Annotated in this window: 50 protein-coding genes, 2 tRNA genes and 3 pseudogenes (1 of these 55 running past the window's edge); 13 read left to right on the top strand and 42 right to left on the bottom strand. The window is 61.2% G+C overall.

The window, feature by feature from the left end; all coding sequences use genetic code 11:
• The 16 genes and pseudogenes from PSOLE_RS02865 to rlmE form a co-directional block, all read right to left on the bottom strand.
• Positions 1-283 (bottom strand): transposase (locus PSOLE_RS02865; protein WP_211281476.1); only part of this gene is annotated, 283 nt, incomplete at its 3' end.
• A 133-nt stretch (positions 284-416) separates the two neighbouring features.
• Entirely contained in the window at positions 417-2,522 is a 2,106-nt protein-coding gene (pnp, locus tag PSOLE_RS02870) for a polyribonucleotide nucleotidyltransferase (protein ID WP_074860171.1), read from the bottom strand.
• A gap of 171 nt (positions 2,523-2,693) precedes the next feature.
• A complete protein-coding gene (rpsO, locus tag PSOLE_RS02875; protein ID WP_074860168.1) occupies positions 2,694-2,963 on the bottom strand; it encodes a 30S ribosomal protein S15 in 270 nt (89 codons plus the stop codon).
• Positions 2,964-3,133: 170 nt separating this feature from the next.
• Positions 3,134-4,054, bottom strand: a complete 921-nt coding sequence (truB, locus tag PSOLE_RS02880) for a tRNA pseudouridine(55) synthase TruB (RefSeq protein WP_074860166.1) — start codon at positions 4,052-4,054, stop codon at positions 3,134-3,136.
• A gap of 3 nt (positions 4,055-4,057) precedes the next feature.
• Positions 4,058-4,450 (bottom strand): 30S ribosome-binding factor RbfA, encoded by a 393-nt coding sequence (rbfA, locus tag PSOLE_RS02885; RefSeq protein ID WP_004424397.1) that lies wholly within the window; start codon positions 4,448-4,450, stop codon positions 4,058-4,060.
• Positions 4,451-4,559: 109 nt separating this feature from the next.
• Entirely contained in the window at positions 4,560-7,046 is a 2,487-nt protein-coding gene (gene infB, locus PSOLE_RS02890) for a translation initiation factor IF-2 (protein ID WP_074860164.1), read from the bottom strand.
• Positions 7,047-7,073: 27 nt separating this feature from the next.
• Positions 7,074-8,555 (bottom strand): transcription termination factor NusA, encoded by a 1,482-nt coding sequence (gene nusA, locus PSOLE_RS02895; RefSeq protein WP_074860162.1) that lies wholly within the window; start codon positions 8,553-8,555, stop codon positions 7,074-7,076.
• A gap of 161 nt (positions 8,556-8,716) precedes the next feature.
• On the bottom strand, positions 8,717-9,175 hold the full coding sequence (gene rimP, locus PSOLE_RS02900; RefSeq protein WP_004424406.1) for a ribosome maturation factor RimP: 459 nt from the start codon (positions 9,173-9,175) through the stop codon (positions 8,717-8,719).
• Between the two features lie 129 nt (positions 9,176-9,304).
• Positions 9,305-9,381 (bottom strand) — tRNA-Met (locus PSOLE_RS02905).
• A gap of 97 nt (positions 9,382-9,478) precedes the next feature.
• A tRNA-Leu gene (locus tag PSOLE_RS02910) sits at positions 9,479-9,564 on the bottom strand.
• Positions 9,565-9,571: 7 nt separating this feature from the next.
• Entirely contained in the window at positions 9,572-9,949 is a 378-nt protein-coding gene (secG, locus tag PSOLE_RS02915; RefSeq protein ID WP_074860159.1) for a preprotein translocase subunit SecG, read from the bottom strand.
• A 3-nt stretch (positions 9,950-9,952) separates the two neighbouring features.
• Positions 9,953-10,708 carry a triose-phosphate isomerase gene (gene tpiA, locus PSOLE_RS02920; RefSeq protein ID WP_074860157.1) on the bottom strand — a complete coding sequence of 252 codons (756 nt, stop codon included), beginning with the start codon at positions 10,706-10,708 and terminating at the stop codon, positions 9,953-9,955.
• A 65-nt stretch (positions 10,709-10,773) separates the two neighbouring features.
• On the bottom strand, positions 10,774-12,111 hold the full coding sequence (gene glmM / locus PSOLE_RS02925; protein WP_074860155.1) for a phosphoglucosamine mutase: 1,338 nt from the start codon (positions 12,109-12,111) through the stop codon (positions 10,774-10,776).
• A gap of 169 nt (positions 12,112-12,280) precedes the next feature.
• Entirely contained in the window at positions 12,281-13,132 is an 852-nt protein-coding gene (gene folP, locus PSOLE_RS02930) for a dihydropteroate synthase (protein WP_074860153.1), read from the bottom strand.
• 8 nt (positions 13,133-13,140) lie between these two features.
• A complete protein-coding gene (ftsH, locus tag PSOLE_RS02935; protein WP_074860151.1) occupies positions 13,141-15,054 on the bottom strand; it encodes an ATP-dependent zinc metalloprotease FtsH in 1,914 nt (637 codons plus the stop codon).
• Positions 15,055-15,227: 173 nt separating this feature from the next.
• Positions 15,228-15,849 (bottom strand): annotated as a pseudogene (gene rlmE / locus PSOLE_RS02940) (23S rRNA (uridine(2552)-2'-O)-methyltransferase RlmE).
• Positions 15,850-15,939: 90 nt separating this feature from the next.
• On the opposite strand from rlmE, the gene yhbY reads away from it, so the two are divergent.
• Positions 15,940-16,251, top strand: coding sequence for a ribosome assembly RNA-binding protein YhbY (gene yhbY / locus PSOLE_RS02945; protein ID WP_004424422.1), 312 nt, complete (start codon positions 15,940-15,942; stop codon positions 16,249-16,251).
• A 26-nt stretch (positions 16,252-16,277) separates the two neighbouring features.
• On the opposite strand, the gene PSOLE_RS02950 is transcribed toward yhbY, so the two are convergent.
• Genes PSOLE_RS02950 through carA form a run of 4 tightly spaced genes read right to left on the bottom strand, consistent with a single transcriptional unit; the run spans position 16,278 to position 21,575 of the window.
• Positions 16,278-16,718 (bottom strand): hypothetical protein, encoded by a 441-nt coding sequence (locus PSOLE_RS02950; protein WP_004424423.1) that lies wholly within the window; start codon positions 16,716-16,718, stop codon positions 16,278-16,280.
• Positions 16,696-17,172: a transcription elongation factor GreA gene (greA, locus tag PSOLE_RS02955; protein WP_074860149.1), complete on the bottom strand. Its 477-nt coding sequence runs from the start codon at positions 17,170-17,172 to the stop codon at positions 16,696-16,698. Before greA ends, PSOLE_RS02950 begins: the two co-directional genes overlap by 23 nt.
• Positions 17,169-20,390, bottom strand: coding sequence for a carbamoyl-phosphate synthase large subunit (gene carB / locus PSOLE_RS02960; RefSeq protein WP_074860147.1), 3,222 nt, complete (start codon positions 20,388-20,390; stop codon positions 17,169-17,171). Before carB ends, greA begins: the two co-directional genes overlap by 4 nt.
• Before the next feature lie 36 nt (positions 20,391-20,426).
• A complete protein-coding gene (carA, locus tag PSOLE_RS02965) occupies positions 20,427-21,575 on the bottom strand; it encodes a glutamine-hydrolyzing carbamoyl-phosphate synthase small subunit (protein ID WP_074860145.1) in 1,149 nt (382 codons plus the stop codon).
• A 277-nt stretch (positions 21,576-21,852) separates the two neighbouring features.
• Between carA and PSOLE_RS02970 the strand changes: the two genes are divergently transcribed.
• Positions 21,853-23,265, top strand: coding sequence for a DNA cytosine methyltransferase (locus PSOLE_RS02970; protein WP_074860144.1), 1,413 nt, complete (start codon positions 21,853-21,855; stop codon positions 23,263-23,265).
• A 4-nt stretch (positions 23,266-23,269) separates the two neighbouring features.
• Here PSOLE_RS02970 and PSOLE_RS02975 read toward each other — a convergent pair whose 3' ends face one another.
• The 5 genes from PSOLE_RS02975 to grpE form a co-directional block, all read right to left on the bottom strand.
• Positions 23,270-24,001 carry a PmeII family type II restriction endonuclease gene (locus PSOLE_RS02975; RefSeq protein ID WP_004424432.1) on the bottom strand — a complete coding sequence of 244 codons (732 nt, stop codon included), beginning with the start codon at positions 23,999-24,001 and terminating at the stop codon, positions 23,270-23,272.
• 57 nt (positions 24,002-24,058) lie between these two features.
• The gene (dapB, locus tag PSOLE_RS02980; protein ID WP_004424433.1) at positions 24,059-24,862 is read right to left on the bottom strand and encodes a 4-hydroxy-tetrahydrodipicolinate reductase; all 804 of its coding nucleotides are present in this window, start codon (positions 24,860-24,862) and stop codon (positions 24,059-24,061) included.
• Positions 24,863-24,924: 62 nt separating this feature from the next.
• Positions 24,925-26,052, bottom strand: coding sequence for a molecular chaperone DnaJ (gene dnaJ, locus PSOLE_RS02985; RefSeq protein ID WP_004424434.1), 1,128 nt, complete (start codon positions 26,050-26,052; stop codon positions 24,925-24,927).
• Positions 26,053-26,187: 135 nt separating this feature from the next.
• On the bottom strand, positions 26,188-28,104 hold the full coding sequence (gene dnaK / locus PSOLE_RS02990) for a molecular chaperone DnaK (RefSeq protein WP_074860142.1): 1,917 nt from the start codon (positions 28,102-28,104) through the stop codon (positions 26,188-26,190).
• A gap of 99 nt (positions 28,105-28,203) precedes the next feature.
• Positions 28,204-28,950 (bottom strand): nucleotide exchange factor GrpE, encoded by a 747-nt coding sequence (gene grpE / locus PSOLE_RS02995; protein WP_306811897.1) that lies wholly within the window; start codon positions 28,948-28,950, stop codon positions 28,204-28,206.
• Here grpE and recN point away from each other — a divergent pair.
• Positions 28,931-30,607, top strand: a complete 1,677-nt coding sequence (gene recN / locus PSOLE_RS03000; protein WP_004424438.1) for a DNA repair protein RecN — start codon at positions 28,931-28,933, stop codon at positions 30,605-30,607. The two genes, grpE and recN, sit on opposite strands and share 20 nt — an antisense overlap.
• A gap of 280 nt (positions 30,608-30,887) precedes the next feature.
• On the opposite strand, the gene fur is transcribed toward recN, so the two are convergent.
• Entirely contained in the window at positions 30,888-31,292 is a 405-nt protein-coding gene (gene fur, locus PSOLE_RS03005; RefSeq protein WP_003240531.1) for a ferric iron uptake transcriptional regulator, read from the bottom strand.
• A 94-nt stretch (positions 31,293-31,386) separates the two neighbouring features.
• Between fur and PSOLE_RS03010 the strand changes: the two genes are divergently transcribed.
• The gene (locus PSOLE_RS03010) at positions 31,387-31,905 is read left to right on the top strand and encodes an outer membrane protein assembly factor BamE (protein ID WP_004424444.1); all 519 of its coding nucleotides are present in this window, start codon (positions 31,387-31,389) and stop codon (positions 31,903-31,905) included.
• A 69-nt stretch (positions 31,906-31,974) separates the two neighbouring features.
• Here the strand turns inward: PSOLE_RS03010 and PSOLE_RS03015 are convergent, their stop codons facing one another.
• Genes PSOLE_RS03015 through PSOLE_RS03025 form a run of 3 tightly spaced genes read right to left on the bottom strand, consistent with a single transcriptional unit; the run spans position 31,975 to position 34,131 of the window.
• On the bottom strand, positions 31,975-32,295 hold the full coding sequence (locus PSOLE_RS03015; RefSeq protein WP_074855249.1) for an RnfH family protein: 321 nt from the start codon (positions 32,293-32,295) through the stop codon (positions 31,975-31,977).
• Positions 32,288-32,722: a type II toxin-antitoxin system RatA family toxin gene (locus PSOLE_RS03020; RefSeq protein ID WP_074855250.1), complete on the bottom strand. Its 435-nt coding sequence runs from the start codon at positions 32,720-32,722 to the stop codon at positions 32,288-32,290. Before PSOLE_RS03020 ends, PSOLE_RS03015 begins: the two co-directional genes overlap by 8 nt.
• A gap of 5 nt (positions 32,723-32,727) precedes the next feature.
• Positions 32,728-34,131 (bottom strand): sodium-dependent transporter, encoded by a 1,404-nt coding sequence (locus PSOLE_RS03025; protein WP_004424450.1) that lies wholly within the window; start codon positions 34,129-34,131, stop codon positions 32,728-32,730.
• Positions 34,132-34,259: 128 nt separating this feature from the next.
• On the opposite strand from PSOLE_RS03025, the gene smpB reads away from it, so the two are divergent.
• Entirely contained in the window at positions 34,260-34,742 is a 483-nt protein-coding gene (gene smpB / locus PSOLE_RS03030) for an SsrA-binding protein SmpB (RefSeq protein ID WP_039965015.1), read from the top strand.
• A 186-nt stretch (positions 34,743-34,928) separates the two neighbouring features.
• Here smpB and PSOLE_RS03035 read toward each other — a convergent pair whose 3' ends face one another.
• Positions 34,929-35,696 (bottom strand): FCD domain-containing protein, encoded by a 768-nt coding sequence (locus PSOLE_RS03035; RefSeq protein ID WP_004424455.1) that lies wholly within the window; start codon positions 35,694-35,696, stop codon positions 34,929-34,931.
• 294 nt (positions 35,697-35,990) lie between these two features.
• Here PSOLE_RS03035 and PSOLE_RS03040 point away from each other — a divergent pair, with 294 nt between their 5' ends.
• The 3 genes from PSOLE_RS03040 (at position 35,991) to dld (ending at position 40,623) form a co-directional block, all read left to right on the top strand.
• Complete coding sequence (locus PSOLE_RS03040) at positions 35,991-37,682, top strand: L-lactate permease (protein ID WP_074855251.1); 1,692 nt, start codon at positions 35,991-35,993, stop codon at positions 37,680-37,682.
• 84 nt (positions 37,683-37,766) lie between these two features.
• A complete protein-coding gene (lldD, locus tag PSOLE_RS03045) occupies positions 37,767-38,906 on the top strand; it encodes an FMN-dependent L-lactate dehydrogenase LldD (RefSeq protein ID WP_004424458.1) in 1,140 nt (379 codons plus the stop codon).
• Positions 38,907-38,910: 4 nt separating this feature from the next.
• Complete coding sequence (gene dld, locus PSOLE_RS03050) at positions 38,911-40,623, top strand: D-lactate dehydrogenase (protein WP_074855252.1); 1,713 nt, start codon at positions 38,911-38,913, stop codon at positions 40,621-40,623.
• Between the two features lie 291 nt (positions 40,624-40,914).
• Here the strand turns inward: dld and clpB are convergent, their stop codons facing one another.
• From clpB to PSOLE_RS03070, 4 genes are all read right to left on the bottom strand, one after another.
• A complete protein-coding gene (gene clpB / locus PSOLE_RS03055; RefSeq protein WP_074855253.1) occupies positions 40,915-43,479 on the bottom strand; it encodes an ATP-dependent chaperone ClpB in 2,565 nt (854 codons plus the stop codon).
• 119 nt (positions 43,480-43,598) lie between these two features.
• Positions 43,599-44,336 (bottom strand): nitroreductase family protein, encoded by a 738-nt coding sequence (locus tag PSOLE_RS03060; protein WP_074855254.1) that lies wholly within the window; start codon positions 44,334-44,336, stop codon positions 43,599-43,601.
• Between the two features lie 134 nt (positions 44,337-44,470).
• A complete protein-coding gene (locus PSOLE_RS03065; RefSeq protein WP_004424465.1) occupies positions 44,471-44,956 on the bottom strand; it encodes a glutathione peroxidase in 486 nt (161 codons plus the stop codon).
• A 180-nt stretch (positions 44,957-45,136) separates the two neighbouring features.
• Positions 45,137-45,622 carry an FKBP-type peptidyl-prolyl cis-trans isomerase gene (locus PSOLE_RS03070; protein ID WP_004424467.1) on the bottom strand — a complete coding sequence of 162 codons (486 nt, stop codon included), beginning with the start codon at positions 45,620-45,622 and terminating at the stop codon, positions 45,137-45,139.
• A gap of 87 nt (positions 45,623-45,709) precedes the next feature.
• Between PSOLE_RS03070 and PSOLE_RS03075 the strand changes: the two genes are divergently transcribed.
• From PSOLE_RS03075 to PSOLE_RS03090, 4 genes are all read left to right on the top strand, one after another.
• Positions 45,710-45,919, top strand: coding sequence for a DUF3565 domain-containing protein (locus PSOLE_RS03075; protein WP_371254512.1), 210 nt, complete (start codon positions 45,710-45,712; stop codon positions 45,917-45,919).
• Complete coding sequence (locus PSOLE_RS03080; RefSeq protein WP_074855256.1) at positions 45,920-47,104, top strand: acetate kinase; 1,185 nt, start codon at positions 45,920-45,922, stop codon at positions 47,102-47,104.
• A 9-nt stretch (positions 47,105-47,113) separates the two neighbouring features.
• Entirely contained in the window at positions 47,114-49,207 is a 2,094-nt protein-coding gene (gene pta, locus PSOLE_RS03085; RefSeq protein WP_074855257.1) for a phosphate acetyltransferase, read from the top strand.
• A gap of 243 nt (positions 49,208-49,450) precedes the next feature.
• A complete protein-coding gene (locus tag PSOLE_RS03090; RefSeq protein WP_074855258.1) occupies positions 49,451-50,347 on the top strand; it encodes an acyltransferase in 897 nt (298 codons plus the stop codon).
• A 15-nt stretch (positions 50,348-50,362) separates the two neighbouring features.
• On the opposite strand, the pseudogene PSOLE_RS03095 reads toward PSOLE_RS03090, so the two are convergent.
• The 6 genes and pseudogenes from PSOLE_RS03095 to PSOLE_RS03120 form a co-directional block, all read right to left on the bottom strand.
• Positions 50,363-50,892, bottom strand: a pseudogene (locus PSOLE_RS03095) (EAL domain-containing protein); the annotation flags it as partial.
• Positions 50,870-51,514: pseudogene (locus PSOLE_RS25010) on the bottom strand (CHASE domain-containing protein). The pseudogenes PSOLE_RS25010 and PSOLE_RS03095, both read right to left, overlap by 23 nt.
• 204 nt (positions 51,515-51,718) lie before the next feature.
• Positions 51,719-52,375: an OmpA family protein gene (locus tag PSOLE_RS03105; RefSeq protein ID WP_055987010.1), complete on the bottom strand. Its 657-nt coding sequence runs from the start codon at positions 52,373-52,375 to the stop codon at positions 51,719-51,721.
• 142 nt (positions 52,376-52,517) lie between these two features.
• The gene (locus PSOLE_RS03110) at positions 52,518-53,186 is read right to left on the bottom strand and encodes an OmpA family protein (RefSeq protein ID WP_074855260.1); all 669 of its coding nucleotides are present in this window, start codon (positions 53,184-53,186) and stop codon (positions 52,518-52,520) included.
• A 64-nt stretch (positions 53,187-53,250) separates the two neighbouring features.
• On the bottom strand, positions 53,251-53,898 hold the full coding sequence (locus PSOLE_RS03115) for an MBL fold metallo-hydrolase (protein WP_004424486.1): 648 nt from the start codon (positions 53,896-53,898) through the stop codon (positions 53,251-53,253).
• Positions 53,898-54,920: an AraC family transcriptional regulator gene (locus PSOLE_RS03120; protein WP_074855261.1), complete on the bottom strand. Its 1,023-nt coding sequence runs from the start codon at positions 54,918-54,920 to the stop codon at positions 53,898-53,900. The genes PSOLE_RS03115 and PSOLE_RS03120 overlap by 1 nt, the downstream gene beginning before the upstream one ends.
• A 213-nt stretch (positions 54,921-55,133) precedes the next feature.
• Here PSOLE_RS03120 and PSOLE_RS03125 point away from each other — a divergent pair, with 213 nt between their 5' ends.
• Complete coding sequence (locus PSOLE_RS03125; RefSeq protein ID WP_055987002.1) at positions 55,134-55,979, top strand: metal-dependent hydrolase; 846 nt, start codon at positions 55,134-55,136, stop codon at positions 55,977-55,979.
• A 284-nt stretch (positions 55,980-56,263) separates the two neighbouring features.
• Here PSOLE_RS03125 and PSOLE_RS03130 read toward each other — a convergent pair whose 3' ends face one another.
• Together PSOLE_RS03130 and PSOLE_RS03135 are read right to left on the bottom strand one after the other, a co-directional pair.
• Entirely contained in the window at positions 56,264-57,205 is a 942-nt protein-coding gene (locus PSOLE_RS03130; protein WP_074855262.1) for an alpha/beta fold hydrolase, read from the bottom strand.
• Between the two features lie 117 nt (positions 57,206-57,322).
• On the bottom strand, positions 57,323-57,671 hold the final stretch of the coding sequence (locus PSOLE_RS03135) for a LuxR C-terminal-related transcriptional regulator (RefSeq protein WP_074855263.1). It continues 2,393 nt past the right edge of the window; only the last 349 of its 2,742 coding nucleotides appear in the window; its start codon lies beyond the right edge, outside the window — the gene reads right to left on this strand; its stop codon occupies positions 57,323-57,325.

Below are 57,671 nucleotides of genomic sequence, written 5' to 3' on the forward strand. Positions count from 1 at the left end.
CACGCGGCAGGTTGGCCGGCAGCGGCTTGCGTTTGCCACGGCGCTTGACCGGCGCAACGACTTCTTCGGCTTCGGCTTCGGCTGGCTCGGCGGCCGGCGCTTCGATCAGCTCTTCGACCTCGTTGAACATGGCCAACTGCGGTGAGTCGGCGTCTTCAGAGCTGCGCTCGGACTTGGGCGAGAACAGCTTGTGGCGCAGCAAGGCGTTCTCTTCCTGCAACTGCAGAATCAGAGCCTTGAGCAGGACGGGATCGTCGGGAAGGTTGTCGGCGCCAAATTTCATGGCGCCGGATTATACCGGCTCAGGTTACGAAGCGCGGCGTCAGTATCTGGTGCGGACGGTTGCGCGCCATGCCTGGCGCACCACAAAAAAGGGCTCCCGCAGGAGCCCTCTCGTTCGAACAGGCGAACCGTGCTTAGACGCCAGAGGCCTCGGCAGCAGCTACGTCCTTGATCGACAGTTTGATACGGCCGCGGTTGTCCACGTCCAGTACCAGTACCTTCACTTCCTGGCCTTCCTGCAGCACGTCGGTGACCTTCTCCACGCGCTGATCACTGAGCATGGAGATGTGCACCAGACCGTCCTTGCCCGGCAGGATGTTGACGAAGGCACCGAAGTCGACGATGCGCTCGACCTTGCCGACGTAGATCTTGCCGATCTCGGCTTCGGCAGTGATGGCCAGCACGCGCTGCTTGGCAGCCTCGGCCGCGTCCTTGGTTTCGCCGAAGATCTTGATCGAGCCGTCGTCTTCGATATCGATCGAAGCCTTGGTCTCTTCGCAGATGGCGCGGATGGTGGCACCACCCTTGCCGATGACGTCGCGGATCTTGTCCTGGTCGATCTTCATCGCAATCATGGTTGGCGCGTTAGCCGACAGCTCGCTGCGCGATTGGGCGATGACCTGGTTCATCTGACCAAGGATGTTCAGACGCGCTTCCAGCGCCTGCTCCAGCGCCTGCTCCATGATCTCTTCGGTGATGCCCTGGATCTTGATGTCCATCTGCAGCGCGGTAACACCCTTGGCGGTACCGGCTACTTTGAAGTCCATGTCGCCCAGGTGATCTTCGTCACCGAGGATGTCGGTCAGCACGGCGAATTTCTCACCCTCGAGCACCAGACCCATGGCGATACCGGCAACCGGTGCCTTCATCGGCACACCGGCGTCCATCAGCGCCAGGGAAGCGCCGCACACCGAAGCCATGGAGGAAGAACCGTTGGACTCGGTGATTTCCGATACCACGCGGATGGTGTACGGGAACTCGTCAGCGCTCGGCAGCATAGCGGCAACGCCACGACGGGCGAGACGGCCGTGGCCGATTTCGCGGCGGCCAGTGGCGCCCATGCGACCACACTCACCGACCGAGTACGGCGGGAAGTTGTAGTGCAGCATGAAGGGGTCTTTCTTCTCGCCTTCGAGGGTGTCCAGCAGCTGTGCGTCGCGGGCGGTACCGAGGGTAGCCACCACCAGCGCCTGGGTTTCGCCACGGGTGAACAGCGCCGAACCGTGGGTCTTGTCCAGTACACCGACTTCGATGTTCAGGCCACGCACGGTGCGGGTGTCACGACCATCGATACGCGGTTTGCCGTTGACGATGTTCTCGCGCACGGTGCGGTATTCGATCTCGCCAAAGGCTTCCTTGACTTCACCGGCAGTAGGCTGACCTTCTTCACCGGAGAACTTGGCCACGACCTGATCACGCAGCTCGCCCAGACGCGCGTAGCGGTCCTGCTTGACGGTGATGGTGTAGGCCTGGGAAATCGCCTCGCCGAACTCGCTACGGATGGCATTCAGCAGCGCGGTGTTTTCCGGCTTCGGCTGCCAGTCCCAGGTCGGCTTGCCGGCTTCAGCGGCCAGCTCGGCAACAGCCTGGATGACCACCTGAAATTCTTCATGGGCAAACAGTACGGCGCCCAGCATCTGGTCTTCGGTCAGCTCTTTGGCTTCCGATTCGACCATCAGCACGGCGTCCTTGGTGCCGGCCACGACCATGTCCAGGCTGGAAGCCTTGAGCTGCTCGTAGTTCGGGTTCAGCAGGTAGCCGGTTTCCGGGTGGAAGGCAACGCGCGCAGCACCGATCGGGCCGTTGAACGGGATACCGGAGATGGCCAGGGCAGCCGAGGTACCGATCATCGCAGCGATGTCCGGGTCGGTCTTCTTGCTGGTGGAAACCACGGTGCAGATGACCTGCACTTCGTTCTGGAAGCCTTCCGGGAACAGCGGACGGATCGGGCGATCGATCAGACGCGAGGTCAGGGTTTCTTTCTCGGAAGGACGTGCTTCACGCTTGAAGAAACCGCCGGGGATCTTGCCGGCAGCGTAGGTCTTTTCCTGATAGTGCACGGACAGCGGGAAGAAGCCCTTGCTTGGGTCGGCAGTCTTGGCGCCGGTTACGGCGACCAGCACGCTGACGTCGTCGTCAACGGTGACCAGCACTGCGCCGGAGGCTTGACGGGCAATGCGGCCAGTCTCGAGGGTAACGGTCGACTGACCGAACTGGAATTTCTTGATTACCGGGTTCACGGTGTTTTCCTTCTCTTTGTTGCCTTGGGGGAAATTGGAAAGAGGCGCGGGAGTCGGACCCGATGCATCCCTCGAAAAGCCAAAAGCTGGAAGCCCAGCGCCACGAGCTGAGGATCACTCCCCACTCGCGACGCCGAACTCCCAGCTTCCAACTTGCGCAGCTCGCGTCTATTAACGACGCAGGCCCAGGCGACCGATCAGGGCGCTGTAACGACTGGAGTCTTTACCCTTCAGGTAGTCCAGCAGCTTGCGGCGCTGGTTCACCATACGGATCAGACCACGACGGCTGTGGTGATCTTTACCGTTGGCCTTGAAGTGGCCTTGCAGCTTGTTGATGTTGGCGGTCAGCAGGGCAACCTGCACTTCCGGGCTACCGGTATCGCCTTCAGCTTGCTTGTAGTCGTTAACGATCTGGGCTTTTTCTTCAACGCTGAGTGCCATGTTGGCTTCCTCTCATCTGGAAACTGCCGAAGCAGTCTCAATAGGCCGGGAATCGCTCCCCGTGTTTTAAAAAGAGGTATGACCGTGCCTACTAACAGCCACCCTCGCAGCACCTGATGACGACGTCGTCAGCATCAGGCTTTCAGCCTTCTCGGCCGAACCGTTCGGTGCTACGCACCGGTATAAATCAATCGACGCGGGGCGATACGCCCATCGTCACTCACTTCACCGATGCCGATGAAGCGACCATTGTGATCCTGCACCCGCACCATACCGAACTTCGGTGCTTCCGGCGCTCGCACCGGCTGCCCTTGCAACCAGTAGAACGCACTGTGCTCGGAGAACTGCAGCAGCGGCCAGTCCTGCAGACCGCTATCGGCCGGTAGCAGGAAGCGATCCAGCGCCTCGTTACCACCTTCGGCGTGTGCAGCCTCCAGTTCTTCCAGCGTCACGGTACGCGCCAGATCGAACGGGCCGGCCTTGGTACGACGCAACTTGGCGACATGTGCACCGCAGCCGAGCAACTGGCCGAGGTCCTCGACCAGCGTACGAATATAGGTGCCTTTGCTGCAATCAACCGCCAGACGGGCCTGCTCGCCTTCGCAGGCCAGCAGTTCCAGGCGCGCAATAGTAACAGAACGCGCTTCGCGCTCCACTACTTCACCCGCACGAGCCAGCTTGTAGAGTGGCTGACCATCCTTCTTCAAGGCCGAGTACATTGGTGGTATCTGTTTGATTTCACCGCGAAAACGCGGCAACAGCGCCTCAATCTCGGCGCGACCGACGGTCACCGGGCGCCGTTCGATAACATCGCCTTCGGCATCACCAGTGGTGGTGGTGACACCCAACTGAGCGACGGTCTCGTAGCCCTTGTCAGCGTCGAGCAGATACTGAGAAAACTTGGTCGCCTCACCGAAACACAGCGGCAGTACACCGGTGGCCAACGGGTCGAGGCTACCGGTGTGACCGGCCTTCTCGGCATTGAGCAGCCAACGCACCTTTTGCAGCGCGGCGTTGGAGGTGAAACCGTGCGGCTTGTCGAGCAGGATGATGCCGTCGACCTTGCGGCGAATACGTTTGACCTGCGCCACGCCTTACTCCTTGGAACCCGCGGTGTCGTCGTGCAGACGATCTTCCGCCACGGCACGCTCGATCAGTGCCGACAGGTGAGCACCGCGCTGGACGCTCTCGTCGTAGTGGAAGTGCAGCTGTGGCACGCTGCGCAGCTTCATCGCCTTGCCCAGCTGCATGCGCAGGAAACCGGCCGCGTCGTTGAGTACCTTGAGGCTCTCTTTGATCGCCTCGGCATCATCCTGCCCCATGACGGTGATGAAGACCTTGGCGTGACCGATATCACGACTGACGTCGACTGCGGTGATGGTCACCAGCCCCAGACGCGGATCCTTGACCTCACGCCGAATAAGCTGGGCCAGTTCGCGTTGCATCTGGTCGCCGATACGCTGGGTACGGCTGTAATCTTTGGCCATTTTCTCGTTACCTTTACTTCCTCCGCTGCCTGTTCGCCAGCGGACTCAAAAGCGGCAAACGCCCGGCCGCGCGAATGCGGGGCCGGGCGTTGCGTGTTGCGACTCGCGATTACAGGCTGCGAGCCACCTGGACTTTCTCGAACACTTCGATCTTGTCGCCGACCTTGACGTCGTTGTAGCTCTTCACGCCGATACCGCACTCCATGCCGTTGCGCACTTCGGCAACGTCGTCCTTGAAGCGACGCAGCGATTCCAGCTCGCCTTCGAAGATCACCACGTCCTCGCGCAGTACGCGGATCGGACGGTTGCGGTAGACGGTGCCCTCGATGACCATGCAGCCAGCGACAGCGCCGAACTTCGGCGAACGGAACACATCACGCACTTCGGCGGTGCCCAGGATGTTCTCGCGAACATCGCTGCCGAGCATACCGGTGAGCGCCTTCTTGACGTCTTCGATGATGTCGTAGATGACGTTGTAGTAGCGCATGTCCAGGCCTTCGGCCTCGACGATCTTGCGCGCACCAGCGTCAGCACGGACGTTGAAGCCGAACAGCACGGCGTTGGAAGCCAGCGCCAGGTTGGCATCGGACTCGGTGATACCACCGACGCCGCCACCGACCACACGCACCTGCACTTCGTCGTTACCCAGGGTGCTGAGCGAGCCCTGCAGGGCTTCCAGAGAACCACGCACATCGGCCTTGAGGACGATGTTGAGGGTTTTCTTCTCTTCCTGGCCCATGTTCTCGAAGATGTTTTCCAGCTTGCCGGCGTGAGCACGGGCCAGCTTGACCTCACGGAACTTGCCTTGACGGAACAGGGCAACTTCGCGGGCCTTCTTCTCGTCGGCGACCACGGTCATGTCATCACCGGCATCCGGCGTACCATCGAGGCCGAGGATCTCGACCGGAATGGAAGGACCGGCTTCCTTGATCGGCTTGCCGTTCTCGTCAAGCATGGCACGCACGCGGCCATAGTTGACGCCAACCAGGACCATGTCGCCCTGACGCAGGGTACCGTCCTGAACCAGCACGGTGGCCACCGGGCCACGGCCCTTGTCCAGACGCGATTCGACCACCACACCACGACCCGGGGCCGACGGCGTGGCTTTCAGCTCGAGAACTTCAGCCTGCAGCAGTACGGCTTCGAGCAGCTCGTCGATGCCGGTACCCATCTTGGCCGACACGTGCACGTAAGGTGCATCGCCGCCCCACTCTTCCGGGATCACGTCGAGAGCGGCCAGGCCGTTCTTGATGTTATCCGGGTTGGCATCGGGCTTGTCGATCTTGTTCACCGCGACCACGATCGGCACGCCGGCTGCTTTCGCATGCTGTACGGCTTCCTGGGTCTGCGGCATCACGCCGTCGTCAGCGGCGACGACCAGAATGACGATATCGGTGGCCTTGGCACCACGAGCACGCATCTGGGTGAACGCAGCGTGACCGGGGGTATCGAGGAAGGTGACCATGCCGCGCTCGGTTTCGACGTGGTAGGCACCGATGTGCTGGGTGATACCACCGGCTTCACCGGAAGCCACCTTGGCACGACGGATATAGTCGAGCAGCGAAGTCTTACCATGGTCGACGTGGCCCATCACGGTCACGACCGGTGCACGATGGAAGGTTTCACCCTCGAACTTCAGGGATTCGGCCAGTTGTTCTTCCAGGGCGTTGTCGCTGACCAGCTTGACCTTGTGACCGAACTCTTCGGCGACCAGTTGAGCGGTTTCCTGATCCAGCACCTGGTTGATGGTCACCGGGGTGCCCATCTTGAACATGAACTTGACGATCTCCGCACCCTTGATGGCCATTTGCTGGGCCAGATCGGAAACGGTGATGGTCTCGCCAATCGATACGTCACGCACGATAGGACCAGTCGGGCTCTGGAAGCCGTGCTGGTTGCGCTTCTTCATCTTGGCCTTGCCACGACCACCACGACGGAAGCCGTCGCTCTCTTCGTCAACACTACGCGGCGCGACACGCGGCGCCGGCGCCTTTTCCTTGAGGGTCGGGCGGTGCTGTGCGTGCTTGCGCTCACGGCGCTCGTCTTCGTCACTGCGCGCCTTCTCGGGGCGACGCACTTCCTCTTTCTTGCGCTCGGCGTCGACGACCGGAGCGGCAACAACCGGCTCGCTGACCGGAGCTGGCGCAGCAGCAGGTGCGGACGCTGGGCTGGTCGCCGTGGCTGCCTGACGCTTGGCTTCTTCTTCGGCCTTGCGCTTGGCTTCTTCCTCGGCTTTCAGGCGCTCGGCTTCGGCAGCAGCCTGCTGAGCTTCCAGCTCACGCTGCTTCTCGGCTTCGAGCTCTTCCGGGCTGCGCTTGACGAAGGTCTTCTTCTTGCGCACTTCCACGCTGATGGTCTTGCTGCCAGCAACACGCAGGGTGCTGGTGGTCTTGCGCTGCAAGGTAATCTTGCGCGGCTCTTCGACCTTGTCGCCGTGACTGCTCTTGAGATGGGCCAGCAAGGCCTGCTTCTCACTATCGGTCACTACCTGTTCGGCACTGTCGTGGGACAGGCCGGCTTCACGCATCTGCTGCAGCAGGCGCTCAACCGGGGTGTCGACCACTTTGGCCAGTTCTTTTACCGTGACTTGCGTCATGCATCTTTCTCCTCAGGCCGCAACCGCTTATTCGAACCAGTGGGCTCGAGCGGCCATGATCAGCTTGCCGGCACGCTCTTCGTCGATGCCGTCGATGTCGAGCAGGTCGTCGATCGACTGCTCGGCCAGGTCTTCACGGGTAATCACGCCGCGCAGCGCGAGCTCGAGAGCCAGCGCCTTGTCCATGCCTTCCAGTTCCAGCAGATCATCTGCCGGATGGGCATCGGCCAACTTCTCCTCGTTGGCGATCGCCTTGGTCAGCAGACGATCCTTAGCCCGTGCACGTAGCTCATTGACGATCTCCTCGTCGAAGCCGTCGATACTGAGCATTTCTTCCATGGGTACGTAGGCAATCTCTTCGAGACTGGTGAAACCCTCTTCGATCAGGACTTGAGCCAGTTCTTCGTCGACTTCCAGCTCATCGATGAAGGACTGCATGATGTCGCCGGTTTCTGCCTGTTGCTTGGCCTGGATATCCGCTTCGGTCATCACGTTCAGCGTCCAGCCAGTCAGCTGACTGGCCAGGCGCACGTTCTGACCGCCACGGCCGATGGCCTGCGCCAGGTTGTCTTCGGCGACGGCGATGTCCATGGCATGGGCATCTTCATCGACGATGATCGCAGCCACTTCAGCCGGCGACATGGCATTGATCACGAACTGCGCGGGGTTGTCGTCCCACAGCACGATATCCACACGCTCGCCACCCAGTTCGCCGGAAACGGCCTGGACACGCGAACCGCGCATGCCGATGCAGGCGCCTTGCGGGTCGATACGTTTGTCCTTGGAGCGTACGGCGATCTTAGCGCGCGAACCCGGATCACGGGAGGCAGCCTTGACGTCGATCAGCCCTTCGGCGATTTCCGGTACTTCGATGCGGAAAAGCTCGATCAGCATTTCCGGCGCGGTACGCGACAGGATCAGTTGCGGGCCGCGGTTCTCGGTACGAATTTCCTTGAGCAGGGCACGCAGACGCACACCCACGCGGAAAGTCTCGCGCGGGATGATGTCTTCACGGGCCAGCAGCGCCTCGGCGTTGTTGCCCAGGTCGACGATGACGTTGTCGCGGGTGACCTTCTTGACGGTGCCGGAGACGATCTCACCCAGCCGCTCGCGGTAGGCGTCTACCACTTGAGCACGCTCAGCCTCGCGCACTTTCTGCACGATGACCTGCTTGGCGGTTTGCGCGGCGATGCGACCGAACTCGATGGAATCGACCTTCTCTTCGAGCACGTCACCGATCTTGGCGTTGGCCTCAACGGCCTGCGGCATGTCCTCGGTCACCTGATAGGCCGGGTCCTCGAACTCGGACTCATCGACCACGGTCCAGCGGCGGAAAGTTTCGTAACTACCGTTCTGACGATTGATCGACACACGCAGATCGACCTCGTCCTCGAAACGTTTCTTGGTCGCGGTCGCCAGAGCCAGCTCCAGCGCCTCGAAAATCACGCCGGCCGGCACACCCTTCTCGTTGGATACCGACTCAACAACCAGCAGTACTTCTTTGCTCATCGTACGCCTCGCCTTTCGCAATCCATTGGTTCTGCACAGTCCGCGTCACGCTTACGCCATCGGCGCCAAAATACGTGCGCTACCGCGCTACCTTCGCGCCATCTGTGTCGCTTGCGCTGCGCCGACAATCGACAGTCCAGCAGCGCCACAGAATCCGCATCTCAATCAAATCGGGGGATGATATTGGCCTTGTCGATCAGGTCGATCGGCAACAGATACTCGTGGTCATCCACCTGAACTACCACGTCCTGCTCCTCCACACCGCGAAGGAGGCCCTGGAAGTTACGACGCCCGTCGAAAGGCGAACGCAGCTTGATCTTCACCTGTTCACCGGCATGCGTCGCAAACTGTTCGAGGGTGAACAACGGACGATCCATGCCAGGAGAAGAAACTTCCAGTGTGTACTCCGAGGTAATCGGATCCTCGACATCGAGTACACCACTGAGCTGACGGCTGACGATTTCACAATCGTCGATCAGGATGCCATCGGCTTTATCGATATAGACACGCAGCAGCGAATGACGCCCCTGCGACAGGAACTCGATGCCCCAACATTGGTAACCGAGTGCCTCGATTACTGGGGCCAACAAGGCCTGCAACTGTTCTAGCTTGCTCGACACTTAACGGCCCTCGTGCATGCTGTGCAAATAAAAAATGGGCGAAACGCCCATCCCATCAATCCGCCGTAAATACCAACGGACACTGTCTTTCAGCTAACAAAAAGCCCCTGAAAAGGGGCCTGCTGAAACTGGTTGCGGGGGCAGGATTTGAACCTACGACCTTCGGGTTATGAGCCCGACGAGCTACCAGACTGCTCCACCCCGCGTCAAAGCTAGGCCGGAATTATACGGCCACCCCCTGGCAAGGGTCAACCAAACACTCCAGCAACAAGAAAGCCCGCGAACTGCGGGCTTTCTTGAGTATGGTACCGAGGAGGGGACTCGAACCCCTACAGCCTATGGCCACTACCACCTCAAGGTAGCGTGTCTACCAATTCCACCACCTCGGCAAAACTGTTACTGCCCTGGAGCCTCCGGCACATCCGAAGCATCGGATGCTGGAGCTTGCTCTTCGAGCACCGGCACATCTTCGACAGCCGGTTTTTGTTGAACTTCCAGAACCGCTGGATCTGGCAGACCAACTTGAGTCAGTGCATCAGCTTTTTCTTTAGCAAAGAACGCTAAACCCAAGCTGGTAATGAAAAAAGCCGCGGCAAGTATACCAGTAAACTTACTCAGAAAGGTAGAGGAACCTTGGCTTCCGAATACAGTTGCCGAAGCACCCGAACCGAACGACGCACCCGCGTCAGCGCCTTTACCCTGCTGCAACAGCACCAGCACTACAATCCCGATCGCACCCAGCAGGTGCAGAACAACAATGACTGTTTCCAGCATTCTTCAGTTTCCTGCAGCGCGACAGATCGCACCGAATTCATCCGCATTCAGAGAGGCTCCACCCACGAGCCCCCCATCGATATCTCGCATGCCGAACAACTCGGCAGCACTGGCGGCCTTCACACTGCCACCATAAAGAATTCTCAGCCCGCTCGCGACACCAGCATCGAGCTGCGCAACTTGCGCACGGATTGCTGCGTGCACTTCCTGAGCCTGCTCAGGCGTAGCGGTCAACCCTGTACCAATGGCCCAGACAGGCTCATAGGCAACTACGGCATTCTTTAGCGCTTCGACACCCAGGGCATCGATCACTGCAGCCAATTGGCCGCCCACCACATCCAGCGTTTCACTCGCTTCGCGCTGCTCACGCGTCTCACCGACACAGAGCACCGGCACCAGGCCGGCAGCCTGAATTGCAGCAAACTTGCGCACGATCACTTCGTCACTCTCACCCAGAATCAGGCGACGCTCGGAATGACCCACCAGCACCAACCCACAGCCGCCATCGACCAACTGACTGACCGCAAGCTCACCGGTCAAGGCGCCCTGCTCGACTTGCGCCGCGCAATCCTGCGCTCCAACCTTTACAGCCTTGCCATCCAGGCCTTCGACGACCTGAGCGATATGCAGACTGGAGGGGAACACCGCGACCTCGACATCGGCAGGCAAGTCCTGCTGACGCAACCCTTCAATCAGCTCTGCGACGCTGGCGCGGGTACCGTGCATTTTCCAGTTACCGGCGACCAAGGGGCGACGCATGTTCTACCTCGTCGATCAAAGAGGGCGCAGATGTTACCCAAGAGCCCTGCGCGTAGCAAGCGCAATCATGCACAGACTTCAGCAACAATCTTAGCCAATTCATCGGCATAGCTGCGCACGGCAGCTTCGTCATCACCTTCGACCATCACGCGCAAAAGAGGCTCGGTGCCGGACTTGCGCAGCAACACTCGACCACGTCCAGCCATGCTCTCGGTCACCCGCGCGCAGGCTTCCTTCACCGACGGATGCTCGAGCGGATCGACAGCACCGGAGAATCGCACATTGACCAGCACCTGCGGACACTTCTTCAGATCACTGCGCGCATCAACCAGGCTCTGACCGCGGCGCTTGAGCGCCATCAAAACCTGCAGGGCCGCAATAATCGCATCGCCAGTCGTGGTGTGCTGGAAGCACACCAGGTGCCCGGAATTCTCGCCACCGAGCTGCCAGTTGCGCGCCAACAATTCAGCGATCACATAACGATCGCCGACATTGGCGCGAATGAATGGGATGTTCAGATCGGCCAGAGCCAGTTCCAGCCCGAGATTGCTCATCAGCGTGCCGACCACACCACCACGCAGCCGCCCACGCTCCTGCAGATCACGCGCAATGATGAACAACAGCTCATCACCATCGACCACCGCACCATATTGGTCGACCATCAGCACACGATCAGCATCGCCATCGAAGGCGATACCCAGATCAGCCTGCTGTGCGACCACTTCAGCCTGCAGCGCGGCAATGTGCGTGGAACCGCAACCGTCGTTGATATTCAGCCCGTCGGGCTGCGCCGAAATCACCCGAACCTCCGCACCCAGCTCGCGAAACACGCTAGGCGCGACCTTGTAGGCAGCGCCATGGGCGCAATCGATGACGATCTTCAGGCCTTTGAAGCTGGTACCACTGGGCACACTACCCTTGCAGAACTCGATGTAGCGACCGGAGGCATCGTTGATCCGCGAAGCCTTACCGATCCCGGCAGATTCGACCACGGTCATCGGCTGATCGAGCAGCTCTTCGATCATCGCCTCGACATCATCGGGCAACTTGGTGCCCTCACTGGAGAAGAACTTGATGCCATTGTCGTCATGCGGATTGTGCGAGGCACTGATGACGATACCGGCATCAGCTTGGAAGGTACGGGTCAGATAGGCAATTGCAGGCGTCGGCATCGGACCGAGCAGTTGCACGTCCGCGCCCGCGGCAGCCAGACCAGCCTCCAGCGCGGATTCGAACATGTAGCCGGAAATGCGCGTGTCCTTACCGATCAGGATGCGGCACTTGCCCTGCTTGCGAAACGCCATGCCAGCCGCCCAACCGAGCTTGAGCATGAAATCCGGAGTAATGGGAAACTGGCCAACACGACCACGAATGCCGTCGGTGCCGAAGTACTTTCTAGCCATAACGCTTTCCTTGTTAGCAGGCTATTGAAAACTACCTGCGTTGTCTGGCCGTCATTTAAAACAGCCTCAAAATGCTCATTTACAACACGTAAAGTCGAGCGCGGCTCCGAGCGTTTCTCGGCTGTTTTTGCCTGGCCCAGACCGCCTCGCCTACGTTTTCATAAGCCCGCTATTGTGCCGCTTCAACCGCAGCGATCATGCGCACCACGTCCACCGTTTCGGCGACATCGTGCACACGCAGAATATGTGCGCCTTTGGTCAAGGCCAGAGCAGCCAATGCCAGACTACCGTAGAGACGACCACCAACCTCGTGACCAAGCACCTTGCCGATCATGCTCTTGCGTGACACACCAACCAGCAAGGGCCGCCCCAACGCAGAGAGCTCACTCATGCGCTTGAACAGGGCGAGATTGTGCTCCAGGGTTTTGGCAAATCCAAAGCCCGGATCGAGCAGGATCCGCTCAGCGGGAATACCGGCTGTCGCGCAGATGGCCATGCGCTCGACGAGAAAATCACGTACCTCAGCGACGATATCCGGATACTGCGGATCATCCTGCATGTTCCCGGGCTCGCCGCGCATATGCATCAGACACACCGGCAGACCGGTATCGACAGCCGCATCCAGAGCGCCATCGCGCTGCAACGAGCGCACGTCATTGATCAGCCCCGCGCCCACTCGCGCACTTTCGCGCATGACGGCCGGAGTCGAGGTATCCACGGAGATGATCACGTCCAGATTACGCGCAATGGCCTCGACCACTGGCACGACCCGCTCCAGCTCCTCGGTCGGCGAAACGGCACGGGCGCCCGGGCGGGTGGACTCACCACCGATATCGATCAGCGTCGCACCCGCGGCGACCATCTGCTCGGCGTGACGCAATGCAGCATCGCGCGCCGTAAAGCGCCCACCGTCAGAGAAAGAATCCGGAGTGACATTGAGGATGCCCATCACCTGCGGACGGGACAAATCAAGAAGCCGGCTACCACAGGGTAGCCGGCTCGGGTGTTGCGCTTGAGACATATGAAACCTTAGTGCTCGGCCGCCGGCCCACCAATGGGCTTTTCAGAACGATCTGGCTCGTCGACCTTGGCCTGCGGAGCACCGGAGTCACCGCCACCATCCCAGCCGCGCGGCTCACGAGGCTCGCGACCATTCATGATGTCGTCGATCTGCTCGGCATCGATGGTTTCGTACTTCATCAGTGCTTCGGCCATGGCATCGAGCTTGTCACGGTTCTCTACCAGCAGCTTCTTGGCCGTGGCGTAGCATTCATCGATGATGCGGCGCACTTCTTCATCGATCAGCTTGGCGGTTTCGCCGGAGACATTGCTGTTCTGGCTGCCCATGCTGCGACCGAGGAATACTTCACCCTCCTCTTCGGCATACATCAGCGGGCCCAGCTTCTCGGACAAACCCCACTTGGTCACCATGTTCTTGGCCAACTGAGTGGCGCGCATGATGTCGTTGGACGCACCCGTGGTGACGCCGTCGAAGCCCAGGGTCATTTCCTCGGCGATACGGCCACCGAACAGCGAGCAGATCTGACTGATCAGTGCACGTTTGCTCAGGCTGTAACGATCCTCTTCCGGCAGGAACATGGTCACGCCCAGAGCACGACCACGCGGAATGATGGACACCTTGTAGACCGGATCATGCTCGGGCACCAGACGACCGACGATGGCGTGGCCCGCCTCGTGGTAAGCGGTGTTGAGCTTCTCCTTGTCGGACATGACCATGGTCTTGCGCTCGGCGCCCATCATGATCTTGTCCTTGGCCAGCTCGAATTCCTTCATTTCCACCAGGCGCTTGCCGGCACGGGCTGCGAACAGCGAAGCCTCGTTGACCAGGTTGGCCAGATCGGCACCGGAGAAGCCCGGCGTACCACGGGCAATGACCGCCGGATTGACGTCGTCACCCACCGGCACCTTGCGCATGTGCACTTTCAGAATCTGCTCGCGACCACGGATATCCGGCAAACCAACGACTACCTGGCGGTCGAAACGACCGGGACGCAGCAGCGCCGGATCCAGAACGTCAGGGCGGTTGGTGGCGGCAATGACGATGATGCCATCATTCATTTCAAAGCCGTCCATCTCCACCAGCAACTGGTTGAGGGTCTGCTCGCGCTCGTCGTGACCACCGCCCATGCCGGCGCCACGATGGCGACCCACGGCGTCGATCTCGTCAATGAAGATGATGCACGGCGCATGTTTCTTGGCCTGGTCGAACATGTCACGCACGCGGGACGCACCCACGCCGACGAACATTTCGACGAAGTCGGAACCGGAAATGGTGAAGAACGGTACTTTCGCTTCACCGGCAACGGCCTTGGCCAGCAAGGTTTTACCAGTACCTGGCGAGCCGACCATCAGCACGCCGCGAGGAATACGCCCGCCAAGACGCTGAAACTTGCCCGGATCGCGCAAAAACTCGACCAGTTCACTCACCTCCTCCTTGGCCTCGTCGCACCCGGCAACGTCAGCGAAGGTGGTCTTGACCTGATCTTCGGAGAGCAAACGCGCCTTGGACTTGCCGAAGCTCATCGGCCCGCCCTTGCCACCGACACCGCCCTGCATCTGGCGCATGAAGAACATGAACACGGCGATGATGACCAGAATCGGGAAACTGGCGACCAGCAGCTGAGTCCAGATGCTCTGCTGCTCAGGCAGCTTGCCTTCGATGACCACATTGTTGTCGATCAGATCACCGATCAGACCGCCGTCCTGGATGGCCGGACGGATGGTCCTGAAGCCCTCGCCGTCGGTACGCTTGCCGGTGATCACGTAACCGTCGACGGTCACGCGCTCGACACGCCCTTCCTTCACCTGCTCGATGAATTGCGAGTAGCTCAGTGTCTGCGGCTCGCTCGGGCTGGAAAAGTTATTCATCACGGTGACCAGCACCGCCGCGATGATCAGCCACAGAATCAGATTCTTTGCCATATCGTTCAATTAGCTACCCTCTGAAGCAGGCCTCTTGGCGAAGCAGGCTTCCCATGACGACCAGTGATATACCGACCTAACTTACACCAAACGCCTGCATCCCGCAGGCACCGTCTGTAACCCTTTATGAGGTTTCCCACACTGAGACCGGCAGAGCAGGTCTCAGTTTCGTGTCATGCACCCCGAAAACCACGTGCCAGCAGGTACTGCTCGCGCAAGCGATCGCGCGACGACAGCGGCTTGCGCATCTGCACCTTGTCGAAGGTCTCACGCACCTGCTTGTGATACGCATCGAAACCTTCGCCCTGGAAAATCTTGATCAGGAAATCGCCGCCCGGAAGCAAAACCCGCCCGGCCAGATCCAGCGCCAGCTCGCACAGGTACATCGCGCGCTTGGTCGGCAGTCCTTACCCCACTCATATTGGGGGCCATATCGGAAATAACAAGGTCGACCGGATTTTCACCGATAGCCTCGAGAATCCGCGCGAACACCGCATCGTCGCTAAAGTCGCCCTGAATGAAGGTAACGTCGGGGATGCTACCCATCTCCAGAATGTCGGAAGCGATCAGACGGCCCTTGTCGCCGATTACCCGGCTGGTGACCTGCGACCAGCCACCCGGCGCGGCACCAAGGTCGACCACGGTCATGACGGGACGCAGGATGCGATCCTTCTCCTGGATTTCCAGCAACTTGTAGCTGGCGCGCGAACGATAGCCATCTTTCTGCGCCATCTTCGCGTAAGGATCGTCGAAATGTTCTTTCAGCCAACGCTGGCTGGTCTTGGAACGTGCCACTGAAGCCTCGGATTCAACGGGTCATGAATAACTGCGCGGGCTCGGGTAAGATAAGCGCCGTTTTCCTGACCGAATTAGGTACTGACGATTATGCCGCTCACTCAAGAGCAGAAGAAACAATTCAAATCTATCGGCCACCACCTGAAACCTGTATTGATCGTGGCGGACAATGGTTTGACCGAGGGCGTACTGGCCGAACTGGATCGCGCCCTGAACGATCACGAGCTGATCAAGGTACAACTGCGCCTCACCGAACGCGAGGATCGCCAGGCCGCCATCGCTGCCCTGTGCGCAAGTGGACGTGCCGAACTGGTTCAGTCGATTGGCAAGGTCGCCCTGCTCTATCGCAAGAACCCCAAGCCCAATCGCAACCTGTCCAACGTGATTCGTTACCAGGGCTGACGGCTGCGTGCAGCGCCTGTCAGACGTCAGGCGCCGCGCAATTTACCCGGAACCGGTTGCAGTACCAGCAACAGACCGCAAAAGGCCATCACCAAGTAACTGAATCGCAGCCAGCGCTCGGCATCGGGCCAGTAACGCAGCACAGCGAAGTAGCTCAGGGCCATGGCCGCAACGGTCAGCAGTAGTTGCCCACGTATATCCCGCAACAGACTCGACAGACCTTCACTGCGCAGCAAGGCAAAAGCCTGCAGCGCAACGCATACCGCTGTCAGACCGACCAGTAGCGGCACCAGCCGCGTGGCTATCTCCTGCACCAGCAGAGGCGCCAGACCGCTTTGGCCGATGGCCGGCAGAATGACGAACTGCAACAACCACAAGCCGCCGACCCAGAGAGTCTGGGCCAGCTGCCAGCTAACGGCAGCGGCCCGCGACGGTTGTTGCGGTTTAGATATGACGGACTTCGACAATCTCGTACTCGATCAGGCCACTGGGGGTCTGCACTGCCACCACATCGCCCTCATTCTTGCCGATCAGGGCACGAGCGATAGGCGAACCGACAGAAATCTTGCCCTGCTTGATGTCGGCTTCGTCCTCGCCAACGATCTGGTAGGTCACGCTTTCGTCGGTGTCGACGTTGGCGATTTCCACCGTGGTGCCGAAGATCACCTTGCCGGTGTGCTCGATGGTAGTGACATCGATGATCACCGCGTTCTGCAGACGACCCTCGATATCACGCACACGCGCCTCGACCATGCCCTGCTCTTCACGCGCGGCGTGGTATTCGGCGTTTTCCTTGAGATCGCCCAGCTCGCGTGCCTCGGCAATCGCCTGACTCAGTGCGGGGCGACGCACCTTGGTCAGGTGCGCCAGCTCTTCTTCCAGGGCGCGAGCACCCTGGACGGTCATGGGGTACTTGTTCATGCCTTGATTCCTGCATGCAGATCCTGCAGCCGACGCACGGTCTTCTCGGGACCGAACTTGAGCGCTTCACAGACCGCCTGACCCGCCGCGATGGTGGTGGTGCAGTAGATCTTGTGCTGCAGGGCGTTACGACGGATCGAGTAGGAGTCAGCGATGGACTGACGCCCCTCGGTGGTGTTGATGATCAGGGTGACCTCATCATTCTTGATCATGTCGACCACATGCGGACGACCTTCGGTCACCTTGTTCACACGGCGTACCGGCAGACCGGCGGCCTCGATCACCTTGGCGGTGCCGGCAGTGGCAACCACCTCGAAACCCAGTGCGACCAGGTCACGGGCGACCTGAACGGCTTCCGGCTTGTCATCCTCACGCACGCTGATGAACGCGCAACCGGAGTTCGGCAGAATCTCGCTGGCACCCAGCTGCGCCTTGGCGAAGGCTTCGCCGAAGGTATCACCGACGCCCATTACCTCACCGGTGGATTTCATCTCTGGGCCGAGGATCGGGTCGACACCCGGGAACTTGGCGAAGGGGAACACCGCTTCCTTGACGCTGAAGAACGGCGGGATGATTTCCTTGCTGTAACCGGCCTCGGCCAGGCTCTTGCCGGCCATGACGCGCGCAGCGACCTTGGCCAGCGACTCGCCAACGCACTTGGAGACGAACGGCACGGTACGCGAGGCGCGCGGGTTCACTTCGATGACGTAGATGTCTTCGCCCTGTACGGCCATCTGCACGTTCATCAGGCCGACGACGCCGAGTTCCAGGGCCATTTTCTTGACCTGTTCGCGGATCTCGTCCTGGATGTGCATCGGCAGCGAGTACGGCGGCAGCGAGCAGGCGGAGTCACCGGAGTGCACGCCAGCCTGTTCGATGTGCTGCATGATCGCGCCGATCACCACGGTCTCGCCGTCACACACCGCATCCACGTCCACTTCGATGGCGCAGTTGAGGAAGCGATCGAGCAGCACCGGGCTGTCGTTGGAGACTTTCACCGCTTCGCGCATATAGCGCTTGAGTTCTTCTTCCTGGTAGACGATTTCCATCGCCCGGCCGCCCAGTACGTAGGACGGACGCACCACCATCGGGTAACCGATGTTCTTCGACAGGGCCAGGGCCTCGTCTTCGCTGCGCGCAGTGGCGTTGGCCGGCTGACGCAGGTTGAGGCGCTGCACCATCTGCTGGAAGCGCTCGCGGTCTTCGGCGCGGTCGATGGCCTCAGGGCTGGTGCCGATGATCGGCACGCCGGCTTCTTCCAGGGCGCGGCAGATCTTCAGCGGCGTCTGGCCGCCGTACTGCACGATCACGCCTTTCGGCTGTTCGACGCGGACGATTTCCAGCACGTCTTCCAGTGTCACTGGCTCGAAGTAGAGGCGATCGGAGGTGTCGTAGTCGGTGGAGACAGTTTCCGGGTTGCAGTTGACCATGATGGTCTCGTAACCGTCTTCACGCATGGCCAGCGCGGCGTGTACGCAGCAGTAGTCGAACTCGATGCCTTGGCCGATACGGTTGGGGCCACCGCCGAGGATCATGATCTTCTCGCGGCTCGACGGATTGGCCTCACACTCTTCCTCGTAGGTCGAGTACATGTAGGCGGTGTCAGTGGCGAATTCGGCGGCGCAGGTGTCCACACGCTTGTACACCGGCAGCACTTTCAGCTTGTGGCGATGAGCACGCAGGCTCTTCTCGGACACACCCAGCAGCTTGGCCAGGCGCGCATCGGAGAAGCCCTTACGCTTGAGCTTGAACATCAGGTCACGGTCGATGGCCGACAGACCCAAGGTCTGCACGGTAGCCTCGTCCTTGATCAGATCTTCGATCTGCACCAGGAACCACTCGTCGATACGGGTCAGCTCGAACACTTCGGCGACGCTCTTGCCGGCGCGGAAGGCATCGGCCACGTACCAGATGCGGTCGGCACTGGGCACGGTCAGCTCGCGACGCAGAGTGCTTTCAGCCTCCGGGTCGTTCAGGTCGAGCTTCGGATCGAAGCCGGCAACGCCCACTTCCAGGCCGCGCAGGGCTTTCTGCATGGACTCCTGAAAGGTACGGCCGATGGCCATGACTTCGCCCACGGATTTCATCTGAGTGGTCAGGCGGGCGTCGGCTTTCGGGAATTTCTCGAAGGCGAAGCGCGGCACCTTGGTCACCACGTAGTCGATCGCCGGCTCGAACGACGCCGGGGTACGCCCGCCGGTGATGTCGTTGGACAGCTCATCGAGGGTGTAGCCGACAGCCAGCTTGGCGGCAATCTTGGCGATCGGGAAGCCGGTGGCCTTGGAGGCCAGCGCCGAGCTACGCGATACACGCGGGTTCATTTCGATGACGACCATACGACCGGTGTTCGGGCAGATGCCGAACTGCACGTTGGAACCGCCGGTCTCCACGCCGATCTCGCGCAGCACTGCCAGCGAGGCGTTACGCAGGATCTGGTATTCCTTGTCGGTCAGGGTCTGTGCCGGCGCCACGGTGATCGAGTCACCGGTGTGTACCCCCATCGGGTCGAAGTTCTCGATGGAGCAGACGATGATGCAGTTGTCCTTCTTGTCACGGACCACCTCCATCTCGTATTCCTTCCAGCCGATCAGCGACTCGTCGATCAGCAGTTCGCTGGTCGGCGACAGATCCAGGCCGCGGGCGCAGATTTCCTCGAATTCTTCACGGTTGTAGGCGATGCCGCCACCGGTACCGCCCATGGTGAAGGACGGACGGATGATGCACGGGAAGCCCACCTGCTCCAGCACGCCGTACGCTTCTTCCATGTTGTGGGCGATGCCGGAAACCGGGCAGGCCAGGCCGATGCTCTTCATCGCCTTGTCGAAGCGCGAACGGTCTTCGGCTTTGTCGATGGTGTCGGCGTTGGCACCGATCATCTCGACGCCGAACTTCTCCAGGATGCCGTGCTTTTCCAGGTCCAGGGCGCAGTTCAGCGCGGTCTGGCCGCCCATGGTCGGCAACAGTGCGTCCGGGCGCTCCTTCTCGATGATCTTGGCCACGGTGGCCCACTTGATCGGCTCGATGTAGGTGGCGTCGGCCATGGCCGGGTCGGTCATGATGGTGGCCGGGTTGGAGTTCACCAGAATGACGCGAAAACCTTCTTCCTTCAGCGCCTTGCACGCTTGTGCGCCGGAGTAGTCGAACTCACAGGCCTGGCCGATGACGATGGGGCCGGCACCGAGGATCAGGATGCTTTTGATGTCTGTACGTTTTGGCATTTTCTTACTCTCGAATCCTTGGGTCAGTCGGCAGGCTTAGCGGCGCTTGGCCATGGCTTCGATGAAGCGGTCGAACAATGGAGCCACATCGTGCGGGCCGGGGCTGGCCTCCGGGTGACCCTGGAAGCTGAAAGCGTCCTTGTCGGTACGCTCGATGCCCTGCAGGGTGCCATCGAACAGCGACTTGTGAATCGGCCGCACATTGCTCGGCAGGCTGTTCTCGTCCACGGCGAAACCGTGGTTCTGGCTGGTGATCATCACCACGCCCGTGTCGAGATCCTGTACCGGGTGGTTGGCACCGTGGTGGCCATGACCCATTTTCAGGGTCTTGGCGCCGGAGGCCAGGGCCAGCAGTTGGTGGCCGAGACAGATGCCGAATACCGGAATATCGGTTTCCAGGACTTCCTTGATCGCCTGGATCGCGTAGTCGCACGGCTCGGGATCGCCAGGACCGTTGGAGAGGAACACGCCATCAGGATTGAGCGCCAGCACGTCACTGGCCGGAGTCTGTGCCGGTACCACGGTCAGGCGGCAGCCACGGGCAACCAGCATACGCAGAATGTTCAGCTTGACGCCGTAGTCATAGGCAACCACGTGGTATGGCAGCTCGGCAGCAGCGACTTCCGGGTGGCTGTCGTTTTCCAGATTCCACACGCTGGAGCGCCATTCGTATGGCTTGTCGCAGGTGACTTCCTTGGCCAGATCCATGCCCTTGAGGCCGGGGAAGCTGCGCGCCAGTTCCAGGGCCTTTTCTTCGGTGGCGTCGTCACCCACCAGAATGCAGCCATTCTGCGAGCCTTTCTCACGCAGGATGCGGGTCAGGCGACGGGTATCGATACCGGCGATGGCGACGGTGCCATTTTCCTTCAGGTACTCATCGAGCGGTTGCTTGTCGCGCCAGTTGCTGGAAATCAGCGGCAGGTCGCGAATGATCAGACCAGCGGCCCAGACGCGGTTGGACTCGGCATCTTCCGGCGTGGTGCCGGTGTTGCCGATGTGCGGGTAAGTCAGGGTAACGATCTGCTGGGCATAGGATGGATCGGTAAGGATTTCCTGATAGCCGGTCATGGCGGTGTTGAACACCACCTCTCCGATCGTCTGGCCATCGGCCCCGATGGAATCGCCGCGAAAAATGCTGCCGTCAGCAAGGGCCAAAATGGCAGGTTTGGGGGCTGGCTTAGTCAAGAAGACCTCCGTCTCGATCAAGGCTTGAAGCAAACGCAGGTTGTAAAAAAGCGGGATGACGTGTGAAGGTCATCCCGCTTTTTTATTTGAGCCATTCTGCGTAACTTTTAGTGGACACACTAAAACAGGAAGCCTACAGGAAAACCCTCGAAATCGAAAGGCGCAAAGACCAAAAAGGCTTTCACTCCCACCATGGTTTTCCCAGCTCAGGGTTGACAGCTACAAGATGCCGGGAAACCATTGGTACCTCCTGCAGGTTTCGTATGAGAAACCCCACATGAGTACCAAGCTCAGCATCGAAGAAGCGGCGCGCCAGCTTCAGATAAGCCCGCAGCGCACCCGAACGCTCTGCAGAACCCAAAAGGTCGACGCAGAGCGAGTCGGCAAGACCTGGATAATCGACCCGCAAAGCGTGACCCAATACGGATTGAAAACAGCACACATGATTGCAGAGGATCATCCTGCCTATCACGCGCCCAAGCGCGACAAGAACGCCCCCATCGCCCTGAGCTTCTTTTCCGGCGCCATGGGGCTTGATCTGGGCATGGAAAAGGCCGGTTTCGATATCCGCCTGGCCTGCGAGCTCGACAAATACTGTCGCCAGACCATTGCCCTGAATCGCCCCAATACGGCGCTGTTAGGCGACATCAATACCTGCACGGCCGAGCAGGTGATCGAGGCTGCCGGCGTTTCTCGTGAAGAAATCGACGTCATTATCGGTGGCCCTCCCTGCCAAGCGTTCAGCACCGCAGGAAAGCGCAAAGCGTTTAATGACGAGCGCGGCAATGCTTTCTTGAAGTTTATCGACCTGGCCCTGGAGATCAGGCCACCCTACATCGTGATCGAGAACGTGCGCGGCCTGCTGTCTTGCCCGATGGATCACCGCCCGCATGATCAACGCGGCCCGGACTTCCCGGATCTTTCCCTAGACGAGATGAAAGGCGGCGCACTCAACTTCGTGCTGAGCAAATTGAGCAACGCCGGCTACGCCAGCTCGTTCAACCTTTACAACTCGGCCAACTTCGGCACGCCCCAGATTCGTGAGCGCGTCATCATCATCTGCTCACGAGATGGCAAACCTGCGCCCTTCCTGACACCGACCCACAGCGAGGACGGTGCTCAAGGGCTACCGGCCTGGCGCACTGTCCGCCAGGCACTGGAGGGACTGAACAACCACAACCACCTGAACTTCCCGGAAAAGCGCCTGCGCTTCTATCGCCTACTCAAGGCCGGGCAGAACTGGCGCAACCTGCCCGAGGATCAGCAGCGTGAGGCACTGGGCAAATCCTACTTCGCCGGAGGCGGCAAGACCGGCTTCCTGCGTCGCCTGGCCTGGGACAAACCATCACCCACCCTGGTAACGCACCCCGCCATGCCAGCCACCGACCTGGCACACCCGGAAGCGGATCGTCCGCTGTCGATCGAGGAATACAAACGCATCCAGGAGTTTCCGGATGACTGGCAACTGGCCGGACCACTGATCCAGCAATACAAACAGGTCGGCAATGCCGTTCCGATCAGCCTGGGACATGCCGTTGGCAAACTGTTGCGGGATCTGCTGACAGGCAAGGCAAAAGAGGCACCACGCAATTTCCGCTTCTCGCGCTACCAGGCCACCTGCCATGAAGAATGGCGCAAGGCCTTCGAGCAGCAACGACGCAAGGCGCAACTGGAGCTGGCGATCAGCTGATGATTCAGGCCTCGGAATTGAAACGCAGCAGGCGCGTCCAGTCGATGGAGCCCTGCTCGTCACAGAATTCGAGGGTGAATTCACGGGTGAACTTGTTGATCATCTGCCCGTAGCTTTCAGCGAACTCGTCGTTGCGTTCGCGCGCCTTGAAGCCCAGCGGCTCGATCAGCTCCACGTAGAGCTGGTCGTCCCCCGAGATGAATGACCAGAAGCGCTGACCGCAGTATTTGTAGTAGCTGCCCTTGTCCGGGTTGTTGTCGCGGCCATAGCAGCAGCCATTGACAGCGACGACCTGCAAACCGGAATTACCCGTGCGCAAGGTGCGCTGCGCGGTCAGGAAATTGGTTTTCATCTGACCGATCTGCGAACTGTTGCCCCAGTTCGGGCCGGACTTGATGGCCACGATGTAGCGCCGTCCGTCGCGATCGAACTCAAGATCGACGCCGGTAATACCGGACTTCCAGCCACCGTAGACCTGGCCATTGATGAAAATGGCCAGTCCCTCCAGCCAGTCACCGAACAGCGTCTCCTCGTTGGAGGAAATGTGCGCATCGACGATGCCGCGAATGATCTGCTCCGCGGTCAGCACGTGCTTGGCCCTGTACATGTAGGGGTTCTTGCGCTTGAGCACGTCCTTGAGTTTCAGGCGCTCCAGACTGGCGATGCGCTTCTCGTGGAAGGCACCAATGTTCAGTTCGACGTAGCGGGCCACGTCATCCAGATTCAAAGGCGTCATCAGTTACCCCAGAACATCCATGCACGAGCGGGAGGCAAGCTCCCGCCTCCCTTTGCCCTATTTCAGGCCCAGCACATCCTGCATGTCGTACAGGGCAGCCTCACGCCCCTGTAACCACAGCGCCGAACGCACCGCCCCCTTGGCAAAGGTCATGCGGCTGGAGGCCTTGTGCGTGATTTCCACACGCTCGCCGTCGGCGGCGAACAGCACGGTGTGATCGCCCACCACATCGCCGGCACGTACGGTGGCAAAACCGATGGTTTCACGCTCACGCGCGCCGGTCTGACCTTCACGACCGTACACGGCAACCTTGTGCAGATCACGCCCCAGTGCATCGGCCACCACTTCACCCATGCGCAGCGCAGTGCCGGACGGCGCATCGACCTTGTGCCGGTGATGGGCTTCGATGATCTCGATATCCACGTCGTCGCCCAGCACACGGGCGGCGGTATCCAGCAGCTTCAGGCACAGGTTGACGCCCACGCTGTAGTTGGCAGCAAAGACAATGGGAATCTGCTTGGCAGCCTCAACCAGCAGCTGTTTTTCCTCAGGAGAGAAGCCGGTGGTACCGATGACCATGGCCTTACCTGCCTGACGGCAGACTTCCAGGTTCTTCAGGGTTACCGAGGGGTGGGTGAAGTCGATCAGCACGTCGAAATCGGCAACCACCGACGCCAGATCGCCAACCAGCTTCACGCCGATCTTGCCCAGACCGGCCAGCTCACCGGCGTCGGCGCCGATCAGGCTGCTGTCGGGACGATCGATGGCGGCCTTGAGCGCGGCGCCCTCGGTCTGCTGTACGGCTTCGATCAGAATCTTGCCCATGCGCCCGGCGGCGCCCATTACTGCGATACGTTGCATAGCAATTCAGCTCCAAGCTGACGCATCGAGGCGCGGACGAGATCCGCGCCCGATACGCTGTTTTATACGTCGCCGAAGAAGCGCTTTACGCCCTCGAACCAGCCGCTGACCTTGGGCGAGTGGGAATCGTCACCCTGCAGCGACTTGCGAAACTCTTCGAGCAACTCGCGCTGACGCTTGTTCAGGTTGACCGGCGTTTCCACCACGACCCGACACATCAGGTCGCCAGCCGCGCCACCACGAACAGGGGCCACGCCTTTGCCGCGCAAGCGGAACAGCTTGCCGGTCTGCGTGCCCTCGGGGATCTTCAGCTTGACCCGACCATCGAGGGTCGGCACTTCCAGTTCGCCACCCAGGGCAGCATCAGCGAAGCTGATCGGCACTTCACAATACAGATGCTTACCATCACGCTGGAAGATCGCATGCTCACGGACGTTGACCACCACGTAGAGATCACCGGCCGGACCGCCATGCGCACCAGCCTCACCTTCGCCGGACAGGCGAATGCGATCACCGGTATCGACACCTGGCGGCACCTTGACCGACAGCGTCTTGCTCTCTTCCACGCGCCCCTGACCGTGACAGCTGCCGCAAGGGTCGGTGATCATCTTGCCGCTGCCATGGCAGCGCGGGCAGGTCTGCTGTACCGAGAAGAAGCCCTGCTGCATGCGCACCTGACCGATACCACCGCAAGCTGTGCAAGTGACCGGGCTGGCGCCCTTCTTGGCACCGCTGCCATCACAGGTCTTGCAACCGACCAGGGTCGGAACACGGATGGTCACGGTCGTGCCACGCACCGCTTCTTCCAGATCCAACTCCAGGGTATAGCGCAGGTCACTGCCACGCTGAGCGCCACCGCGCGAGCCGCCGCGAGCACCGCCGAAGAAGTCGCTGAAGACATCGCCGAAGATGTCGGAGAAGTTGGCACCACCGAAACCGGCACCGCCGCCACCGCCCATCTGCGGGTCGACCCCGGCGTGGCCGTACTGGTCGTAGGCTGAACGCTTGCTGGCGTCGGAAAGCACTTCGTAGGCCTCGTTGGCCTCCTTGAATTTCTCTTCGGCGTCTTTATCGTCCGGGTTGCGGTCCGGGTGATATTTCATCGCCAGGCGCCGATAGGCCTTCTTCAGCTCGGCTTCACTAGCGCCGCGCTCGACCCCCAGGATCTCGTAATAATCACGTTTTGCCATAGTTGTGCTGCACTCTCAGATTCGTGAGCTCCAGATACGCCGACGCGGGAGAAGACTCCCGCGCGGCGAAACCTGCCCGTCGCGAGCGACGGTGGAGCGTAAAGAAGAGGCGGCCCGCCGAGCAGACCGCATCCCTTACTTGTTCTCCTTGACCTCTTCAAACTCAGCGTCGACCACGTCGTCACCCGCATCCTTGGCATCGCCGGCGTCAGCCTGCGCGGCACCACCTTGCGGCTGCTCGGCGTACATCTTCTGCGCCAGTGACGTGGTGGCTTCAGACAGTGCGTTCATCTTGGCTTCGATGGCCGCCTTGTCGTCGCCCTTCACGGCGACTTCCAGCTCGCCGATGGCCTTCTCGATGGCCGCCTTCTCGTCGGCAGTGGCCTTGTCACCCGCCTCGGTGAGCATCTTGCGGGTGGCATGCACCAGCTGATCACCCTGGTTACGGGCAGTGACCAGCTCTTCGAACTTGCGGTCCTCCTCGGCGTTGGCCTCGGCGTCACGCACCATACGCTCAATCTCTTCCTCGGACAGACCCGAGTTGGCCTTGATCACGATGGACTGCTGCTTGCCAGTGGCCTTGTCCTTGGCGGACACATGCAGGATACCGTTGGCATCGATGTCGAAGGTCACTTCGATCTGCGGCACGCCACGCGGAGCCGGCGGAATCTCGGCCAGATCGAACTTGCCCAGCGACTTGTTCTGCGCAGCCTGCTTACGCTCACCCTGCAGCACGTGAATGGTCACGGCGCTCTGGTTGTCGTCAGCGGTGGAGAACACCTGCGACTTCTTGGTCGGGATGGTGGTGTTCTTCTCGATCAGCGGCGTCATCACGCCACCCATGGTTTCGATACCCAAGGTCAGCGGGGAAACGTCCAGCAGCAGCACGTCCTTGACGTCACCAGCCAGAACCGCGCCCTGAATGGCTGCGCCCATGGCCACGGCTTCGTCCGGGTTGACGTCCTTGCGCGGCTCCTTGCCGAAGAACTCGGCAACAGTCTTCTGTACCAGCGGCATACGGGTCTGACCGCCGACCAGGATCACGTCGTCGATCTTGCCGACATCGATACCGGCGTCTTTCAGTGCAGTGCGGCACGGCTCGATGGTGCGCTGCACCAGATCCTCGACCAGCGATTCGAGCTTGGAACGGGAAATCTTCACGTTCAGGTGCTTAGGACCGGTGGCATCTGCAGTGATGTACGGCAGGTTGACGTCGGTCTGCTGGCTCGAGGACAGCTCGATCTTGGCCTTCTCGGCAGCTTCCTTCAGACGCTGCATGGCCAGCGGGTCGCCCTTGAGGTTCATGCCGCTTTCTTTCTTGAATTCGTCGACGAGGTAGTCGATCAGACGAATATCGAAGTCTTCACCGCCGAGGAAGGTGTCACCGTTGGTGGCCAACACTTCGAACTGGTGCTCACCATCGACTTCGGCGATCTCGATAACGGAAACGTCGAAGGTACCACCACCCAGGTCATAGACGATCACGGTGCGGTCGCCCTTGGCCTTGTCCATGCCATAAGCCAGCGCAGCCGCGGTCGGCTCGTTGATGATGCGCTTGACGTCCAGACCGGCGATACGACCAGCATCCTTGGTGGCCTGACGCTGGCTGTCGTTGAAATAGGCCGGAACGGTGATGACCGCTTCAGTGACTGGCTCGCCCAGGTATTCCTCGGCAGTTTTCTTCATCTTCTTGAGAATTTCAGCCGAGATTTGCGGCGGCGCCATCTTCTGGCCGTTCACTTCAACCCAGGCGTCACCGTTGTCAGCCTTGACGATCTTGTACGGCACCATCTGAATGTCTTTCTGCACGACTTCTTCGTCGAAACGACGACCGATCAGACGCTTCACCGCATACAGGGTGTTGTGCGGGTTGGTCACGGCCTGACGCTTGGCCGACTGCCCCACGAGGATTTCACCGTCGTTGGCGTAAGCGATGATGGACGGCGTGGTACGAGCGCCTTCGGCGTTCTCGATTACCTTGACGTTGCCATTTTCCAAAATAGAGACACAGGAGTTGGTGGTCCCCAGGTCGATACCGATAATTTTGCCCATGAATGTTCTCCCGATACTTTGATTTTTCCGTCGCCTCGTTTCTCAGGCGCCGGCAGAACTAAAACGCTTGACTTAAAAATGGGGTCGTTACTACTGATTTCAAGCCTGCTCGTCGATACTCGGCGGCGGCGTGGTTGTTGCCTTGCTGACCACGACCATCGCCGGGCGCAGCAGGCGACCGTTGAGCAGATAGCCTTTCTGGAATACCTTGAGCACCGAGTTCGGCTCGGCGTGGATGCTCTCTTCCATGGCCATGGCCTGGTGATGCTCCGGGTTGAACGGCGCACCATGCGGGTCAATGGCTTCCAGGTTGTAGCGAGCCAGGGTGTCGTGGAACAGCTTGAGGGTCAGCTGCATGCCCTCACGCACGGCCTTGATCGACACATCGTCAGGGCTCGACAGCTCCAGGCCGCGCTCCAGACTGTCGATTACCGGCAGCAGATCGCCGGCGAACTTTTCCAGCGCAAATTTGTGTGCCTTTTCTACATCCTGCTCCGCGCGACGACGTACGTTTTGCAGGTCGGCAGCCATGCGCAGCGACTGATCCTGTGCAGCGGCCAGTTGCTCTTCCAGCGTTTGCACGCGAGCAGCCAGGTCGTCAGCAGGCGCCACAGCTTCTGCTGCCTGCGCCTCGAAATTCTGCGTATCCAAGGTCTGTTCGTCAGCCATGCCTTTCTCCTCTCGAAAAAACTGGCGCGATACCGACTCGCGCTCCTGCCGCCTATATGGAGTCAATTCCACAGCTTTCAAGGGGCAATAGGGAGGATTGCCAGAGAAAGAAAAAACACTGTATAAATAACCAGACATAAATTCGGGAGCGTTCGCCATGCTGGTGCACCTGTCCATTCACAACTACGCCATCGTCGACCACCTGGATCTCGAGCTGGATACCGGCATGAGCGCCATCAGCGGCGAGACCGGCGCGGGCAAATCAATCATGCTCGACGCCCTCGGCTTGTGCCTGGGTGATCGTGCCGACAGCGGCGTGGTACGCCCAGGCGCAGACAAGGCTGACATTCTCGCCAGCTTCGACCTGGCGGACATTCCCGAAGCCCGCACCTGGCTCGCCGAACGGGATCTGGACAACGACGGCCCGTGCATCCTGCGCCGGGTAATCACCGCCGAAGGGCGCTCGCGCGGCTATATCAACGGCAGCCCCTGCCCACAGGCCGACCTCAAGGCCCTTGGCGAGCTGATCATCGATATCCATAGCCAGCACGAGCATCAGTCTCTGCTCAAGACCGACACCCATCGCCGCCTGCTCGATGAATACGCCGGCAGCCAGGACCTCGCGCGCCAGGTACAACTCGCCGCGCAACGCTGGAAGCAGACACGTAACGAACTGGAGCGTATCTCCAGCCAGGGTGACGAACAGCGCGCCCGCCACCAGTTGCTCAGCTATCAACTGGAAGAGCTGGAAAATCTGGCGCTGGGCGACAACGAACTGGAACAGCTGGAACAGGAGCACAAGGCGCTGAGCAATGCTGAAGCGCTGCTCGCGGCCTGTCGCCAGGTACTCGATCTGTGCAGCGAGAGCGATGCCGGCAACGTGCTGTCCGCGCTGACCGCCAGCCTCAACCGCTTGGGCGCCTTTGGTGGCCAGGGCAGTGCCTTGAACGAAGCCAGCAACCTGCTGGCCAGTGCGCAGATCCAGGTCGAAGAAGCAGTCGGCGAGCTGAATCGTTTCCTCGATCACTTCGACGCCGACCCAGAGCGTCAGCAGTTTCTCGAAGAGCGCCTGGACACCATTTATACCCTGGCACGCAAGCATCGCACCCAACCCACCGAGCTGGCCGCCTTGCAGCAACAGTTGTTCGAGGAGCTTGAAGGCCTCAATGCCGACGACCAGGCCAGTGAGCGCCTGGCTGAAGAGCTGGCCGCCTATGAGCGCCACTACCGGGAGAAAGCAGCCGAGCTCAGCACTCTGCGCAGCAATGCTGCCGAGCGCCTGGCCGCAGCCGTAGAGCAGGAAATGCAGGCACTGGGCATGCCCGGCGGTCGCTTCAATATTCAACTCCAAGCCATGAGCAGCGAAGAACCACACGCAAGCGGCCTGGAGACAGTGGAATTTCTGGTCAGCGCCAACCCTGGTCAGCCGCTACGCGGCCTGGCCAAGGTGGCATCTGGCGGTGAACTGTCACGCATCAGCCTGGCGATTCAGGTGATCACCGCACAGACCTCGCGCGTACCGACCCTGGTATTCGACGAAGTGGACGTCGGTATCGGCGGCCCAACCGCCGAAGTGGTCGGCCAGCTGTTACGCCGCCTCGGCGAACGCGGGCAAGTGCTGTGCGTCACCCACTTGCCGCAAGTCGCAGCACAGGGCCACCAGCACCTGTTCGTGCACAAGCGGCGCGGTGAAGATGCCACGTCTACCGTCGTGAGCAAGCTGGACGAGAGCGGCCGCGTCGAGGAAATAGCCCGCATGCTCGGTGGCGTCGACCTGACCGAGGAATCCCTGGCTCACGCGCGCAAGATGGTCACCAGCGCTCAGGCTGCCTGAAGCGACGTAGCCTGGATGCAATCCGGGAGCACCAAATCACCCGGATTGCATCCAGGCCACGACAAAGCAAAAAGGCGACCCGAGGGTTAATGCTGATCAGATAAGTTAGTCACCACCCCCTCCTACTTGCAGTAGAGGGGGCGCTTTTCGTAGGAGCCAGCTTGCTGGCGATGCTTTTTATGGCGGATCGCCGGCAAGCCGGCTCCTACAAAGATCGAGTGCAACGGCTTAACTGACTGGCATTAACCCGAGGGTCGCCTTTCTGATTGCCGCGGAAGGATCAGCTCTTCTTGCGTACGTAAAGCACCAGATTGTGGTCGACCAGCTCGAAACCGTGTTCCTTGACGATCTCCTTCTGACGCTTCTCGATCTCGGCGTCGAAGAACTCGATCACTTCACCAGAATCGACGCAGACCATATGGTCGTGATGGCCGCTGTCAGCCAGCTCGAATACGGCATGGCCGCCATCGAAGTTGTGACGCACCACCAGGCCGGCCGCTTCGAACTGGGTCAGCACGCGGTACACGGTGGCCAGGCCAACGTCCTCACCCGCCTCCATCAGAGCCTTGTAGACGTCCTCCGCACTCATGTGGCGGTGCTCGGCGTTGTCGAGCATTTGCAGGATTTTGACTCGTGGCAGAGTCACCTTCAGTCCAGCTTTGCGCAGTTCGTTATTTTCAACCATGGTCTGCTTTCTCATGGATGCTGCTTCGCAGCACCCTTCAATACGGGTATGATCCGGGGTTCAAGTTGCCCAAGATAGTGGAAGTCACCCTCCGATGCAAAAAACCAAGCTCTTGCTGACCAGCCTGTCGCTGACCGGGCTCTTCGCACTCGCCGGTTGTTCATTCCCCGGGGTTTACAAGATCGACATTCAACAGGGCAATGTCGTGACACAGGACATGATAGACCAGCTTCGCCCGGGAATGACCCGACGCCAAGTGCGGTTTATCATGGGTAACCCGTTGATCACCGACACCTTCCATGCCAATCGCTGGGATTATCTATACAGCATCCAGCCTGGCGGCGGTCAGCGCCTGCAGGAACGCGTCAGCCTGGTATTCGACGACAGCGACCAACTGGTTGGCCTGGCCGGCGACTTCATGCCCGGCGTCAGCCGTGACCAGGCAATCATGGGCCAGACTAGTGACACCAGCAGCGCTCAGCCGCAAGGCCAACCGCAGAATGAAACGCCGCCCGCCCCCGGCTCGCTGCTGGAGCAGATTCAGCGCGAAGTGGACCAGGTCGAGACCGTCCCGGTCCCTACGCCCGAGCCGCTGGACACCGATCCGCAGTAACACATGCACACAAAAAAGCCCGGAGCGAATCCGGGCTTTTTCATATCTGCCGCCTAACGAGCTAACGGGTTAGCTCGACTCCTCGCCTTCTTCCCTGGCCTTGGCTTTGGCCGCACGCTGCTTGCGCACCTCCTTCGGGTCGGCGATCAGCGGTCGATAGATCTCGACGCGCTCACCCTCCTCCAGCACCCGCTCTTCCGGCTTGCCTACCGCTTTGCCAAAAATGCCCAGCGGCGCCTGGCTCAGATCCAGCTCCGGAAAGAACTGTTGCATACCAGAACGCAATGCAGCCTCACGCACCGTGGTGCCCAGCGGTACCGACAGGCGCAACAGCTTCTGCCGCTCGGCAAGGGCATAAACCACTTCGACGGCGATACTCGGCTTATCCATACAGTTGCTTGGCTCGCTGGCAGAAGGCATCGACCATGGTATTGGCCGCCTGATTGAACAGCGGGCCCAGCGTGGCACGTACCAGTGGCCCAGCATAGTCGAAGGTCAGGTCCAGGCTGATCTTGCAAGCCTTGTCGCCCAGCGCCTTGAACTCCCAGACGCCATGGAGACTGGTAAAAGGCCCTTCCTGCAGGTTCATCTCGATACGCTGCCCAGGCAGCAGCACGTTACGCGTGACGAAGCGCTGGCCGATGCTGCCCTTGGCCACCTCGAGGCTGGCCAGCATATGCGTTTCGCTGACTTCCAAAACCTCGCTGGCCCGGCACCAGGGCAGAAACTGCGGATAGCTGGCGACATCATTGACGAGGTCAAACAGCGCTTGTGCCGGATAAGGCAGCAAGGCCGAGCGTTGAATACGGGTCGTCATAACGGTTACTTCCACAACTCAACGGCGAACACCACGAGGATGCCTGCCGGCGCTATATAGCGCATCAGGAAAAAAGCCAGGGAGAACAGGCGCGGATTGCGCATGGCCAGCTCATCACGCACGGCCTCACGCCCCATTACCCAGCCGGCAAAGATGACAAAACACAGACAGCCAAGTGGAAGCATCAGACGCGATGTCAGAAAGTCGATCACACCAAAGAAGTCCAGGCCACCAGCGGCTCCCCACTGATAGAGATGGAAACCTTCCGGGCCGCTGACGAAGAATTTCGCCTCTTTCCAGATATTGAAGGAAAACACCGTACCCAGGCCAACGAACCAGCACAGGAACGCCAGAGCACTGGTGATCGCCAGGCGACTGCGGCGAGTCCGCTCGACCAGGTAGGCCACCATCGGCTCAAGCATGGAGATCGCCGATGTCCAGGCTGCCAGCAGCACAAGCACGAAGAACACCACCCCCATCAACTGTCCGAGGGTCACGTTACCAAAGGCCAAAGGCAAGGTAACGAACATCAACCCTGGCCCCTCGCCGGGATCGAGTCCTGCGGAAAACACGATAGGAAACAGCGCCAGCCCGGCGAGCAGAGAGACCAGCGTGTCCATCAGCGCGACGATCATCACCGTGCCGCCAATCGAGACCTGCTTGGGCATGTAGGCGCCGTACACCATAATCGATCCAACACCCACGCTCAGTGAAAAGAATGCGTGCCCCATGGCGGGTAGCAAGCCATCGGCCAGCCGCTCAGGCTCGAAGGAGAACATGAAGCGCAGGCCTTCCATGAAGTATCCGCTGGTCAGTGCATAGCCCAGTAGAACCAACAGCAACAGGAACAGCAGAGGCATCAGGATGCGCAGGCAACGTTCCAGGCCGGCGATTACACCGCTGGCGATGACCCAGGCCGACAGTGCCAGGAAGATGCTGTGCCAGAGAATCATGCGCCAGGGATCACTGATAAGGGCGGCAAACAGGGAGCCGACCTCATCGGCCGTCACCCCCTGAAAGTCGCCACGCCCCATGCCCAGTATGTAGTCCAGCGACCAACCACCCACCACGCTGTAGAAGGACAGGATCAACAGCGCCGTAACCATGCCGGCAAAGGCCGCCCATGACCAGCGTGGAGAACGCCCTGCGGCGCTGGCCAGTTGGAGCAAGGCATTGGCCGGGCTTTGTCGGGCACGCCGTCCGATCAGCGTTTCGGCCAGCATGACGGGTACGCCGACCAACACGATGAATACCAGGAACATCAACACGAAGGCACCACCACCGTAGATGCCGGTCATGTACGGGAACTTCCAGATGCTGCCCAGGCCGACTGCCGAGCCAATCGCAGCCATGATGAATACCCAGCGACTGCTCCAGCCCCCGTGAATTGAAACTTTGTCGCTCGCCATTGCGGCCAAGACCCATATCTGTGGGAAAAAAGATCGCGCATTGTCGAAGATTCGCAGCATGGGCTCAAGTTTGGCTCGGTAAAGCCCCCATGGCGCAGGCGCGGACGACTCCTTATAATGCGCGTCCTATGGCTAAGCAAAAGAAACATCCCCAAGGCACCATCGCGCTGAACAAGAAGGCGCTGCATGACTATTTCATCGAACACAAGTTCGAGGCCGGCCTGGTGCTGTCCGGCTGGGAAGTGAAAAGTCTGCGGGCCGGCAAGGCACAGCTGGTCGACAGCTACGTGCTGCTCAAGGACGGCGAGGCCTGGTTGATGGGCTGCCACATCACGCCACTGAAAACCGCCAGTACCCATGTCATCGCTGACCCGACCCGCACGCGCAAGCTGCTGCTGAACAAGCGCGAGCTGGAGAAGCTGTTCGGCTCCGTACAGCAGAAGGGCTACACCGCCGTAGCGCTGTCGCTGTACTGGAAGCAGCATCTGATCAAGTGCGAGATAGCCTTGGCCAAGGGCAAGAAGGACTTCGACAAGCGCCACACCGAGAAGGAACGTGACGCCGACCGCGAGGTTCAACGCGCGATGCGCAGCAAGGGCAAGGACGACTAAAAGCGGCGACAGGCTGCAAGTCCAAGCAATGCAAAATGCAACAGGCGTAGGGCGGACTCAGGAACCCAAGCGAATAGTCCGCCATGCCAGACCTGGCATCACAACATTCCGTTGAGGCTCAACAGCGTATTGCTTCGCCAACGGACCGCCCCCCGACACGCCCGGCTCCAGTACAGCCTGTAGCACCTACGACCCCAGCCGGCGCTGCGCACGCGCCACGCGCTGAGCTTCCTGCTGCACTTCCGAAAGGACTTCCTGCACATAGTCGATGTGCTGATTGGAGAGCTCGCGGGCGTCTTCCGCGCGACCTTCGATGATCGCCTGGTACAGCGCGCGGTGCTGCCCGATCAGCATATCGCGGGTCTCTTCGCGCTGGGCATACATCCCACCGATGTTGGTTACCACGTTGCGCTTGAGCAGGTCGAACAAACCCCGAATAGTGTGCAGCAGAACGGCGTTGTGGCTGGCCTCGGCAATCGCCAGGTGAAAACGCGCATCGGCCGCCCCCTCCTCGGCGCGAGTCACCTTACCGACTCGCGCGTAGCAATCCTGCAAGGCTTCGAACGCTTCGGCGAGGCGCTGGCGATCGATATCAGTAGCTCGCCTGGCTGCGTAGTAGGCGCAGGAGCCTTCCAGCGTGTGACGAAATTCCAGCAGATCGCGCTGGGCGTCTTCCTTGTGCTCCAGCAGCTGCAACAGCGGGTCGCTGAAGGTCGAGCCGAGTGATTCGGCGACATAGTTACCGCCGCCCTGGCGACTGACCAGCAGCCCCTTGGCCACCAGTTTCTGGATCGCCTCACGCAGGGACGGGCGAGATACACCGAACTGCTCAGCCAGCGCACGCTCTGCAGGCAGCCTCTCACCGACACGCAAGGTGCCCTCGAGAATCATGGTTTCCAGTTGCGCGACGATGTCATCAGAGAGACGACGCTGCCGCACCTGACCTACTTCCATTACCCACATCTCCATTGGTTTGACCAAGCCGATGACCTCACAGGGCAAGCCTATAGCGCCCCCTTCGCTGAACAAGCAAGCACTCTACGACCAAAGTCTTAGCCTCTCGATTTGACAGCCTATTGAGCAACTTTTAACCTGAGCCCGCCATCTTGTAAATTGGTATTACCAATTTAACCAGCAAGAACAACAACCCCTCGAGGTCACGCCATGACAGCCCAACACGCTGCCAGCCAGTTCGATAACGCCTCATCCCTGTCGCGCCAGACGCGCGCTCGTGTGGAGTAAGCCCTGATGTCCAACGGAATTCTCGCCCTGCTGGCGTTCTCGCCGATCCTGCTTGCTGCAATCTTGTTGATCGGTCTGCGCTGGCCGGCCAAACACGCCATGCCGCTGGTCTACCTGGTCACTGCCGCTGTCGGCCTGTTCGCCTGGGACATGACCCTCAACCGCGTGCTCGCCTCCACCCTGCAAGGCCTACTGATCACACTGGGGCTGTTGTGGATCATCTTTGGCGCGATTCTGCTGCTGAACACCCTCAAGCACTCCGGCGGTATCACCGCCATTCGTGCCGGCTTCACCACCATCAGCCCTGACCGCCGCATCCAGGCGATCATCATTGCCTGGTTGTTCGGCTGCTTCATCGAGGGTGCCTCGGGCTTCGGTACACCAGCCGCCATCGCCGCGCCGTTGCTGGTGGCGATCGGTTTTCCGGCAATGGCCGCCGTTTTGCTGGGCATGCTGGTGCAAAGCACACCGGTATCCTTCGGCGCCGTCGGTACGCCGATCATCGTTGGCATCAACACCGGCCTGGATACCGCCAGCATTGGCGCACAACTGGTCGAACAGGGTTCGTCCTGGGGGCAATTCCTGCAGCTGATCACCAGCCAGGTAGCGATCATTCATGCCACCGTTGGCGTGGTCATGCCACTGATCATGGTCATGATGCTGACACGCTTCTTCGGTCAGGAAAAAAGCTGGAAAGCAGGTCTGGAAGTGCTGCCATTTGCCATCTTCAGTGGCCTGGCTTTCGTACTGCCCTACGCGGCTACCGGTATTTTCCTTGGGCCGGAATTTCCGTCGTTGCTGGGCGGCCTGATCGGTCTGGCCATCGTCACCAGCGCCGCACGTTTTGGTTTCCTGGTGCCGAAGAAGACCTGGGACTTCGCGCCGGCGGACAAATGGCCAAGCGAGTGGCTGGGCAGTGTCGAGATGAAACTGGACGAGCTGACCGCCAAACCCATGAGTGCGCTGCGTGCCTGGCTGCCCTACGTAATGGTCGGCGCCCTGCTGGTGATCAGCCGCGTATTCCCGGAAGTGGGTAATGCACTGAAAGCCGTGGTGGTGAACTTCCCCGACCTGCTCGGCGAGGCCGGCGTCAGTGCCAATTTCCAGCCGCTGTACCTGCCGGGGGGCATTCTGGTCGCCGTGGTGCTGGCCACCTTCTTCCTGCATGGCATGAAAGCACGTGACCTGGGCAAGGCCGTGAAGGAATCGTCCAGCGTGCTGCTCAGCGCCGGCTTCGTGCTGCTGTTCACCGTGCCGATGGTACGCATCCTGATCAACTCCGGCGTCAATGGCGCCGAGCTGGCCAGCATGCCCATCCTCATGGCTGGCTGGGTAGCCGAGAGTGTTGGTGGCATCTACCCGCTGCTGGCGCCAAGTATCGGCGCACTGGGCGCCTTCATCGCCGGCTCCAATACCGTCAGCAACATGATGTTCAGCCAGTTCCAGTTCGGTGTAGCCAGCAGCCTGGGTATTTCCAGCGCACTGATCGTCTCTGTCCAGGCCATCGGCGCCGCTGCCGGCAACATGGTGGCGATTCACAACGTGGTTGCTGCCTCGGCAACCGTCGGTCTGCTCGGGCGCGAAGGCAGCACCCTGCGCAAGACCATCTGGCCAATGCTGTACTACGTGCTGTTCACCGGCATCATCGCGATGATCGCGATCTACGTGCTGGGTGTGACTGACCCACTGATGCACTGAACCTCGTCACACGAAAGCGCCCCGACCATGTCGGGGCATTTTCCGTCAGGCTACGCTTTCTCTTTTTAGTAACAGGATGAGCCCATGATCATTTCTGCCTCCACCGACTACCGCGCCGCGGCCCAGCGCAAGCTGCCGCCCTTCCTGTTCCATTACATCGACGGCGGCGCCTACGCCGAGCACACCCTGCGCCGTAACGTTGCCGACCTGTCGGACATCGCACTGCGCCAGCGGGTGCTGAAGAACATGTCCGACCTGAGCCTGTCCACCGAGCTGTTCGGCGAACAGCTGTCCATGCCTGTTGCCCTGGCTCCGGTCGGCCTGACCGGCATGTATGCCCGTCGCGGTGAAGTGCAGGCGGCCAAGGCCGCAGCAGCCAAAGGTATTCCCTTTACGCTGTCCACCGTTTCGGTGTGCCCGATCGAGGAAGTCGCGCCGGCCATCGACCGGCCCATGTGGTTCCAGCTCTACGTGCTGAAGGATCGCGGCTTCATGAAGAATGCCCTGGAGCGCGCCAAGGCGGCCGGTTGCTCGACCCTGGTGTTCACCGTCGATATGCCCGTACCCGGTGCGCGCTATCGCGATGCCCACTCCGGCATGAGCGGCCCGAACGCGCCGTTTCGACGCATGTTGCAGGCCATGACCCATCCGCAGTGGGCCTGGGATGTCGGCCTGCTGGGTAAGCCGCACGACCTGGGCAACATCTCAGCTTATCGCGGCAACCCCACCGGCCTGGCCGACTACATCGGCTGGCTGGGCGCCAACTTCGACCCGTCGATTTCCTGGAAGGATCTGGAATGGATTCGCGACTTCTGGGACGGCCCGATGGTGATCAAAGGCATCCTCGACCCTGAAGATGCCCGCGACGCGGTGACCTTCGGCGCCGACGGCATCATCGTTTCCAACCACGGCGGACGTCAGCTCGACGGCGTGCTGTCCAGCGCCCGGGCGCTGCCGGCCATCGCCGACGCGGTCAAGGGCGAGCTGAAAATCCTCGCCGACTCTGGCATCCGTACCGGTCTCGATGTGGTACGCATGCTGGCCCTGGGTGCCGACACCGTGCTGCTCGGCCGCGCCTTCATCTACGCCCTGGCAGCAGCCGGTGGCGCCGGTGTGAGCAACCTTCTCGATCTGATCGAGAAGGAAATGCGCGTGGCCATGGTGCTGACCGGCGCCAAGTCCATCGCCGAAATCACTCCGGATCTACTGGTAAAGGAGCGTTGAGCCAATGACTGCTGCCGCCTCCATCACCCGTGACGCCCTGCTGGCGCAGATGCGCCAGATCGTCGGCAGCAGCCACGTGCTGACCGACGAACAAGCCACACGGCGTTTCCGCAAGGGCCACCGTACGGGTGAAGGCAACGTGCTGGCGGTGGTGCGCCCAGGCTCCTTGCTGGAGCAGTGGCGCATCCTGCAGGCGGCAGTAGCGGCCGACCGCATCGTCATCATGCAAGCGGCCAACACCGGCCTGACCGGCGGCTCGACTCCCGATGGCGACGACTACGACCGCGAGATCGTGTTGATCAACACCCTGCGCATCACCGGCGTACAGTTGATCAACGGTGGCGAGCAGGTGGTGTGCCTGCCCGGCGCCACCCTGGATCGCCTGGAACAGGCATTGGCGCCGCTGAATCGCGAACCGCACTCGGTGATCGGCTCGTCCTGCATCGGCGCCTCGGTACTCGGCGGCATCTGCAACAACTCCGGCGGCGCCCTGGTGCGCCGTGGCCCGGCCTATACCGAGCTGGCGCTGTATGCACAGGTTAAAGATGACGGTTCGCTGGAACTGGTCAACCACCTGGGGATCGAGCTGGGCAACGATCCGGAGGAAATCCTCACCCGCCTGCAGAGCGGCGACTACACACCGCAGCAGGTGCGCAACGAAGAGACGGCAAAGGCCTCCGACGCGCGCTACGGCGAGCACGTGCGCGACGTCGATGCCGACACTCCGGCGCGCTTCAACGCCGACCCATCGCGCCTGTTCGAGGCCTCCGGTTCGGCCGGCAAACTGTGCCTGTTCGCGGTGCGCCTGGACACCTTCCCGAAAGAGCCGAGCACGGTGTTTTATATCGGCAGCAACGACCCGCACGATCTGACCGAAGTTCGCCGCCACCTGCTGGCCAGGCTGCCGCGCCTGCCAATTGCCGGGGAATACATCCACCGCACCGCCTTCGACATCGGCGAGAAATACGGCAAGGACACCTTCCTGGTGATCGACAAGTTCGGTACGTCCAAGGTGCCGGCTGCCTTCGCCATGAAGAGCCGGGTCGACGGCTTCTTCGAACGTTTCGGCCTGCGTGGCGTGACCGACAAGGTCATCCAGGCCCTGATGAACCTACTGCCCAGCCACCTGCCGCCACGCATGCGCGAGTACCGTGACCGTTTTGAGCATCACCTGCTGGTGCGTGTATCCAACGACACGTTGGAACAGACCCGCAGCTTCCTCAACGAGTACTTCGCCAACAGCACCAGCGGCGCCTATTTCGAATGCGATGCCGATGAGGGACGCAAGGCCTTCCTCCATCGCTTCGCCGTGGCCGGTGCCGCGATCCGCTACCGCGAGTCGCACCGCAGCAGCGTCGAAGACATCCTCGCCCTGGACATCGCCCTACGCCGCAACGACCGCGACTGGGTCGAGACGCTCCCGGCCGAGATGGAAGAGCGGATCATCCACAAGCTGTACTACGGGCATTTCTTCTGCCATGTGTTCCACCAGGACTATATCGTCAAGAAAGGTAATGACCCGCTCGCCATGGAACATGCCATGTGGAAGCTGCTGGACGAACGCCGCGCCGAGTATCCGGCCGAGCACAACGTTGGCCATCTCTACGTGGCCAAGCCGGCATTGGCCGGCTTCTACCGCGAACTCGACCCGACCAACACCTTCAACCCCGGCATCGGCCACACCTCGAAGAAGAAGCATTGGGGTGGTTGTTGCTAAGAGGTTGACGCTTTACGTAGGAGCGGCTTCAGCCGCGAACCTCGCGGCTGACGCTCCTACGGATTAGGTGTAGGGCGGCCTCACGAGCGTAGCGAGTAGCCCGCCGGGCCATGCCAGGCCTGGCAGCACAACGACCGGCGTACTGCTTCGCGACGACTGCATGGATGCAGGAGGTAGAGCGACGCAGGAAGCCAAAGCCGAGTACGCCCTACGGGTTCTCCCCTTTTCCCTACGGCTACAAAAGCAAAGGCCCGCCAAATTGGCGGGCCTTTGTGCTTACGCGGCAATCGATCAGGCGAAGACGATCTCCTCGCCGTCCACCTTGGCATGCACCGTCGCGCCCGGGGCGAAATCGCCGGCGAGTATCTGCTGTGCCAGCGGGTTCTCGATCCAGCGCTGGATCGCACGCTTGAGTGGACGCGCGCCGTACACAGGGTCGTAACCGACAGCGATCAGCTTGTCGAGCGCCTCCGGCGTCAGCTCCAGGCTCAGCTCACGCTCGGCCAGACGACTACGCAGGCGCTGCAGCTGAATCTCGGCAATACCGGCGATCTGCTCGCGGCCCAACGGTTCGAACACCACCACCTCGTCGATACGGTTGATGAATTCCGGACGGAAGTGGCTGCCCACCGCATCCATCACCGCGGCGCGCTGCGCTTCCTTGTCGCCCACCAACTCCTGGATCTGCGCCGAGCCGAGGTTGGAGGTCATCACAATCACGGTGTTCTTGAAGTCGACGGTGCGCCCGTGGCTGTCGGTCAGGCGGCCGTCTTCAAGCACCTGCAACAGCACGTTGAACACGTCCGGGTGGGCCTTCTCCACCTCGTCCATCAGCACCACCGAATACGGCTTGCGACGCACCGCCTCGGTCAGGTAACCGCCTTCCTCGTAACCTACGTAGCCGGGCGGTGCACCGATCAGGCGAGCGACGCTGTGCTTCTCCATGAACTCGGACATGTCGATGCGAACCAGCGCCTCTTCGGTGTCGAAGAGGAACTCGGCCAGCGCCTTGCACAGCTCGGTCTTGCCCACCCCGGTCGGGCCGAGGAAGAGGAACGAGCCGCTCGGCCGGTTGGGGTCGGCCAGGCCGGCGCGCGAGCGGCGCACCGCGTTGGCCACCGCGACCACTGCCTCGTGCTGGCCAATGACGCGCTGGTGCAGCAGGTCTTCCATTTTCAGCAGTTTCTCGCGCTCGCCTTCGAGCATCTTGCTCACCGGGATGCCCGTCCACTTGGAAACGACTTCGGCGATTTCCTCATCGGTAACCTTGTTGCGTAGCAGCTGGTTCTCAGCCTTGCCGTGCGCATCGACCATCTGCAGACTACGCTCCAGATCCGGAATGATGCCGTACTGCAGCTCGGCCATGCGATTGAGATCGCCCTTGCGGCGCGCGGCTTCCAGTTCGGTCTTGGCCTGCTCGATCTTCTGCTGAATCTGCGCCGAGCCCTGCACCTCGGCCTTCTCCGACTTCCAGATTTCCTCCAGGTCGGCGTATTCCTTCTCCAGTTTGGCGATGTCGTCCTCGAGTTTCTCCAGGCGCTTCCTGGTGGCCTCGTCGTCTTCCTTCTTCAGCGCCTCGCGCTCGATCTTCAGCTGGATCAGGCGGCGGTCAAGGCGGTCCAGCTCCTCGGGCTTGGAGTCGATCTCCATGCGGATGCGGCTGGCGGCTTCATCGATCAGGTCGATGGCCTTGTCCGGCAATTGGCGGTCGGTGATGTAGCGATGGCTGAGCTTGGCCGCGGCGATGATCGCGCCATCGGTGATGGTCACACCGTGGTGCACCTCGTAGCGCTCCTTCAGGCCACGCAGGATGGCGATGGTGTCCTCCTCGCTCGGCTCGTCCACCAGCACCTTCTGGAAGCGTCGCTCCAGCGCAGCGTCCTTCTCAATGTACTGACGGTATTCGTCCAGGGTGGTGGCACCAACGCAATGCAGCTCGCCGCGCGCCAGCGCCGGCTTGAGCATGTTGCCGGCATCCATGGCGCCCTCGGCCTTGCCGGCGCCGACCATGGTGTGCAGCTCGTCGATGAACAGGATCACCCGCCCTTCCTGCTTGCCCAGCTCGTTGAGGACGGCTTTCAGGCGCTCCTCAAACTCGCCGCGGAACTTGGCGCCGGCAATCAGCGCGCCCATGTCCAGCGCCAGCAGGCGCTTATCCTTGAGGCCATCGGGCACCTCGCCATTGACGATGCGCTGGGCCAGGCCCTCGACGATGGCGGTCTTGCCCACGCCGGGCTCGCCAATCAGCACCGGGTTGTTCTTGGTGCGCCGCTGCAGCACCTGAATGGTGCGACGAATCTCGTCGTCACGGCCGATCACCGGATCAAGCTTGCCCTCTTCGGCACGCTTGGTCAGGTCGACGGTGTACTTGTCCAGCGCCTGGCGCGACTCTTCGGCGTTGGGGTCGTTGACCGCCTGGCCGCCGCGCAGGTTGGCGATGGCATTTTCCAGGGCCTTCTTCGACACGCCCTGGCCGAGCAGCAGCTTGCCCAGCCTGGTGTTCTCGTCCATGGCGGCGAGCAGCACCAGCTCGCTGGAAATGAACTGGTCGCCGCGTTGCTGTGACAGGCGGTCGGCCTGGTTGAGCAGACGCGCCAGATCATGCGACAGGTTGATATCGCCGGTGGGGTTCTGCAGCTTGCCGAGCTGATCCAGCTCGCGGGTCAAACCTTGGCGCAGGCTATTGATGTCGAAGCCGACCTGCATCAGCAGCGGCTTGATCGACCCACCCTGCTGTTCGAGCAGCGCCTGCATCAGGTGCAGCGGCTCGATGGCGGCATGATCCATGCCCACCGCTAGGGATTGGGCATCAGAGAGTGCAAGTTGCAGCTTGCTGGTCAAACGATCGATACGCATATATGTCCTTCCTCCAGAATGGCGGGCCGGGACTACATCCCCGAAAAAAGAAACTCGCTGAGATGCAGACTAGATAAGGACGATTACGCCGTATTCAAGAGACAACGAGTTGACCCAGATCAGCGCCAGATCACCTGCTGCTCCAGCGGAAAGCGCAGGCGCGGATTGTAGACGCCCTTCTCGCCCTGGCGCCCGACGGCCAGCAGCATGATGGGGATGGCCTGACGCGGGATATCCAGCACCCGGCGTAGGCGCGGCTCATCGAAGCCTTCCATCGGACAGGTGGCATAGCCATGGCTCTGGAAGGCCAGCATCAGGTTCTCCGCCGCCAGCGCCGTCGACTTAACCGCCCACAGTCGCATGTCGGCCTTGCTGTTGGGCTTGCGCATCAAGGGTTTGCGCACACCCATCAGTCGCACCAGCTGACGTTTGAACAAACCCAGCAAGCCCAGCGGCCCTTGGTTGTACTGGAAGGGCGCGGTCTTGCTGTAGAAACTGCGGATGCGCGCCGGCACCTCGGCCTCCGGCCAGTAATCGATAACGTTGCGACAGGCCTGACGCCAGGTGTCCGGGCGCGCCAACACGGCGATGATCAAGGGTGCACGGGCGGCGTTCTGGCTCATGCATACCGGGTGCAGTTGCGCCAGCAGCGCCGGATCGCGAATCACCTGAAAACTCCAGGGCTGCAGGTTGCAGGAACTTGGCGCCAGCACGGCCAGCTCTAGGCAATCGCGAATCACCGCATCCGGCACCAGCTCAGGGGTGAAACGGCGCACTGAACGGCGACTTTCAATCAGTGCACGCAGCTCGCCTGGTGAGGCCATGGCAGGCGGTTGCTCGTGGGGAAAGCTGGTCATGGGCGTACTCCTCGGCAGGTCGGCCGATTAGGCAAGCGGATGACGATGAGAACAAGGGGGCAAGGGGAAATGGCCGGGAATTTGGCCGATTAGCCTCACCTGCGCCCAGAATAGCGAGCGCAGGCGTTGCTACTTCACAGGCCCAGGGCTTTTTCGATGGCCTGGATCAAGGCCGGATCGTCCGGCGTGGTACGCGGCGAAAAACGCGCCAGCACACGCCCGTCCTGGCCGACCAGAAACTTCTCGAAATTCCAGGTGATGTCACCTGGAAACTCGGCGCCCTCGCCCGCCAGCAGGCGATACAACGGGTGCCGACCTGGGCCATTGACCTCCAGCTTGCTACCCAGCGGAAAGGTCACGCCATAGTTGAGGCTGCAGAACGAGCGGATCTCGTCCTCGCTGCCCGGCTCCTGCCCGGCGAACTGGTTGCATGGCACGCCGAGCACGGTGAAACCATTGCCCTTGTATTGCTGGTAGAGCTTTTCCAGCCCCGCGTACTGAGGCGTCAAACCGCACTTGGAAGCGACATTGACCACCAGCACCACTTGGCCCTTGTAAGGCGCCAGCGGCAGCTCCTGACCGTCCAGCGCGCGCAGATTGAGATCGTGAAAGGCACTCATGACGAACTTCCTCGGCGAATCCAGTGCAACGGGCGCAAGGCCCGTAAACCTTCAAGGCGGCCGCGAATGAGCACGCCTACGTAGTACATGAAAAAGGCGCCGTGAGGCGCCTTGATCGCAAGCTTGAGCTTAGCAGCGGTTGCTCCGCTCGGAACGACCGCAAGTCGCCTGACAGACGACTCAGTGGTGGTGACCACCTTCGCCATGAATGTGACCATGAGCCACTTCTTCTTCGCTGGCGTCACGCACACCTACGACCTTGACCTTGAAGTTCAGGCGCTGGCCGGCCAGCGGGTGGTTGCCGTCGACGGTCACGTCGTCGCCGTCGATGTCGCGGATGGTGACGATCTGCATGCTGCCGTCCGGGCCGGAAGCGTGGAACTGCATGCCCACTTCCAGGGTGTCGACGCCTTCGAACATGGCGCGGCTCAGGGTGGCGACCAGCTCTGCGCTGTATTCGCCGTAGGCTTCTTCCGGCTCGACGGAAACGTCCAGCTCATCGCCAGTCTGCTTGCCGACCAGAGCCTTCTCCAGGCCGGCGATGATGTTGCCGGCACCATGCAGATACACCAGCGGCGCGCCGCCAGCGGAGCTGTCGATCACCTCACCGGCATCGTTGGTCAGGGTATAGTCGATGGAGACGGCCTTGTTGGCGGCGATCAGCATGGGGAGACCTTTTTGCAAAAGAGAAATGAATGGGCAAGTTTAACCAAGGCCGCCCACGATTGCGACCCGAACCCGGACAAACGGGCTGTGCGTATCGTTGATTTTCGTCAGGACGAGCACGGCGACTGGGTGGCAGTCTTGTCCTGTGGTCACACTCAGCATGTGCGCCACCGACCACCCTGGCAGAATCGGCCCTGGGTACTCGACCCCGAACAGCGCCAGGCCAGACTGGGCAGCCCCTTCGGCTGCGGCTGGTGTGCCGGGGAGCGGTCGCACGATGAATTCAAGGAAATCTAAATGCCTGCACGCAACATTCTGGTGATCAACTGCGGCAGTTCGTCGATCAAGTTCGCCTTGGTCAACGAAGCCCAGGAGCACTTCCCCCTCAGTGGCCTGGCCGAACGCCTGGGCAGCCCCGAAGCCATCCTGCACTGGCAGCAGGGTGATGAGCGCGACAGCCTGGTGATTGCCGGCGCCGACCATCGCCTGGCGCTGTCGCACCTGCTGCCTATCGTGCAGCGCGTCGCCGCTGGCGAACTGCATGGCATCGGCCATCGCGTGGTACACGGCGGCGAGTATTTCTCCGGGGCCACGCGCCTGGACACTATCAGCCTGCAGGCTATCCGCCAGGTCGCGCCGCTGGCGCCCCTGCACAACCCCGCCAACCTGCTGGGCATCGAAGCGGCGATGAAGCTGTTTCCCGGCCTGATGCAGGTTGCCGTGTTCGATACCGCCTTCCACCAGAGTCTGCCCGAACACGCCTATCGCTACGCCGTACCGGCCACGCTGTACCGTGAGCATGGCGTGCGCCGCTACGGCTTTCATGGCACCAGCCATCGCTACGTCAGCCGGCAAGCGGCACAGATGACCGGTCTGCCGCCAGAGGCCAGCAGTTGGCTGGTGGCCCACCTGGGCAATGGCTGCTCGACCTGCGCCGTGGAGAATGGCCACAGCCGCGACACCAGCATGGGCCTGACCCCCCTGGAAGGCCTGGTGATGGGCACGCGTAGCGGTGACGTCGACCCCAACCTGCACAGCCACTTGGCGCGCACCCTGGGCTGGAGTCTGGAGCAGATCGACGCCATGCTCAACAAGGACAGCGGCCTGCTCGGCCTGTCCGGCCTGTCCAACGACATGCGCACCCTGGAACAAGCCCGCGAACAGGGCCATGCCGGCGCCACGCTGGCCATCGAGGTGTTCTGCTACCGCCTGGCCAAGTCGCTGGCGGCGATGAGTTGTGCGCTGCGCCGGCTCGACGGCCTGATCTTCACCGGCGGTATCGGCGAGAACTCGGCGCTGATCCGCAGCAAGACGCTCGACCACCTCGGCCTGCTCGGTTTTACCCTCGACCCTGCGGCCAATGCGCGCTGCATTCGTGGCGTCGCCGGTGCCATTCACGCCGACGGTCACCCGCGCGTACTGGTGGTACCCACCAATGAAGAGCGGCAGATCGCCCTCGATACCCTTGCCCTGCTCGACTGAGGCTATTTCATGCATACCTTTTTCATCGCCCCCACCGGCTTCGGTGTCGGTCTTACCTCCATCAGCCTCGGTCTGGTCGGTGCGCTGGAGCGCAGCGGCCTCAAGGTCGGCTTCTTCAAACCCATCGCCCAGCCACATGCCGGCGACCTCGGACCCGAGCGTTCCAGCGAGCTGATCGCCCGCACCCACGGTCTGAACTCGCCCAAGCCGCTGCCGCTCAGCCATGTCGAGCGCATGCTCGGCGATGGCCAACTGGATGAATTACTGGAAGAGATCATCAGCCTCTATCAGCAGGCCGCCGCCGACAAGGACGTGGTCATCGTCGAAGGCATGGTGCCGACGCGCCACGCCAGCTACGCCGCGCGGGTCAACTTCCACCTGGCCAAGAGCCTGGATGCCGACGTGATTCTGGTCAGCGCACCGGAGGATGAGAGCCTCACCGAGCTGTCGGATCGTATCGAGATCCAGGCGCAGCTGTTCGGCGGGCCGAAGGATCCCAAGGTACTCGGCGTGATTCTCAACAAGGTGCGCAGCGAAGACGGCATCGAGGCCTTCGCCGAACGCCTGCAGGAGTTCTCGCCCTTGCTCAAGACCGAGGACTTCCGCCTGCTCGGCTGCATTCCCTGGCAGGACGAGCTGAATGCACCGCGCACCAAGGACATTGCCGAGCTGCTCGGCGCACGCATCCTCAATGCCGGCGACTACGAACAGCGGCGCATGCTGAAGATCGTGCTCTGCGCCCGCGCCGTGGCCAACAGCGTGCAGTTGCTCAAGCCCGGCACCCTGGTGGTCACTCCCGGGGACCGCGACGACATCATCCTCTCCGCCAGCCTGGCGGCGATGAATGGCGTGCCGCTGGCCGGTCTGCTGCTGTGCAGCGACTTCGCTCCTGATCCGCGCATCATGGAACTGTGCCAGGGTGCCCTAGCCAGCGGCCTGCCGGTGATGACCGTCAGTACCGGCTCCTACGACACCGCCACCCACCTCAACCGCCTGAACAAGGAAATTCCGCTGGATGACCGTGAACGCGCGGAAAAGGTTGCCGACTTCGTCGCCGGGCATATCGATCACGACTGGTTGACCACCCGCTGCGGCACGCCCCGCGAGCTACGCATGTCGCCACCGGCGTTCCGTTACCAACTGGTGCAACGGGCCAAGGCAGCGGCCAAGCGCATCGTCCTGCCCGAGGGTAGCGAGCCACGCACCGTTCAGGCAGCCGCCATCTGCCAGGCACGCGGCATTGCCCGCTGCGTGCTGCTGGCCAAGCCGGAAGAGGTACATGCAGTCGCCCGAGCACAGGGTATCGAGCTGCCGGAAGGTCTGGAAATTCTCGACCCGGATCTGATTCGCGGTCGCTATGTCGAGCCGATGGTCGAACTGCGCAAGGGCAAGGGCCTCAACGCGCCGATGGCCGAGGCGCAGCTGGAGGACACCGTGGTGCTCGGCACCATGATGCTGGCACTGGACGAAGTGGACGGCCTGGTGTCTGGCGCCATTCACACCACCGCCAACACCATTCGCCCGGCGCTGCAGTTGATCAAGACTGCACCGGGTTACAACCTGGTGTCCTCGGTGTTCTTCATGCTGCTGCCGGATCAGGTGCTGGTCTATGGCGACTGCGCGGTAAACCCCGACCCGAATGCCGAACAACTGGCGGAGATCGCCCTGCAGAGCGCCGCCTCGGCGCAGGCCTTCGGCATCCCGCCGCGGGTGGCCATGCTCAGCTACTCCACCGGAGACTCCGGCAGCGGCGAGGAGGTGGAAAAGGTACGGGCCGCGACCCGCCTGGCTCGCGAGAAACGCCCGGATCTGCTGATCGACGGCCCGCTGCAGTACGACGCCGCGGCCATCGAGAGCGTCGGGCGGCAGAAGGCGCCGAACAGCCCGGTAGCCGGTCGTGCCACGGTGTTCGTGTTCCCTGATCTGAACACCGGCAACACCACCTACAAGGCGGTGCAGCGCAGCGCCGAGTGCATCAGTGTCGGGCCGATGCTGCAGGGCCTGCGCAAGCCGGTGAACGACCTGTCGCGCGGTGCGCTGGTCGACGACATCGTCTACACCATCGCACTGACGGCCATTCAGGCGGCCGACCTGCCGAACTGAAGCGCCTGCCGGGCGCGCCGTGGCGCACAGGCGTTGCCTGCGGCGCGCTCGGCGCCCCACACCACGGCACCCACTGGTCATGGCTGGCACTTGCAGGTCAGTGCACAACCGTTACCCTTGGCGCCGAACCCGCTCGCTGCACGGAACGCCGCAGCTGTTTCGACTGATACGGGGCGCGCAGAGAAAGCCCCTTTCTCAGGCTGCCCGCCGGACGTGCAGCCTGCTTATGGAGGCGTTCGCCCGATGCTGCACTTTCTTCCCGCGCCGCTGCGCGGCCTGATCGCAAGCCTGCTGCTGGCTCTCAATACCCTGTTCTGGTGCTGGCCGCTGTTCTTCGTCGCCCTGCTCAAACTGCTGCTGCCCTTCGCGCCGATCCAGCGCGCGCTGCGCTTCGTCATGCACGGCATCGCCGAAAGCTGGATCGGTATCAATAAATTCTGGATGCGCCTGGTTGGCCACATCGAGTGGAAGGTTCAGGGGCTGGAGCACTTCGATACGCGTCATTCCTATCTGGTGACCAGCAACCACCAGAGCTGGGTGGACATCCTGGTGCTGCAGTACCTGCTCAACCAGCGCATGCCGCTGCTGAAATTCTTCCTCAAGCAGGAGTTGATCTGGGTACCAGTGATCGGCCTGTGCTGGTGGGCACTGGAGTTTCCCTTCATGAAGCGTTTCAGCAAGGAATACCTGGCCAAGTACCCGGAAAAGCGCGGCCAGGATCTGGCCACCACGCGCAAGGCCTGCGCGCGTTACAAGACCAATCCCGTGGCGGTATTCAACTTCCTCGAGGGCACCCGCCTGACTCCGGCCAAGCATGCGCAGCAGCAATCGCCGTTCAAGCATTTGCTCAAGCCCAAGGCCGGCGGCATCGCCTTCGTGCTCGACGCGATGGGTGAACAGCTGCATGCCATCGTCAATGTCACCATTCACTACCCACATGGTGTGCCGGGCTTCTGGGACCTGCTCTGTGGCCGCCTGGATACCGTGCAGGTGATTTTCAAGCAGGTCGATATTCCGCGCGAATTCATCGGCCGCAACTACGATCAGGACGACGACTACCGCCTGGCATTCCAGCAGTGGGTCAATCGCCTGTGGGAAGAGAAGGATGCGGAGCTCGCCGGCCTTCACCAGCAAGCCTGAAGCGTCAGTGGCGCTTCATTCATCACGTGGCAGGGGCAACTTGCTCCAATCCAGCTGCGCCGGCACCTGCATCGCGGTGCCGGCCGACACACCCGGCGTCACCAGAAAGCCCTGCATGATGTTGCAATGGTGCCGCGTCAGCCACTCGCGCTGCGCCTGAGTTTCGACACCCTCGGCGATGACCTCCAGCCCCAGATGCCGACCAAGATCGATGATGGTGCTGACCACCGCGGCGTCACGCGGTGAGTCGAGCATGTTGGAGACGAACAGACGGCCGATCTTCAGCGTGTCCAGTTCGAAATGACGCAGATAAGCCAGTGACGAGTAACCGGTGCCGAAGTCATCGATGGCGATCTTCACCCCCAGCTCAAGCAATTGATCAGGCGGGTTTCTTCGAGCAGCGGTATGAACACGTTCGGCGCAACGGTACCCACGACACGATGCTGCCAGCGCAGCAAGGCCTCGAAGCCGCGCAGGCGGCCGCTATTGAGATGGAGCTGGGGCTGATAGACCAGCACGAAGTCATCGTTCTCGATGGCGTGACGCCACCGGCCCACTCAGGCTGGCATCACCGCTCTCAAGGCTGCGCTCAATGGCCTGACGACGGATCGCCTCGCTGAACATGTCGAAACCAAGTACGCGCCGGTTACGCCAATCCAGAGGACTGACGTAATCGATGGGCAAGTAGTACTCGCGCTCCCCCCTCGGGAAACACCTGATAATCGAGGTGCTCATCCGCTTTCAGCTCGGCTCGGCTCGAAAATCGTCCAACTGCGCGTGGCTCAGGTAGCGCGACCAGGCGACGGCCTGTATTCCCGGATAACGATCCTGCAATTGCAGCTGATCCAGTGCCCGCTCCCACTCGATGGGAGAAACCCGGTCACTCCCGTTCATCAGCCCCGAAACGCCACGCAGGACCATTTCATAAGCCTGCATGCGCGCCATCACTCGCTGACCAATATCCTGCGCCTCAAGCGCAAAGCGATGCTGACTATCTTCCCGCTCACGTTCCTGCAGGGTATTCCACTGCCAATAAATCAACCCACCCAGCGCGATAAACAGGCCAAGTGCAGCCAGCAGCGGTATCCAGGGCCTTGGCGTCCACTCGACAGCTCTGTCGTCCATTCGCGCTCCCTCGGTCATCCAGAACCAACGCACACGGGGCATCCGCGCGCGGACATCACAGAACCACAGCAAGCATTCTAGTCAGGTTTTGAATGAGTGGCCTTTGACCACAAAGGACACGACGGGCGGTCACGAAGGTTGTCGGAAACGCCCTCTAGCGCCTCGCCGAAAGACGTCAGCAACAGTGCTTGTCAATCAACATGAAAAAGCCTCCCAGAGGGAGGCTTCGTTCAACGCAATGCGGCCTTAGAGCGGACGCAGGTTGATCTCGACGCGGCGATTTTGCGCGCGCCCCGCTTCGCTGGCGTTGCTGGCAATCGGCTGGCTCGGCCCGGCACCGTATGCGGAGATGCGCTGACCCGGCACACCATTGGCGGTCAGGTAGTTGGCCACGCTTTGCGCACGACGCTGCGACAGGCTCTGGTTCAGCTCCAGGGAGCCGGTGTTATCGGTATGACCGACGATGTTCACGCCGTTCTTGTTGAACTCCTTGAACACCAGCACCAGCGAATTGAGGGTCGGGTAGAAGCTGCTGGAGATATCCGCCGAGTTGCTGGCGAAGGTGATATTGCCCGGCATGATCAGTTTCAGATCATCGCCGTTGCGTTGCACCTGCACGCCAGTGCCCTGCAGGGTCTGGCGCAGCTTGGCCTCCTGGGTGTCGACGTAATAGCCGTAACCACCACCGGCGGCGCCACCGACGGCAGCACCGATCAGCGCGCCTTTGGTGCGGTCCTTTTTGCTAGAAGTCGCAGCACCGATCACCGCACCGGTCGCGGCGCCGATGCCGCCATAGATGCCGGCTTTGCCGGCCTGGCTCTCGCCGGTGTAAGGGTTGGTGGTACAGCCGGCCAGCAAGGCCATGAGCGCAGTGGCTGCGATCAGATTACGCCTGGTCTTCATAACTTTTCCTTAGGATTTCTTCTGGTATCGGGCAGACATGCCACAATCTTCGAGCCGCCAAGGCGCAGTGAAGTTCCGCCCTAGCTTATCAGCCTGGGGCTATCAGAACTGCGACGCAGAGCAGATCGGCCCGATACGTACCTTACTGCACACCTGGCAGCGGTCGCAGTATCACTTCGACACGGCGATTCTGCGCACGGCCTTCAGCGGTGGCGTTGCTGGCTACGGGCTGATCCGGCCCCATACCACGGGTACTCAAGCGACTGGGGTCGACACCCTGCGCCAACAGATAGTCGGCCACGCTTTGCGCGCGACGCTGCGACAGCTCCATGTTGTAGCTATACGAGCCGGTGCTGTCGGTATGCCCGACAACCTCGATGCTGTTCTGGTTGTACTGGCGGAAGGAATTGGCCAGGTTGTTCAGCGGCTGATAGAAGCTGCTGGCGATCTGCGCCGAGTCGGTAGCGAAGGTGATGTTGCCGGGCATGATCAACTGAATCACATCGCCTTGGCGCTGCACCTCGACGCCGGTGCCCTGCATGCTGCGGCGCAGCTCCTCTTCCTGCTTGTCGGCGTAGTAGCCATAACCTGCCGCTGCGGCACCGGCCACGGCCGCGCCGATCAGCGCGCCCTTGCCGCGGTTGTCATGGTTGATCAGCGCACCGGCAGCCGCGCCGGCCAGCGCACCGATACCACCGTAGGTGGCGGTGCGGTTGGAGCTCGGTGCGCTCTGATCGTAGGGGTTCTGCGAGGCGCAACCGCCAAGCAGCAGCGCAGAGGTGCAAAGGGCAATAACAGGCAGGCGAAACATGAAGGCGTCTCCATGAACGGTGGGTGATGGCTCTTTGAGTCATCACGCCGCCATTAGTGCCCTCTCACGCGCGAATAAAGGGGTTCTCGCGCATCTCATCGCCCAGGCGAGTGTCCGGGCCATGGCCGGTAACCACGGTGGCATCCTCGTCGAGGCTGTACAGGCGCTGCTTGATCGAACGCTCGATGGTCGCGTAATCACCGCCCCACAGATCGGTACGGCCGATACCGCGACGGAACAGAGTGTCACCGGCGATCAGCAGCTTGGCACCCTCGAACCAGAAGCTCATCGAACCCGGCGTGTGCCCTGGCGTATGCAAGGCCACGCCGCAGCCACAGGCCAGCTCCTCGTCATCGGCCAGCCATTTGTCCGGCGCCGGCACGGGCGTGTAAGGCACGCCGAACATGCTGCACTGCATCTCCAGATTGTCCCAGAGGAACTGATCCTCCTTGTGCAGGTGCAGCGTGGCACCGGTCTTCTCCTTCATCTGCCCCGAGGCAAGGAAGTGATCGAGGTGCGCATGGGTGTGGATGATGCTCACCACCTTGAGGCCATGAGCCTCCAGCCGCGCCATGATCAGATTGGGATTGCCACCCGGATCGACCACGATGGCCTTCTTGGTAATCGGGTCGCCGATGATGGTGCAGTTGCACTGCAAGGGGCCGACAGGGAAGGTTTCGCGGATCAGGGCGGGGCGTTCGACAGAGCTCATCAGGGAACCTCATTTCGGTAATCGCCGGGAAGTTTACCGGTCCATTTGCGGAATGCACGGCGGAAGTTGGACGGATCGCTGAAACCCAGCAACTGGGCGATTTCATGCAGCGGCAAATGCGTGGCGGTCAGGTACTGCAGGGCCAGCCGTTTGCGCCCGTCGTCGAGCACCTGCTGATAGCTGGTACCCATCTGCGTCACGTGCCGGCGCAGGCTGCGGCCGCTGGTGTGCAGGGCGCTGGCGGCGCTTTCCAGGTCGGGGAAGTCGCCGGGGCGCGTCAACAACAGGCGTCGCACCCGTGTGAGTAGGCCGTCCTGCACATCTAGTCTGGCCAGCAGCGCTTCGCACTGTTGCTCGCACATTTGCACCGTGGCCGGGTTGGCCAGCGCCATCGACCGTTGCAGGTAATGCTGGGGCAAGCGCAGCCAATGAAAGGGCTGTTCGAACTGTGCGGCCACACCGAACACCTCGGCATAGCGCTCGGCATACTCCGGCGCGGGATGAGCGAAACCGACGGCCAAGCCCTGCAGCTCTTCGCCCAGGAGAAAGCGCGCAATTGTGTGGATGCTGGTCAGCAGGCCTTCGGCGGTAAAGCGCGATTGCGGCCCCATGGGGAAAGACTCGACGGCGCGTAATTCAATGTCCTCGCCCTGCTCCACCAGTTCCAGCTCGAAGGACAGACCAAGCACGCGATAGTATTTCAGGGCGAACTGCAGCGCCTTGCCCAGATTGGCGCTGGACAGCACCGCGTAACCGAGTATGCCGTGGGTGGAGACGTTCAGGCGCTGGCCCAGTACCAGACCAAGCGCCGGTTCGCCGCACCGCTCCAGCGCAGCCTGAATCAGGTGGTAAAAGTCGATAAAGGACAGTCGGGCATTGGGACTGCCAAGCACTTCTGGGCGTACCCGCGCGGCGGCAAACAGCTCGGCACGCGCCAGGCCGAGCTCTTCGGCCAGGGCCAGCAATGCCTCGGCGTAGGCAACAGGAACCAGTTCGGCGGTGAAGTTGAAGGTTTGTTTCATGAGTTCGTTGTTCTGGCGACTGGCCGCAAATGACCTTCCCGATTGCGAACCTTAGCTCAGCGGATCCATGCTCGCTGCCCTGCTGCTGCCCCAACTTTCTGCTGGAAAAACGCACTGGCCGGATATGGCTGTCACCTTGGCTGTTACGAACCTGTGCCCAGCGGTGCATGACGCCCATAGTGGGAACCAGTCAAATAGCGCAATGGAGTTCTCATGGCCAGCACCACACCGGAAGGATTGCAGATTCGTCCCAGGCACATGGATTTCGATCTGCCCAACCCGCTGCCGCGCCACTGGAACGGTGGCGACGCCTTCAAGACCCATTTGTTCGATGCCATGTCGGTGTTGTTTCCCGACGGTGAGCGATTCTTCATCGATTCGGTGCGCCAGTTCCGCGACCGCATCGACGACCCGGTGCTCAATGAACAGATTCGCGGCTTCATCGGCCAGGAAGGCCATCACAGCCGTGAGCATCTCGAGTACAGCCAGCGCCTGCGCGACCTGGGCTACAACGTCGAGCGCATCGAGAAACGCGCCCGGACGCGCATCCGCTACACCCAGAAGAAGTTCTCACCACAACGCCAGCTGGCCGCGACCGCGGCGCTGGAACACATCACCGCGATCATGGCAGATGGCTTGCTGAGAAATGACGCGTACATGGCCGACGCTCACCCGGCCTTGGCTCGCCTGTGGCGTTGGCATGCGCTCGAGGAGACCGAGCACAAGGCGGTGGCTTTCGACGTTTACAACCAGGTATGCGGCAGCCGCAAGCTGCTGCGCAGGGCGATGCTCATGGGCACCTTCTTCTTCGTGCTCGACACCACCCGCGGCCTGGCGCACATGCTCAAAGTGGACGGCCTGTTGTGGAACTGGCGCGTATGGCGTGACGGCATCCGCTGGATGTGGGGCAAGGAGGGCGTGTTCCGCCCGCTGATCAGCACTTATCTGGACTTCTTCAAGGACGGCTTCCATCCCTGGGAACACAACAACCTGGATCTGTTGCACGCCACCCGCGAGGAGTTTGATGGTACCCCGCTGATTCAGGCCGGAGCCACCTGAAACGCAGCACCTGCCACGTAATACAAACAAGCCCGGAATCTGTCCGTAATCCTGTTCACTTAAGGTTGCACACGTTTGGCTCCCCTCTCCCATTTATGGGAGAGGGGCTGGGGGAGAGGGCAGAAAACACCGCAAAACTGCCAGTTTCCCCCTCTCCCTAACCCTCTCCCCGGAGGGGCGAGGGGACTGATCGAGCTCGACCGTTTCTTAAGTGAACAGCATTACGGAATCTGTCCAGGCTTGTTTCGTGGCCCGGATTTTCTCTGGGCCTTTCCAGGGCCCACTCAACCCAGCAGAAATCTCATTGCATCGGCCGCGCTCTGTTCGGGAATTTCTTCCATGGGGATATGCCCGACACCCGGATAGACCCTGACCTGAACACCTGGCAGATCGCGCTGCCAATGCGGCACATGTTTGGGTGAGATCCAGCGATCGCGATCGCCCCACATGAGCAGGGTTGGCGCCTTGATCAGCGCAACCCGCTCTGGCGTCGTGTGCAGCTCCTCCTTGTTGACCTTCAGCAGCACGCGGAAGATCTCCATCATGCCGCGGCGGTTACCCGGGCGTCGCGACAGATCGTAGTAGCGCTCGACCACACCTCGCTTGATTCGCCCCGGCTCGCCGTAGACCTCCTTGATGCCCTGGGCGATCAAGGCGCGCGGCATCCACATCGGCATGGCGACAGTCGCACCGGGCAGCGCGGCCGCAGCGATCATCCACGGCACCTTGTGCATGGGATAACCGGCCGGGTCGATCAGCACCAGCTTGCCGACGCGCTGCGGCTGCGCCAGGGCGAAGTTCCAGGCGATATAGCCACCAAGGGAGTTGCCGGCGATATCCGCCTTGCCCACCTGCAGGTAATCGAGCAGTTGGCCAAGCACGTGCATCATTCGCTCGACCGAATAGACGCCGTCGCGCGCCGGACCGGTGAGGCCGAACCCCGGAACGTCGAAGCGGATGATGCGGTAATGCGGGGCGAAAGCCTGCACCCACCCGTCCCAGGTGTGCAGCGAAGCGACCACGCCGTGGATCAGTAGCAACGCCGGTTTGTCACGGCTGCCTTCGTCACGGTAATGGACATTGAAGCCGTCAATCTCGACATAGCGAGAACCCTGAGCAGCATTGCCATAACGCGATTTCAGGCGCTCCAGCGGCAGAGGCCCGAAGCCCAGACGGGCGAAGCCTGCAGCCAACGGCGGTTGCAGAGACAGTCTATTGGCAGACATGCGCGATACCTCGACACTTGCAGTAGGTATCCGCGATCAGAGCATGAGTAGGCGCCAAACACCGCCCAACCTAGGTTGAGCCAAGCACCGTCTTGATCGGCTGCTGCAACGCCCAGATCAGCGCAGTAGACCGAGCCCCTTGGCCCGCGCCACCGCCTGAGTACGCCGCTCGACGCCAAGTTTGCTGTTGATGTGACGGGCGTGGGTCTTGACCGTGTGCAAGGAGATGAACAGACGCTCGCTGATCTCCTGATTGGAACAGCCACGCGCGATCAACTGCAGCACGGCCAACTCGCGGCCACTGAGTTTTTCCGTCAGGCCGCCCGCCTCTACGACCACCTCCTCGTCCGAATCCCCGCTGCCTGGCAACTGCGCGAGCAGCGCGTCGCGCAGCGGACACGGCGGACGCAACTGCAGACGCTCGCGCAGCCAGCGCGGCTGATGCTGCAACAGCTCGATGAAAGGC

Origin of the sequence: Pseudomonas oleovorans subsp. oleovorans, assembly GCF_002197815.1 — a bacterium.
Taxonomy (GTDB): Bacteria; Pseudomonadota; Gammaproteobacteria; order Pseudomonadales; family Pseudomonadaceae; genus Aquipseudomonas; species Aquipseudomonas oleovorans.

Coding starts and splice junctions, on each gene's coding strand:
- dapB (WP_004424433.1), bottom strand. CDS start 24,862: ATGCAACGTATCGCAGTAATGGGCGCCGCCGGGCGCATGGGCAAGATT.
- PSOLE_RS03015 (WP_074855249.1), bottom strand. CDS start 32,295: ATGGATAAGCCGAGTATCGCCGTCGAAGTGGTTTATGCCCTTGCCGAG.
- infB (WP_074860164.1), bottom strand. CDS start 7,046: ATGACGCAAGTCACGGTAAAAGAACTGGCCAAAGTGGTCGACACCCCG.
- PSOLE_RS03065 (WP_004424465.1), bottom strand. CDS start 44,956: ATGAGTGCCTTTCACGATCTCAATCTGCGCGCGCTGGACGGTCAGGAG.
- rpsO (WP_074860168.1), bottom strand. CDS start 2,963: ATGGCACTCAGCGTTGAAGAAAAAGCCCAGATCGTTAACGACTACAAG.
- PSOLE_RS03080 (WP_074855256.1), top strand. CDS start 45,920: ATGCCTGCACGCAACATTCTGGTGATCAACTGCGGCAGTTCGTCGATC.
- yhbY (WP_004424422.1), top strand. CDS start 15,940: ATGCCGCTCACTCAAGAGCAGAAGAAACAATTCAAATCTATCGGCCAC.
- greA (WP_074860149.1), bottom strand. CDS start 17,172: ATGAACAAGTACCCCATGACCGTCCAGGGTGCTCGCGCCCTGGAAGAA.
- PSOLE_RS03035 (WP_004424455.1), bottom strand. CDS start 35,696: ATGGAAGTAGGTCAGGTGCGGCAGCGTCGTCTCTCTGATGACATCGTC.
- PSOLE_RS03060 (WP_074855254.1), bottom strand. CDS start 44,336: ATGACCAGCTTTCCCCACGAGCAACCGCCTGCCATGGCCTCACCAGGC.
- grpE (WP_306811897.1), bottom strand. CDS start 28,950: ATGGACAGGTGCACCAGCATGGCGAACGCTCCCGAATTTATGTCTGGT.
- pta (WP_074855257.1), top strand. CDS start 47,114: ATGCATACCTTTTTCATCGCCCCCACCGGCTTCGGTGTCGGTCTTACC.
- PSOLE_RS03070 (WP_004424467.1), bottom strand. CDS start 45,622: ATGCTGATCGCCGCCAACAAGGCCGTCTCCATCGACTATACCCTGACC.
- dnaJ (WP_004424434.1), bottom strand. CDS start 26,052: ATGGCAAAACGTGATTATTACGAGATCCTGGGGGTCGAGCGCGGCGCT.
- carB (WP_074860147.1), bottom strand. CDS start 20,390: ATGCCAAAACGTACAGACATCAAAAGCATCCTGATCCTCGGTGCCGGC.
- clpB (WP_074855253.1), bottom strand. CDS start 43,479: ATGCGTATCGATCGTTTGACCAGCAAGCTGCAACTTGCACTCTCTGAT.
- PSOLE_RS03025 (WP_004424450.1), bottom strand. CDS start 34,131: ATGGCGAGCGACAAAGTTTCAATTCACGGGGGCTGGAGCAGTCGCTGG.
- recN (WP_004424438.1), top strand. CDS start 28,931: ATGCTGGTGCACCTGTCCATTCACAACTACGCCATCGTCGACCACCTG.
- PSOLE_RS03125 (WP_055987002.1), top strand. CDS start 55,134: ATGGCCAGCACCACACCGGAAGGATTGCAGATTCGTCCCAGGCACATG.
- PSOLE_RS02975 (WP_004424432.1), bottom strand. CDS start 24,001: ATGACGCCTTTGAATCTGGATGACGTGGCCCGCTACGTCGAACTGAAC.
- PSOLE_RS03105 (WP_055987010.1), bottom strand. CDS start 52,375: ATGAAGACCAGGCGTAATCTGATCGCAGCCACTGCGCTCATGGCCTTG.
- PSOLE_RS03020 (WP_074855250.1), bottom strand. CDS start 32,722: ATGACGACCCGTATTCAACGCTCGGCCTTGCTGCCTTATCCGGCACAA.
- fur (WP_003240531.1), bottom strand. CDS start 31,292: ATGGTTGAAAATAACGAACTGCGCAAAGCTGGACTGAAGGTGACTCTG.
- dnaK (WP_074860142.1), bottom strand. CDS start 28,104: ATGGGCAAAATTATCGGTATCGACCTGGGGACCACCAACTCCTGTGTC.
- dld (WP_074855252.1), top strand. CDS start 38,911: ATGACTGCTGCCGCCTCCATCACCCGTGACGCCCTGCTGGCGCAGATG.
- rbfA (WP_004424397.1), bottom strand. CDS start 4,450: ATGGCCAAAGATTACAGCCGTACCCAGCGTATCGGCGACCAGATGCAA.
- secG (WP_074860159.1), bottom strand. CDS start 9,949: ATGCTGGAAACAGTCATTGTTGTTCTGCACCTGCTGGGTGCGATCGGG.
- glmM (WP_074860155.1), bottom strand. CDS start 12,111: ATGGCTAGAAAGTACTTCGGCACCGACGGCATTCGTGGTCGTGTTGGC.
- lldD (WP_004424458.1), top strand. CDS start 37,767: ATGATCATTTCTGCCTCCACCGACTACCGCGCCGCGGCCCAGCGCAAG.
- PSOLE_RS03090 (WP_074855258.1), top strand. CDS start 49,451: ATGCTGCACTTTCTTCCCGCGCCGCTGCGCGGCCTGATCGCAAGCCTG.
- nusA (WP_074860162.1), bottom strand. CDS start 8,555: ATGAGCAAAGAAGTACTGCTGGTTGTTGAGTCGGTATCCAACGAGAAG.
- PSOLE_RS03130 (WP_074855262.1), bottom strand. CDS start 57,205: ATGTCTGCCAATAGACTGTCTCTGCAACCGCCGTTGGCTGCAGGCTTC.
- folP (WP_074860153.1), bottom strand. CDS start 13,132: ATGTCTCAAGCGCAACACCCGAGCCGGCTACCCTGTGGTAGCCGGCTT.
- PSOLE_RS03010 (WP_004424444.1), top strand. CDS start 31,387: ATGCAAAAAACCAAGCTCTTGCTGACCAGCCTGTCGCTGACCGGGCTC.
- tpiA (WP_074860157.1), bottom strand. CDS start 10,708: ATGCGTCGCCCCTTGGTCGCCGGTAACTGGAAAATGCACGGTACCCGC.
- PSOLE_RS03120 (WP_074855261.1), bottom strand. CDS start 54,920: ATGAAACAAACCTTCAACTTCACCGCCGAACTGGTTCCTGTTGCCTAC.
- smpB (WP_039965015.1), top strand. CDS start 34,260: ATGGCTAAGCAAAAGAAACATCCCCAAGGCACCATCGCGCTGAACAAG.
- ftsH (WP_074860151.1), bottom strand. CDS start 15,054: ATGGCAAAGAATCTGATTCTGTGGCTGATCATCGCGGCGGTGCTGGTC.
- PSOLE_RS03040 (WP_074855251.1), top strand. CDS start 35,991: ATGTCCAACGGAATTCTCGCCCTGCTGGCGTTCTCGCCGATCCTGCTT.
- PSOLE_RS03115 (WP_004424486.1), bottom strand. CDS start 53,898: ATGAGCTCTGTCGAACGCCCCGCCCTGATCCGCGAAACCTTCCCTGTC.
- PSOLE_RS02970 (WP_074860144.1), top strand. CDS start 21,853: ATGAGTACCAAGCTCAGCATCGAAGAAGCGGCGCGCCAGCTTCAGATA.
- PSOLE_RS03110 (WP_074855260.1), bottom strand. CDS start 53,186: ATGTTTCGCCTGCCTGTTATTGCCCTTTGCACCTCTGCGCTGCTGCTT.